Annotated in this window: 62 protein-coding genes, 1 rRNA gene and 1 other annotated feature; all 63 genes read right to left on the reverse strand. The window is 45.2% G+C overall.

Features of this window, described 5'->3' with window-relative positions:
* The coding region (locus BP97_RS0127485) for a DNA-directed RNA polymerase subunit alpha (protein WP_028551992.1) at positions 1-787 on the reverse strand (787 nt) is incomplete at its 3' end.
* Between the two features lie 125 nt (positions 788-912).
* Positions 913-1308: a 30S ribosomal protein S11 gene (rpsK, locus tag BP97_RS0127490; protein WP_013921137.1), complete on the reverse strand. Its 396-nt coding sequence runs from the start codon at positions 1306-1308 to the stop codon at positions 913-915.
* A gap of 20 nt (positions 1309-1328) precedes the next feature.
* Entirely contained in the window at positions 1329-1697 is a 369-nt protein-coding gene (rpsM, locus tag BP97_RS0127495; RefSeq protein ID WP_028551993.1) for a 30S ribosomal protein S13, read from the reverse strand.
* Positions 1698-1713: 16 nt separating this feature from the next.
* Complete coding sequence (rpmJ, locus tag BP97_RS0127500; protein WP_003333770.1) at positions 1714-1827, reverse strand: 50S ribosomal protein L36; 114 nt, start codon at positions 1825-1827, stop codon at positions 1714-1716.
* 95 nt (positions 1828-1922) lie between these two features.
* On the reverse strand, positions 1923-2141 hold the full coding sequence (gene infA, locus BP97_RS0127505; RefSeq protein WP_009676800.1) for a translation initiation factor IF-1: 219 nt from the start codon (positions 2139-2141) through the stop codon (positions 1923-1925).
* A gap of 2 nt (positions 2142-2143) precedes the next feature.
* The gene (locus BP97_RS0127510; RefSeq protein WP_028551994.1) at positions 2144-2452 is read right to left on the reverse strand and encodes a KOW domain-containing RNA-binding protein; all 309 of its coding nucleotides are present in this window, start codon (positions 2450-2452) and stop codon (positions 2144-2146) included.
* Positions 2453-2460: 8 nt separating this feature from the next.
* Positions 2461-3213 (reverse strand): type I methionyl aminopeptidase, encoded by a 753-nt coding sequence (gene map / locus BP97_RS0127515; RefSeq protein WP_028551995.1) that lies wholly within the window; start codon positions 3211-3213, stop codon positions 2461-2463.
* Positions 3210-3863, reverse strand: coding sequence for an adenylate kinase (locus tag BP97_RS0127520; RefSeq protein WP_028551996.1), 654 nt, complete (start codon positions 3861-3863; stop codon positions 3210-3212). Before BP97_RS0127520 ends, map begins: the two co-directional genes overlap by 4 nt.
* 84 nt (positions 3864-3947) lie before the next feature.
* Positions 3948-5249, reverse strand: a complete 1302-nt coding sequence (gene secY, locus BP97_RS0127525) for a preprotein translocase subunit SecY (RefSeq protein WP_028551997.1) — start codon at positions 5247-5249, stop codon at positions 3948-3950.
* A complete protein-coding gene (gene rplO / locus BP97_RS0127530; RefSeq protein ID WP_028551998.1) occupies positions 5249-5689 on the reverse strand; it encodes a 50S ribosomal protein L15 in 441 nt (146 codons plus the stop codon). The genes secY and rplO overlap by 1 nt, the downstream gene beginning before the upstream one ends.
* Before the next feature lie 37 nt (positions 5690-5726).
* Positions 5727-5915 carry a 50S ribosomal protein L30 gene (rpmD, locus tag BP97_RS0127535; protein ID WP_028551999.1) on the reverse strand — a complete coding sequence of 63 codons (189 nt, stop codon included), beginning with the start codon at positions 5913-5915 and terminating at the stop codon, positions 5727-5729.
* An 11-nt stretch (positions 5916-5926) separates the two neighbouring features.
* Positions 5927-6424 (reverse strand): 30S ribosomal protein S5, encoded by a 498-nt coding sequence (gene rpsE, locus BP97_RS0127540; RefSeq protein WP_028552000.1) that lies wholly within the window; start codon positions 6422-6424, stop codon positions 5927-5929.
* A gap of 29 nt (positions 6425-6453) precedes the next feature.
* A complete protein-coding gene (gene rplR / locus BP97_RS0127545) occupies positions 6454-6822 on the reverse strand; it encodes a 50S ribosomal protein L18 (RefSeq protein WP_028552001.1) in 369 nt (122 codons plus the stop codon).
* Between the two features lie 51 nt (positions 6823-6873).
* Positions 6874-7416, reverse strand: coding sequence for a 50S ribosomal protein L6 (rplF, locus tag BP97_RS0127550; protein ID WP_028552002.1), 543 nt, complete (start codon positions 7414-7416; stop codon positions 6874-6876).
* A 31-nt stretch (positions 7417-7447) separates the two neighbouring features.
* Complete coding sequence (gene rpsH / locus BP97_RS0127555) at positions 7448-7846, reverse strand: 30S ribosomal protein S8 (protein WP_028552003.1); 399 nt, start codon at positions 7844-7846, stop codon at positions 7448-7450.
* 32 nt (positions 7847-7878) lie between these two features.
* Positions 7879-8064: a type Z 30S ribosomal protein S14 gene (locus BP97_RS0127560; protein ID WP_026326663.1), complete on the reverse strand. Its 186-nt coding sequence runs from the start codon at positions 8062-8064 to the stop codon at positions 7879-7881.
* 28 nt (positions 8065-8092) lie between these two features.
* Positions 8093-8635, reverse strand: coding sequence for a 50S ribosomal protein L5 (rplE, locus tag BP97_RS0127565; protein ID WP_028552004.1), 543 nt, complete (start codon positions 8633-8635; stop codon positions 8093-8095).
* Between the two features lie 32 nt (positions 8636-8667).
* Positions 8668-9021 carry a 50S ribosomal protein L24 gene (gene rplX / locus BP97_RS0127570; protein WP_081824385.1) on the reverse strand — a complete coding sequence of 118 codons (354 nt, stop codon included), beginning with the start codon at positions 9019-9021 and terminating at the stop codon, positions 8668-8670.
* Positions 9022-9140: 119 nt separating this feature from the next.
* Positions 9141-9509 (reverse strand): 50S ribosomal protein L14, encoded by a 369-nt coding sequence (rplN, locus tag BP97_RS0127575; RefSeq protein ID WP_028552006.1) that lies wholly within the window; start codon positions 9507-9509, stop codon positions 9141-9143.
* Between the two features lie 41 nt (positions 9510-9550).
* Positions 9551-9814, reverse strand: a complete 264-nt coding sequence (rpsQ, locus tag BP97_RS0127580) for a 30S ribosomal protein S17 (protein ID WP_028552007.1) — start codon at positions 9812-9814, stop codon at positions 9551-9553.
* 24 nt (positions 9815-9838) lie between these two features.
* Positions 9839-10039, reverse strand: coding sequence for a 50S ribosomal protein L29 (gene rpmC, locus BP97_RS0127585; RefSeq protein ID WP_028552008.1), 201 nt, complete (start codon positions 10037-10039; stop codon positions 9839-9841).
* Positions 10029-10463: a 50S ribosomal protein L16 gene (gene rplP, locus BP97_RS0127590; RefSeq protein ID WP_028552009.1), complete on the reverse strand. Its 435-nt coding sequence runs from the start codon at positions 10461-10463 to the stop codon at positions 10029-10031. The genes rpmC and rplP overlap by 11 nt, the downstream gene beginning before the upstream one ends.
* A 2-nt stretch (positions 10464-10465) precedes the next feature.
* A complete protein-coding gene (gene rpsC, locus BP97_RS0127595; protein ID WP_028552010.1) occupies positions 10466-11131 on the reverse strand; it encodes a 30S ribosomal protein S3 in 666 nt (221 codons plus the stop codon).
* A 13-nt stretch (positions 11132-11144) separates the two neighbouring features.
* A complete protein-coding gene (gene rplV, locus BP97_RS0127600) occupies positions 11145-11480 on the reverse strand; it encodes a 50S ribosomal protein L22 (protein WP_051621010.1) in 336 nt (111 codons plus the stop codon).
* 46 nt (positions 11481-11526) lie between these two features.
* Positions 11527-11805 (reverse strand): 30S ribosomal protein S19, encoded by a 279-nt coding sequence (gene rpsS, locus BP97_RS0127605; RefSeq protein WP_028552012.1) that lies wholly within the window; start codon positions 11803-11805, stop codon positions 11527-11529.
* A 39-nt stretch (positions 11806-11844) separates the two neighbouring features.
* On the reverse strand, positions 11845-12675 hold the full coding sequence (gene rplB, locus BP97_RS0127610) for a 50S ribosomal protein L2 (RefSeq protein WP_028552013.1): 831 nt from the start codon (positions 12673-12675) through the stop codon (positions 11845-11847).
* Between the two features lie 31 nt (positions 12676-12706).
* The gene (rplW, locus tag BP97_RS0127615) at positions 12707-12997 is read right to left on the reverse strand and encodes a 50S ribosomal protein L23 (protein ID WP_028552014.1); all 291 of its coding nucleotides are present in this window, start codon (positions 12995-12997) and stop codon (positions 12707-12709) included.
* Positions 12997-13620, reverse strand: a complete 624-nt coding sequence (rplD, locus tag BP97_RS0127620) for a 50S ribosomal protein L4 (protein ID WP_028552015.1) — start codon at positions 13618-13620, stop codon at positions 12997-12999. The genes rplW and rplD overlap by 1 nt, the downstream gene beginning before the upstream one ends.
* 25 nt (positions 13621-13645) lie before the next feature.
* On the reverse strand, positions 13646-14263 hold the full coding sequence (rplC, locus tag BP97_RS0127625) for a 50S ribosomal protein L3 (RefSeq protein WP_028552016.1): 618 nt from the start codon (positions 14261-14263) through the stop codon (positions 13646-13648).
* Positions 14264-14314: 51 nt separating this feature from the next.
* The gene (gene rpsJ, locus BP97_RS0127630; protein WP_006212922.1) at positions 14315-14623 is read right to left on the reverse strand and encodes a 30S ribosomal protein S10; all 309 of its coding nucleotides are present in this window, start codon (positions 14621-14623) and stop codon (positions 14315-14317) included.
* A 244-nt stretch (positions 14624-14867) separates the two neighbouring features.
* On the reverse strand, positions 14868-16058 hold the full coding sequence (gene tuf / locus BP97_RS0127635) for an elongation factor Tu (RefSeq protein ID WP_028552017.1): 1191 nt from the start codon (positions 16056-16058) through the stop codon (positions 14868-14870).
* 33 nt (positions 16059-16091) lie between these two features.
* Positions 16092-18167, reverse strand: coding sequence for an elongation factor G (gene fusA / locus BP97_RS0127640; RefSeq protein WP_028552018.1), 2076 nt, complete (start codon positions 18165-18167; stop codon positions 16092-16094).
* 35 nt (positions 18168-18202) lie between these two features.
* Positions 18203-18673: a 30S ribosomal protein S7 gene (gene rpsG / locus BP97_RS0127645; RefSeq protein ID WP_028552019.1), complete on the reverse strand. Its 471-nt coding sequence runs from the start codon at positions 18671-18673 to the stop codon at positions 18203-18205.
* Between the two features lie 45 nt (positions 18674-18718).
* Positions 18719-19138 carry a 30S ribosomal protein S12 gene (rpsL, locus tag BP97_RS0127650; protein WP_028552020.1) on the reverse strand — a complete coding sequence of 140 codons (420 nt, stop codon included), beginning with the start codon at positions 19136-19138 and terminating at the stop codon, positions 18719-18721.
* A gap of 125 nt (positions 19139-19263) precedes the next feature.
* Positions 19264-19515, reverse strand: a complete 252-nt coding sequence (locus BP97_RS0127655) for a ribosomal L7Ae/L30e/S12e/Gadd45 family protein (RefSeq protein WP_028552021.1) — start codon at positions 19513-19515, stop codon at positions 19264-19266.
* Between the two features lie 192 nt (positions 19516-19707).
* Entirely contained in the window at positions 19708-23331 is a 3624-nt protein-coding gene (gene rpoC / locus BP97_RS0127665; protein ID WP_028552022.1) for a DNA-directed RNA polymerase subunit beta', read from the reverse strand.
* 103 nt (positions 23332-23434) lie between these two features.
* Positions 23435-26971: a DNA-directed RNA polymerase subunit beta gene (gene rpoB / locus BP97_RS0127670; RefSeq protein ID WP_028552023.1), complete on the reverse strand. Its 3537-nt coding sequence runs from the start codon at positions 26969-26971 to the stop codon at positions 23435-23437.
* Between the two features lie 328 nt (positions 26972-27299).
* Positions 27300-27896, reverse strand: coding sequence for a class I SAM-dependent methyltransferase (locus BP97_RS0127675; RefSeq protein WP_028552024.1), 597 nt, complete (start codon positions 27894-27896; stop codon positions 27300-27302).
* Positions 27897-28012: 116 nt separating this feature from the next.
* Positions 28013-28378, reverse strand: a complete 366-nt coding sequence (gene rplL, locus BP97_RS0127680) for a 50S ribosomal protein L7/L12 (RefSeq protein WP_028552025.1) — start codon at positions 28376-28378, stop codon at positions 28013-28015.
* Positions 28379-28433: 55 nt separating this feature from the next.
* On the reverse strand, positions 28434-28943 hold the full coding sequence (gene rplJ, locus BP97_RS0127685; RefSeq protein ID WP_028552026.1) for a 50S ribosomal protein L10: 510 nt from the start codon (positions 28941-28943) through the stop codon (positions 28434-28436).
* Positions 28944-29108: 165 nt separating this feature from the next.
* Positions 29109-29265 (reverse strand) — a sequence feature (ribosomal protein L10 leader region).
* Between the two features lie 54 nt (positions 29266-29319).
* Entirely contained in the window at positions 29320-30012 is a 693-nt protein-coding gene (rplA, locus tag BP97_RS0127690; protein ID WP_028552027.1) for a 50S ribosomal protein L1, read from the reverse strand.
* A gap of 159 nt (positions 30013-30171) precedes the next feature.
* Positions 30172-30597, reverse strand: a complete 426-nt coding sequence (gene rplK / locus BP97_RS0127695) for a 50S ribosomal protein L11 (RefSeq protein ID WP_028552028.1) — start codon at positions 30595-30597, stop codon at positions 30172-30174.
* A 43-nt stretch (positions 30598-30640) separates the two neighbouring features.
* Entirely contained in the window at positions 30641-31174 is a 534-nt protein-coding gene (gene nusG / locus BP97_RS0127700; protein ID WP_028552029.1) for a transcription termination/antitermination protein NusG, read from the reverse strand.
* A 15-nt stretch (positions 31175-31189) separates the two neighbouring features.
* Complete coding sequence (gene secE / locus BP97_RS0127705) at positions 31190-31414, reverse strand: preprotein translocase subunit SecE (protein WP_028552030.1); 225 nt, start codon at positions 31412-31414, stop codon at positions 31190-31192.
* 18 nt (positions 31415-31432) lie between these two features.
* Positions 31433-31582: a 50S ribosomal protein L33 gene (gene rpmG, locus BP97_RS0127710; protein WP_028552031.1), complete on the reverse strand. Its 150-nt coding sequence runs from the start codon at positions 31580-31582 to the stop codon at positions 31433-31435.
* A 276-nt stretch (positions 31583-31858) separates the two neighbouring features.
* On the reverse strand, positions 31859-32503 hold the full coding sequence (gene sigH / locus BP97_RS0127715) for an RNA polymerase sporulation sigma factor SigH (RefSeq protein WP_028552032.1): 645 nt from the start codon (positions 32501-32503) through the stop codon (positions 31859-31861).
* Between the two features lie 127 nt (positions 32504-32630).
* Positions 32631-33146 (reverse strand): NYN domain-containing protein, encoded by a 516-nt coding sequence (locus BP97_RS0127720; RefSeq protein ID WP_028552033.1) that lies wholly within the window; start codon positions 33144-33146, stop codon positions 32631-32633.
* Between the two features lie 13 nt (positions 33147-33159).
* Complete coding sequence (gene rlmB, locus BP97_RS0127725; RefSeq protein WP_028552034.1) at positions 33160-33900, reverse strand: 23S rRNA (guanosine(2251)-2'-O)-methyltransferase RlmB; 741 nt, start codon at positions 33898-33900, stop codon at positions 33160-33162.
* Between the two features lie 37 nt (positions 33901-33937).
* A complete protein-coding gene (locus BP97_RS0127730; protein WP_036746642.1) occupies positions 33938-34378 on the reverse strand; it encodes a Mini-ribonuclease 3 in 441 nt (146 codons plus the stop codon).
* Positions 34375-35772, reverse strand: a complete 1398-nt coding sequence (cysS, locus tag BP97_RS0127735; protein ID WP_028552036.1) for a cysteine--tRNA ligase — start codon at positions 35770-35772, stop codon at positions 34375-34377. Before cysS ends, BP97_RS0127730 begins: the two co-directional genes overlap by 4 nt.
* Positions 35753-36424, reverse strand: coding sequence for a serine O-acetyltransferase (gene cysE, locus BP97_RS0127740; RefSeq protein WP_028552037.1), 672 nt, complete (start codon positions 36422-36424; stop codon positions 35753-35755). The genes cysS and cysE overlap by 20 nt, the downstream gene beginning before the upstream one ends.
* A 379-nt stretch (positions 36425-36803) precedes the next feature.
* Positions 36804-38261, reverse strand: a complete 1458-nt coding sequence (gene gltX / locus BP97_RS0127745; protein ID WP_028552038.1) for a glutamate--tRNA ligase — start codon at positions 38259-38261, stop codon at positions 36804-36806.
* A gap of 51 nt (positions 38262-38312) precedes the next feature.
* Positions 38313-38798 carry a 2-C-methyl-D-erythritol 2,4-cyclodiphosphate synthase gene (gene ispF, locus BP97_RS0127750; RefSeq protein WP_028552039.1) on the reverse strand — a complete coding sequence of 162 codons (486 nt, stop codon included), beginning with the start codon at positions 38796-38798 and terminating at the stop codon, positions 38313-38315.
* The gene (ispD, locus tag BP97_RS0127755) at positions 38795-39499 is read right to left on the reverse strand and encodes a 2-C-methyl-D-erythritol 4-phosphate cytidylyltransferase (RefSeq protein WP_028552040.1); all 705 of its coding nucleotides are present in this window, start codon (positions 39497-39499) and stop codon (positions 38795-38797) included. Before ispD ends, ispF begins: the two co-directional genes overlap by 4 nt.
* Before the next feature lie 53 nt (positions 39500-39552).
* Entirely contained in the window at positions 39553-40650 is a 1098-nt protein-coding gene (locus tag BP97_RS0127760) for a PIN/TRAM domain-containing protein (protein WP_028552041.1), read from the reverse strand.
* A gap of 148 nt (positions 40651-40798) precedes the next feature.
* Complete coding sequence (gene pssA / locus BP97_RS0127765) at positions 40799-41533, reverse strand: CDP-diacylglycerol--serine O-phosphatidyltransferase (protein ID WP_028552042.1); 735 nt, start codon at positions 41531-41533, stop codon at positions 40799-40801.
* A 74-nt stretch (positions 41534-41607) separates the two neighbouring features.
* A complete protein-coding gene (gene disA, locus BP97_RS0127770; RefSeq protein WP_028552043.1) occupies positions 41608-42687 on the reverse strand; it encodes a DNA integrity scanning diadenylate cyclase DisA in 1080 nt (359 codons plus the stop codon).
* 139 nt (positions 42688-42826) lie between these two features.
* Complete coding sequence (gene radA, locus BP97_RS0127775; RefSeq protein WP_028552044.1) at positions 42827-44194, reverse strand: DNA repair protein RadA; 1368 nt, start codon at positions 44192-44194, stop codon at positions 42827-42829.
* A 153-nt stretch (positions 44195-44347) separates the two neighbouring features.
* On the reverse strand, positions 44348-46789 hold the full coding sequence (gene clpC, locus BP97_RS0127780; protein WP_028552045.1) for an ATP-dependent protease ATP-binding subunit ClpC: 2442 nt from the start codon (positions 46787-46789) through the stop codon (positions 44348-44350).
* A gap of 56 nt (positions 46790-46845) precedes the next feature.
* Positions 46846-47877 carry a protein-arginine kinase McsB gene (locus BP97_RS0127785; RefSeq protein WP_051621011.1) on the reverse strand — a complete coding sequence of 344 codons (1032 nt, stop codon included), beginning with the start codon at positions 47875-47877 and terminating at the stop codon, positions 46846-46848.
* 70 nt (positions 47878-47947) lie between these two features.
* Positions 47948-48466, reverse strand: coding sequence for a protein-arginine kinase activator protein McsA (locus BP97_RS0127790; protein ID WP_028552047.1), 519 nt, complete (start codon positions 48464-48466; stop codon positions 47948-47950).
* Between the two features lie 12 nt (positions 48467-48478).
* Complete coding sequence (locus BP97_RS0127795; RefSeq protein ID WP_028552048.1) at positions 48479-48940, reverse strand: CtsR family transcriptional regulator; 462 nt, start codon at positions 48938-48940, stop codon at positions 48479-48481.
* A gap of 222 nt (positions 48941-49162) precedes the next feature.
* Positions 49163-49279 (reverse strand): 5S ribosomal RNA (gene rrf / locus BP97_RS0127800).
* Between the last annotated feature and the right edge of the window lie 15 nt (positions 49280-49294).

The following is a 49294-nucleotide window of genomic DNA, read 5'->3' on the forward strand; positions in this document are numbered from 1 at the left end:
AAGAACGAACAGAAAGATCGAGTTCTTCGATCGTCATCTCTAATACTTTCTCTTTCTTATCCTCTTCTTTTTCCACCATAATCTCGGCATCTTTAGCTTCGTCAGTCAAACCGACAAACAACATAAGATGCTCAGTCAAGATTTTAGCGCCCAAGCTTACGGCCTCTTCAGGTCGAATACTTCCATCGGTCCAGACTTCGAGGGTTAGTTTATCATAGTTGGTAACTTGGCCGACGCGAGTGTTCTCTACGCTGTAATTCACGCGGGTAATTGGAGTATAGATCGAGTCAATCGGAATAACACCGATCGGTTGATCTTCCTTCTTGTTCTTATCCGCTTGAACATATCCGCGTCCCCGATTAGCATGAATTCGCATATGAAGACGTGCATCGGAGGAGAGCGTAGCAATATGCAAATCCGGATTAAGGATTTCCACATCGCTATCACCACGAATATCGCCGGCTACAACAGGTCCTTCACCTTCAGCGTCAATTTCCAACACTTTCTCTTCGTCGGAATGAATCTTTAACGATAGCCCTTTAAGGTTAAGGATAATCTCCGTAACATCTTCCATGACGCCAGGTACAGTAGAGAACTCATGCAGAACCCCGTCGATTTGGACAGAAGTAACTGCTGCCCCCGGTAACGAGGACAACAAAATTCTGCGAAGCGAGTTCCCTAAAGTTGTTCCATATCCTCTTTCAAGAGGCTCTACAACAAACTTACCGTAAGTGCCATCCTCACTCAATGATACGGTTTCTATTTTCGGCTTTTCGATTTCGATCATTTATAACCCTCCTTCAAAACGTCGTTTCCCTCTGGATAACTTAAGACGCATAGAACGTGCAGTATTCCTATCCAAACAGTATTCACACTTATTGGATATTTATACCACTCTTTCGCAATCCTGAATTAGACACGACGACGTTTTGGAGGACGGCAACCGTTATGTGGAATTGGAGTCACGTCTTTAATCAGGTTAACTTCCAAACCTGCAGCTTGCAGCGAACGAATCGCAGCTTCACGACCAGCGCCAGGACCTTTAACCATAACTTCAACGGCTTTCATGCCATGCTCCATTGCTGCTTTAGCGGCAGACTCAGCGGCCATTTGTGCAGCAAACGGTGTGCTTTTACGGGAGCCTTTAAAGCCCAAGTTACCAGCACTCGCCCAAGAAATTGCATTACCGTGCGGGTCGGTAATTGTGACAATCGTATTGTTAAACGTAGAGCGGATATGTGCCACTCCAGAGTCGATATTTTTCCGATCACGACGTTTTGTACGAACAACTTTTTTCGGTTTAGCCATTTAATTGTTAACCTCCTTTACTATTTCTTCTTGTTAGCTACAGTACGACGAGGACCTTTACGCGTACGAGCGTTAGTTTTAGTACGTTGACCACGAACAGGTAAGCCGCGACGGTGACGAACACCACGGTAGCAACCAATTTCGATCAAACGTTTGATGTTTAGGGCGATTTCACGACGAAGGTCGCCTTCCACTTTAACCGTTTTGTCAATTGCTTCACGAAGTTTGCTTACTTCGTCTTCAGTCAGATCACGAACACGAGTCGAAGCATCAACACCAGTAGTGGACAGGATCTTCTCGGAAGTTGTTCTGCCAATACCGAAAATGTATGTCAAAGCAATAACGACGCGTTTGTCACGCGGCAAGTCTACACCAGCAATACGTGCCATTTATAGGAGCACCTCCTTATCCTTGTTTTTGTTTATGCTTAGGGTTTTCGCAAATAACCATTACGTTACCTTTGCGGCGAATAACTTTGCATTTTTCGCAAATCGGTTTGACCGATGGTCTTACCTTCATTTTTATTACCTCCTAAGAGCTTACCTCAGCAAGCTAACTTCGTAAGAGTTACTAAGCTTGTGTTGTCAAGCGGACTTCGTAAAACAAAATCGTATCTATTTAAAACGATAGGTTATACGGCCTCTGGTCAAATCATAAGGGGAAAGTTCCACAGTCACTTTGTCACCAGGCAAGATCCGGATAAAGTGCATTCTGATCTTTCCGGATACATGAGCAAGTATCTTATGACCATTCTCAAGTTCCACCTTAAACATTGCATTCGGAAGAGGTTCAATCACTGTACCTTCAACTTCAATTACATCTTCTTTGGCCACAGTCATTCTCCTTTCTCTTGTGCTTCTGATTTCATTGGATCCACGTACTTCTTCAGTGCGAAACGTAATTTACCGTTAGTCACACGACCGCTTTCCTTTAAGCTATCCACTACTTCGCTGCTGATCGTTTGCAATAACTCGAGATGAATCAAGTTTTTCTTTTTAGGCTGGTCGAACTTCCGCTTGTCGCCGTCGGCAATCCATACGAATCGTTGGTCTTCGACGCTGATTATAACGGCGTACTTCCCGGAGTCCTTACCTCGAACGATCCTAACTAGTTGCCCGAGCTGTGGAATGTTTACCGAATCCACTCTATCACCTACGTCCGAGATTTCGTGAGTATTTCATACCCATCCGGGGTAATAGCAATGGTATGCTCGAAATGCGCGCACAGTGTGCCATCCACTGTAACGACTGTCCAATTATCTTGAAGGGTTTTGACGTATCGCTCCCCAACATTGACCATAGGCTCAATCGCTAATACCATACCTGGCTTCAATCGAGGTCCTCGATCAGGTAAGCCGTAATTCGGAATTTGAGGTTCTTCATGAAGCTCTGTACCTACACCATGTCCTACATACTCTCGAACAATTGAAAAACCTTCATCCTCGACGCATTTTTGAATCGCGTGAGAGATAGTGTACAATCGCGCATCCGGTTTGGCTTCCGCAAGACCGGCGTATAGAGATCTCTCGGTTACTTCCAATAACTTCTTGGCCGTATCTGAAATATTCCCTACTCCATATGTCCAAGCGGAGTCACCATGATATCCCTTGTAGTTTGCACCGATATCGATACTGATGATGTCGCCATCTTTAAGCTTACGCCCACTGGGTATACCGTGTACCAATTCATCATTGACTGAAGCACAGATGCTGCCAGAAAAACCGTTATAGCCTTTAAAAGATGGGGTCGCGCCCTGACTGCGAATATATTCTTCTGCGATTTGATCCAGCTCTTTAGTTGTAATATCGGGCTGAATGGCTTTTTGCAACAAGATGTGCGTATCGGCCACAATGCGACCTGCTTCTCTCATTAGTTCCAATTCAGCTGCAGACTTACAAATGATCATTCCGCTTGCCCTCGCAATAATGAAATGATTTGTGTAGTAACCGCACTTATTTCTTGTTCGCCGTTAACCTCACGCAAGTTTCCTTTGTTACGGTAGTACGACAATAGAGGTGCTGTTTTGCTCGTGTATTCATCAAGACGAGTGCCTACTTTTTCTTCAGTATCGTCTGATCTTTGATACAATTCGCCTGAACATTTATCACACACATTTTCACGTGCAGGAGGGTTAAACAAGATATGATACGTAGCTCCACATGCCTTACAGATTCTTCGTCCAGTCAATCGAGCCAAAAGCAGACTGCGGTCTACCTTTAAGTTGATAACGTGGTCTATGCTTCTGCCCAAAGATACCATGATGTCATCCAATGCTTCTGCTTGAGAAATGGTTCTTGGAAAACCATCCAGCAAGAAGCCTTTGTTGCAATCCGGCTGCTGCAGACGTTCCTTTACGATACCAATAGTGATCTCGTCTGGAACAAGCAATCCTTGGTCCACATATTTTTTTGCTTCCAAACCAAGCTCTGTCTCCTGTTTCATTGCTAAACGGAAAGCATCACCGGTTGAAATATGCGGGATTTGAAACTCATTGACGATTCCTTCCGCCTGTGTACCTTTTCCTGCACCAGGAGGTCCCATAAAAATCACGTTCATAATGATTTCCTCCCCATCGCATCAAATGATGCTAACAGCACAATAGGTGCCGATAGCTAATAAATAACTACCAGAACCTATTTGCTATTTATTAATGAAGCCTTTGTAATGACGCTTGATCAACTGAGTCTCGATTTGCTTCATCGTTTCCAAACCAACACCGATAACAATCAGCAAAGAAGTACCGCCAATTCTTACCGAGTTTGGTAAGCCGGCCACACTTCCAAGAAGCATAGGCAGGATGGAAACCGCGGATAAGAACAAAGCACCGGACAGGGTAATGCGTGTCATTACTCTAGTCAAGTAAGCGGAAGTTGTTTTCCCTGGACGAATCCCTGGGATATAACCACCGTTTTTCTTCATTTGATCCGCCATTTGCTCAGGGTTAATCTGAACAAACGTATAGAAGAATGTAAACCCAATGATAAGCAGCACATACAAAACCATCCCTAATGGATGTGTATAGTTCAAGTTCGTAATAATCCAGTCCGCTACCGGATTACCTCTCCAGAAGCTCGCGAGCGTCGGAGGGAATACAAGTAACGAAAGTGCAAAGATTACCGGAATTACGCCTGCTGCATTAACCTTTAAAGGGATATGTGTCGATTGTCCACCATACATTTTACGGCCAACAACACGTTTTGCATACTGAACCGGGATTTTACGTACACCTTGTTGAATAAAGATAACACCGGCAATCAGCGCGATGACAACGATAACCATGATGATCATCTTAATGATGTTCAAAAATAGTGCGTCACCAGCTTCTGCAAATTGAGTTTTGACGATTTGCGAGATTCCTGTAGGAATCGCAGCAACAATCCCCGCAAAGATGATCATGGAAATACCATTTCCAATTCCATTTTCAGTGATTTGTTCCCCTAACCACATCAGAAATGCAGTTCCCGCAGTAAGAACAATCGCAATTAAAGCATATGTTGCAAAGTTAGGATTCACAACAAGCCCAGCGTAGATTCGGTTAAATCCGATCGCCAAACCAAACGCCTGAACTATCCCTAAAACGATTGTACCATAACGGGTAAATTGCGCTAACTTCCGTCTGCCTACTTCCCCTTCTTTAGCCCACTGAGCAAACCTTGGTATGACATCCATCGATAACAGCTGAACTATGATCGAGGATGTGATATAAGGCATAATTCCCATCGCAAAGATAGAGAATTGAAACAGTGCGCCGCCGGAAAAGGTATTCAGCAAGCCAAATACATCACTGGAATTGGCCTGATCTTGAAGCTTCAAAATATCTGTGTTGATGTTAGGTACCGGGATGAAAGCACCAATTCTGTAGACGATCAGCACCAATAAGGTGAAAATGATTCTTTTTCTTAGATCGTCTACTTTAAAAATATTGGATATGGTACGAAACATTAAATCACCTCGGTTTTACCGCCGGCAGCCTGAATTTTCTCTACCGCAGATTGAGAGAACTTATTCGCTTTTACATTCAGCTGTACTGTGATTTCGCCGTCACCCAAGATTTTAATGCCGTCTCTAGCATTTTTAACAACGCCAGATTCAAGCAAGAACTCAGGAGTAATTTCTGTACCAGCAGCGAACTTGTTAAGCTCAGTCAGATTCACGATCGCGAATTCCTTACGGAATTGGTTAGTGAACCCACGCTTAGGCAAGCGACGATATAGAGGATTTTGTCCTCCTTCAAAACCTGGACGAACGCCTCCGCCGGAACGAGAGTTTTGCCCTTTATGTCCGCGAGTAGCTGTTTTTCCCATTCCACTTCCGATACCGCGGCCTACGCGTTTACGTGCTTTGCGGGATCCTTCAGCAGAACTAAGTTCATGCAACTTCATCGTTTGCACCTCCTCTAATGCTTTTTGTTAATCGGATTTATGCTTCGATTTCTTTAACTTCGATCAAGTGGCTCACTTGATTGACCATGCCGCGAATAGCAGCATTATCTTGTTGTGTAACCGTTTGGTGCAGTTTGCGAAGTCCAAGAGTAGCGACTGTACGACGCTGTACTTCTGGACGACCAATCAGACTGCGCTTGAGGGTAATTTGTAATTGCTTAGCCATGGTTATCCCTCCTAACCTAACAGTTCTTCAACAGTTTTGCCACGCAGTTTTGCAACTTCTTCAGCACGCTTCAGACGCTGCAAACCTTCCAATGTAGCATTAACCATGTTGATGGAGTTAGAAGAACCTAGGGATTTTGTCAGAATGTCGCCTACACCAGCAAGCTCCAAAACCGCACGAACAGGACCACCGGCAATAACTCCAGTACCTTTGGATGCAGGTTTCAACAATACGCTACCTGCTCCGAATTTACCGATTACCAAGTGAGGAATCGTTGTGCCAACGATAGGTACATGAATCAGGTTTTTCTTGGCATCTTCAATACCTTTGCGGATCGCATCAGGTACTTCACCAGCTTTACCGATTCCTGCGCCTACCCAGCCTTTACCGTCGCCTACAACGACAAGTGCGCTGAAGCTGAAACGACGTCCGCCTTTTACTACTTTAGCTACGCGATTAATGTTAACAACTTTTTCAGTTAACTCTAAAGTATTGGGATCAATACGCAAGTGACTTTACCTCCTTGTTAATGTTTTGATTAGAATTCCAGGCCTGCTTCACGAGCTGCGTCAGCCAAAGCTTGCACACGTCCGTGATACAGATATCCTCCGCGGTCAAATACAACTTGTTGTACGCCGTTCTTTTTAGCACGCTCAGCAATTAATGCTCCGACCTTGCGAGCTGCTTCTACATTACCGCCGTTACCGATGCTTTCTTTCAACTCTTTATCTTGAGTCGAAGCTGCAGCAATCGTTACACCTTTCACATCGTCGATCAGTTGAGCGTACATGTGTTTGGAAGAGCGGAAAATGTTCAAGCGTGGACGTTCAGTAGTACCTTCGATTTTCTTACGAACACGAAGGTGTCTTTTCAAACGAGCTTTATTTTTATCGCCTTTTGTAATCATTTGAGGTTCACTCCTTTCGACTTGAATGAGAGATTACCGCATTACGCGATTTTATTTTTTCTTACCTGCTTTACCTTCTTTACGAAGAATACGTTCGCCTTCGTATTTGATACCTTTACCTTTATACGGCTCAGGTTCGCGTACGGAACGTACTTTTGCAGCTGTTGCGCCTACTAACTCTTTATCGATACCTTTAACGATAATCTTAGTGTTAGAAGGAACTTCGAATTCGATGCCGTTCTCAGGCTCGATTTCTACTGGATGGGAGTAACCTACGTTCAAAACCAGCTTGTTACCAGTTTTGTTAGCACGGTAACCAACACCAACCAAATCAAGGGATTTCGCAAATCCTTCCGTTACGCCATTAACCATGTTGGCAACAACACTTCTAGTCGTACCGTGCAGGGAGCGATGTAATTTATTATCAGAAGGACGCTCTACAGAAATTTCGTTTTCTGTAACAACTACCTTCATATCTCTGTGTAATTCACGGGACAATGTTCCTTTAGGACCTTTAACCGTAATTAAAGTGTTGTCCAAAGTTACATTAACTCCGCCTGGAATTGTAATTGGTTTGCGACCAATACGGGACATGGTTTGCACCTCCGTTCATTTAAATTCTGTATTACCACACGTAGCAGATTACTTCTCCGCCTGCTTTGGACTGACGAGCTTCCTTATCGGTCATAACACCTTTGGAAGTGGAAATAATCGCAATTCCCAAACCGCCAAGTACACGAGGAACCTCTTGGCTTTGAGTGTAAACACGCAAGCCCGGTTTGCTGATTCTTTTCAGACCGGAGATAACACGTTCGTTGTTAGGGCCGTATTTCAAGAAAAGACGGATAATCCCTTGCTTGTTATCCTCGATATATTCAGCGTCACGGATAAAGCCTTCCTTTTTGAGGATCTCAGCGATTTCTCTCTTGATCTTCGAAGCCGGAATTTCAACCGTCTCATGACGCACTACGTTTGCATTACGAATGCGAGTAAGCATATCTGCAATTGGATCTGACATCACCATATTTGTGAACCTCCTTCCCGAAACTAGGGTAATTACCAGCTTGCTTTTTTAACGCCAGGGATCTGGCCTTTGTATGCTAATTCACGGAAACAAATTCTGCAAATTTTGAATTTCCGTAGAACGGAATGCGGACGACCACAGCGTTCGCAGCGTGTATACGCCTGCACCTTGAATTTAGGAGGGCGCTGCTGCTTCACTTTCATCGAAGTTTTTGCCACTTACTTTTACACCTCCGCTTTTTACCGTTTATTTAATAAACGGCATTCCTAATTGGGTTAATAATTCACGGGATTCTTCGTCGGTTTTAGCTGTCGTTACGATAACGATATCCATACCGCGAACTTTATCCACTTTATCGTACTCGATTTCAGGGAAAATCAGTTGCTCTTTAAGACCAAGAGTGTAGTTACCGCGTCCGTCGAATGCTTTGTTGGAAACACCACGGAAGTCACGTACCCGAGGAAGTGCCACGTTGAACAATTTGTCCAAGAAGTGGTACATACGCTCGCCGCGCAATGTAACTTTAACACCGATTGGCATATTTTCACGCAATTTGAAACCTGCGATCGATTTTTTAGCCTTCGTTACTACTGGTTTTTGACCAGCGATCAGTTGAAGGTCTTGAACTGCAACATCAAGCACTTTGGAATTGGAAACAGCCTCACCAACACCCATGTTGATAACGACTTTCTCAATTTTAGGCACTTGCATAACAGTGGAATAGCTGAACTTTTGCATCAACGAAGGAGTAACTTCGTTCAGAAAACGATCTTTTAATCTTGCTGCCATGTTTCATGTACCTCCTTTCCTAACTTATACGATTAATCGATGACTTCACCGGATTTTTTTGCTACACGCACTTTTTTACCGTTGTCCAATACTTTGTAACCTACACGAGTAGGTTGGCCGCTCTTTGGATCAACCAGCATCACGTTAGATACGTGAATCGGCGCTTCTTGCGAAATGATACCGCCTTGAGGATTCGCTTGGGATGGTTTAGCGTGCTTTTTAATCATGTTCACACCTTCAACCAACACACGGTTCTCTCGAGGATATGCTGCGATTACACGACCTTTTTTGCCTTTGTCTTTACCTGTAATCACGAACACACTGTCATCTTTTTTCACGTGCAATTTATTGTTGTGAGACTCTAATTTCTTACCTTTGTTTGGCATCGAATTTCCACCTCCTAAGAGTTTTCGGTAGAAAACTCACATCGTAAGCATTTGCTTAGCGTACGGAGTACGCTAACTTCGTAAGAGCTTAATGCGTTCGGAGAACGCAGCTTCATTAATTAGATAACTTCTGGAGCAAGAGAAACAATTTTCATGAAATCTCTGTCACGAAGTTCACGAGCAACTGGTCCAAAGATACGAGTTCCACGAGGACTCTTGTCATCTTTTACGATTACAGCTGCATTTTCGTCAAAGCTGATATAAGAACCGTCTTTACGACGAGCGCCGCTTTTCGTACGAACGATAACTGCTTTAACAACATCACCTTTTTTGACAACGCCACCTGGTGTTGCTTCTTTCACGGAGCAGATGATCAAATCACCGATATGACCAACGCGACGACCAGTACCACCCAAAACACGGATACACATAAGCTGTTTCGCACCAGAGTTGTCAGCTACTTTTAAACGAGATAGAGGTTGAATCATTGTCTAAACCCTCCTTCCGGAATTGATGCACATTGTTTATCTTAAACGATTACCGCTTTTTCAACGACTTCGATCAGTCTCCAACGTTTGTCTTTGGAGATCGGACGAGTTTCCATAACTTTTACAACGTCACCGATTTGAGCTTCGTTGTTCTCGTCATGAGCTTTGAATTTCTTTGTATATTTAATTCTCTTGTGGTAAAGGTCGTGTTTTTTGTAAGTCTCAACTGCAACAACAATGGTTTTATCCATTTTGTTACTTACGACTTTACCTACCTGAGTTTTACGTTCGTTACGTTCACTCATTGGGAGATCCTCCTCTCTCATTCATTAACTAATGATACCCAGTTCTCTTTCACGCAAAACAGTCTTTGCACGAGCAATCTCTTTGCGGACTTCTCGAATCTGAACTGGGTTCTCCAGTTGACCGGTAGCCAGTTGAAAACGGAGGTTAAAGAGTTGTTCCTTAAATCCGGCAACCTTTTGTTCAATCTCAGCAGTGGTTAAGTTGCGAAATTCACTAGCTTTCATTTGCTTCACCACCTACATCTTCTCTTTTAACAAACTTCGTTTTGATCGGCAGCTTGTGAGAAGCAAGACGCATTGCTTCGCGAGCAATCTCTTCACTTACGCCGGCAAGTTCGAACATGATTTTACCTGGCTTAACAACAGCAACCCATTTTTCCACGTTACCTTTACCGCTACCCATCCGGACCTCAAGAGGTTTTTGAGTAATTGGTTTCGCAGGGAAAATTTTAATCCAAACTTTACCACCACGTTTGATATAACGAGTCATTGCAATACGGGCAGCTTCGATTTGACGGTTAGTTACCCAAGCTGGTTCCATTGCTTGCAAACCATATTCTCCGAAATGCACTTCCGTACCGCCTTTAGCACGACCGCGCATGTTACCACGATGTTCTTTACGGTGTTTTACACGTTTAGGAACTAACATGATTAGTTGCCTCCTTCCGTTACAGCCTTTTTCTTAGCCGTTGGAAGAACTTCGCCACGATAGATCCATACTTTTACACCGATACGACCATAAGTGGTGTGAGCTTCTGCTGTACCATAGTCGATATCCGCACGCAATGTATGAAGAGGAACTGTACCCTCGCTGTATCCTTCCGTTCTGGCGATTTCCGCTCCACCCAAACGACCGCTTACTGATGTTTTGATCCCTTTTGCTCCGGCTCTCATCGATCTTTGGATCGCTTGTTTCATAGCACGACGGAACGAAACACGACGCTCCAATTGTTGAGCAATGCTTTCTGCAACCAAGATTGCATCCAGCTCAGGGTTTTTAATTTCAGAGATATTGATGTGGATTTTTTTACCGTTAGACAGCTTGGAGATGTAGTTACGAATAACTTCAACTTCAGAGCCACCTTTACCGATAACCATACCAGGCTTAGCCGTATGAATTGTAACATTTACACGGTTAGCAGCACGTTCAATATCAATATGGGAAACAGCCGAATCTTTCAGCTTTTCTTTCAAGTACTCGCGGATTTTCACGTCCTCAAGCAACAGATCGCCGAAATCTTTACCAGCGTACCACTTGGATTCCCAATCGCGGATAATACCAATTCTAAGTCCTACCGGGTTTACTTTCTGACCCACACGTTATCCCTCCTTATTTTTCAGATACCACTACAGTAATGTGGCTGGTACGTTTATTGATACGGCTCGCACGTCCCATAGCGCGAGGACGGAATCTTTTCATTGTTGGACCTTGGTTAACAAACGTTTGGGAAATAACCAGGTTGTTAGGGTCCATAGAGTAGTTATGCTCAGCATTCGCAATAGCGGAGTTCAATACTTTCTCCACAATCGGGGATGCTGCTTTCGGCGTATGACGCAGAATCGCAATCGCTTCTCCTACTTGCTTGCCGCGGATCAAGTCGATCACCAATTGCACCTTACGAGGAGCAATGCGAACGTATCTTGCAATAGATTTTGCTTGTTGCATGGAAGTACCTCCTCTCATTTACAGCTCATATTCCTAAACGCTCTAATTAGCGTTTGCTTGTTTTTTTGTCATCATCATGACCTTTGTAAGTACGAGTTGGAGCAAACTCACCTAGTTTGTGTCCAACCATATCTTCCGTTACATAAACCGGCACGTGCTTTCTGCCATCATAAACCGCAAAAGTGAAACCGATGAATTGCGGGAAAATGGTAGAACGGCGAGACCAAGTTTTGATTACTTGTTTCTTCGTAGTATCACCTTGCGCTTCGACTTTCTTCATTAGATAGTCATCCACGAAAGGCCCCTTTTTCAAACTGCGACCCATGTTTCGTTCCTCCCTTCATTAATCGTGACGAGAATTAAATTACTTCGTACGACGACGAACGATATATTTATCAGAAGCTTTGCCTTTTTTACGTGTTTTATAACCAAGAGTCGGTTTACCCCATGGAGACATCGGGGATTTACGTCCGATTGGAGCGCGGCCTTCACCACCACCGTGAGGGTGATCGTTAGGGTTCATTACTACCCCACGCACTTCAGGTCTTTGACCCAACCAGCGGGAACGTCCAGCTTTACCGATTTTCACCAATTCGTAGTCTTCATTACCTACGGAACCGATTGTAGCACGGCAAACTTTCAGTACTTTTCTTACTTCGCCGGAAGAAAGACGAATTGTAACGTATTGTTCTTCTTTACCGAGCAATTGAGCTTCAGTACCTGCAGCACGTACCAACTGTCCGCCTTTACCAGGTTTCAACTCAATGTTGTGGATAATCGTACCAACAGGAATATTTTCAAGTGGCAATGCATTACCGATTTTGATATCAGCTTCTGCGCCGGAGAAAATTTGGTCATCCACTTTCAAACCTTTAGGAGCGATGATGTAACGTTTCTCACCATCAGCATAGTGAATCAAAGCGATGTTAGCCGAACGGTTCGGGTCATACTCGATTGTAGCAACGCGTCCAGGTATTCCATCTTTGGTCCGTTTGAAATCGATAATCCGGTATTTACGTTTGTGTCCACCACCTTGGTGACGAACCGTAATTTTACCTTGATTGTTGCGACCCGCTTTTTTGCTAAGAGGAGCCAACAACGATTTCTCCGGTGTTGAAGTTGTGATTTCTTCGAATGTAGAAACCGACATAGCGCGACGAGCAGGCGATGTTGGTTTATATTTTTTGATTGGCACTAGGATTCCCTCCTTACTTTAAAAGAATAGATTACGCGTTCTCGAAGAATTCGAGTTCTTTGCTGTCTGCGCTCAAGGAAACAATCGCTTTTTTCCATTCGGATGTATATCCGGAATGACGACCGTAACGCTTAGGCTTAGCAGGCATTCTAAGTGTGTTAACATTAGTTACTTTCACTTTGAAAATAGACTCAATGGCCTGTTTAATTTCCGTCTTGTTCGCACGGAGTTCCACTTCGAAGACATATTTCTTCTCGGCCATCATATCACTCGTACGCTCAGTGATCACAGGGCGCTTAATAATGTCGCGAGGGTTCTTCATTACGCAAACACCTCCTCTACCTTCTGTACCGCATCCTTAGTAATGATCAGCTTGTCATAAACCATAACATCTAGCACGTTGATTCCTTCAGCCACCACAAACTTGATGCCTGGAATGTTACGCGCGGACAATGCTACATTTTCTTCGTAACCAGCTGTTACTACCAAAGCTTTACGGTCCACTTTCAAATTGCTAAGAATTGCTTGGAAATCTTTTGTCTTAGGTTGAGCCAATTGTAATTGATCCAACACAATGATTTCATTTCCGATTACCTTGGAAGATAATGCAGATTTGATCGCAAGACGACGTACTTTTTTAGGAAGCTTGTAAGAGTAGCTGCGTGGAGTCGGACCAAAAACGATACCGCCACCTTTCCATTGAGGAGCGCGAATACTACCTTGACGTGCACGGCCTGTACCTTTTTGTTTCCAAGGTTTACGACCACCGCCGCGTACTTCAGAACGACCTTTTACTTTATGTGTACCAAGACGAAGGGAAGCACGTTGCATCAGAACTGCTTCATTCAATACGTGAGCATGCGGCTCGATACCGAATACGGAATCCGACAACTCAACTTCTCCCACTTGGGAACCACTAACGTTGTATAATGCTACTTTTGGCATCTGTAATCCTCCTTTCCTGCTTTACTTATTTCTTAACTGTAGATTTCACGCTAACGTAGCTGTTCTTAGGACCTGGAATGGAGCCTTTAACCAAGATTACGTTACGATCAGTGTCTACTTTGATAACTTCAAGGTTTTGCAGTGTTACTGTTTCGCTACCCATGTGTCCTGGTAATTTTTTGCCTTTAGGAACGCGGTTAGCTTGGATCGAACCCATGGAACCTGGACCGCGGTGATAACGGGAACCGTGAGCCATCGGACCTGTGTGTTGATTATGTCTTTTGATAACACCTTGGAACCCTTTACCTTTGGAAGTACCTGTTACGTCAACGAATTCACCAGCAGCGAACAAGTCAGCTTTAATTTCTTGGCCAACTTCATATTCAGACATGCCGCGAATTTCTTTTACGTAGCGCTTAGGTGTTGCGCCTGCTTTTTTAGCATGACCCAACTCAGGTTTAATTGCATTTTTTTCTTTCTTATCATCAAAGCCGATTTGGATCGCTTCGTAACCGTCATTTTCTGCATCCTTCTTCTGAAGAACAGTACAAGGACCTGCTTGAATTACAGTTACCGGAATAACCAAACCTTCTGGAGTAAACACTTGAGTCATTCCAAGTTTTTTCCCTAAGATACCTTTCATCGTTGACACCTCTTTTCCTTATATACGTTCATTTATTTATTCACATGTGAATTACAATTTAATTTCGATGTCCACACCGGACGGCAGATCCAAACGCATCAATGCATCTACTGTTTGCGGCGTTGGGTTAACAATATCGATCAAGCGCTTGTGTGTGCGCATTTCGAATTGTTCGCGAGAGTCTTTGTATTTATGAACCGCACGAAGAATCGTGATGATTTGTTTCTCCGTAGGCAGCGGAATCGGACCTGATACGCCTGCACCAGAACGTTTCGCAGTTTCAACAATTTTCTCAGCGGATTGATCCAGAACTCTGTGATCATAAGCCTTCAAACGAATACGAATTTTTTGCTTTGCCATAGTATTCCCTCCTTCTATCGCCCAATTTAGTATCGGACATACTCAGTGAAAATCTCCTGACGCCGCCCCTATGGCAAAGGGGCCGGGTGTGTCAGCAACCTCTCACGTCATCGCAACGTCACAGACCAACGCTCACTATTATATAAAATCCAGAAAGAAAATGCAAGCTTATCTTTATGCTTTTGCCTAAAAAAATAAATCCCCTCATCTATTAGAAGATGAAGGGATTCTTTTATGTCAAAAATTACTTGCTGATAGTAGCAACCGCGCCCGCACCAACAGTACGTCCGCCTTCACGAATCGCGAAGCGAGTACCTTCTTCGATAGCGATTGGAGCGATCAATTCAACCGTTACAGTAATGTTATCACCAGGCATAACCATTTCAGTACCTTCTGGAAGGTTGATGATACCAGTTACGTCAGTTGTACGGAAGTAGAACTGTGGACGGTAGCCAGTGAAGAAGGGCTTGTGACGGCCACCCTCTTCTTTAGTCAAAACGTAGATCTGAGCAGAGAAGTTAGTGTGAGGCTTAACGGAACCCGATTTAGCCAAAACTTGTCCACGCTCGATATCTTTACGATCAACACCACGAAGCAATGCGCCGATGTTGTCGCCCGCTTGAGCGGAATCCAACAATTTACGGAACATCTCAACGCCTGTTACTACGCATTTACGAGTTTCTTCAGCCAAACCAACGATTTCAACCTCGTCTTGTACTTTAACAGTACCACGCTCTACACGACCGGTAGCAACTGTACCACGACCAGTGATGGAGAATACGTCCTCGACAGGCATCAAGAAAGGCTTGTCAGTATCGCGCTCAGGAGTAGGGATGTAAGTATCGATGTGTTCGAACAACTCAACGATTTTGTCAGCCCATGCTCCATCTGGGTTTTGAAGAGCTTCACGAGCAGCGCCACGAACGATTGGAGTATCGTCGCCTGGGAACTCGTATTCGTTCAGAAGGTCGCGAACTTCCATTTCAACCAACTCAAGAAGTTCTTCGTCTTCTACCATGTCGCATTTGTTCAAGAATACAACGATGTAAGGAACGCCTACTTGGCGGGACAACAGGATGTGCTCACGAGTTTGCGGCATAGGGCCGTCAGCTGCGGATACAACCAGGATTGCTCCGTCCATTTGTGCAGCACCAGTGATCATGTTTTTAACATAGTCAGCATGGCCTGGGCAGTCTACGTGTGCGTAGTGACGGTTAGGAGTTTCATACTCAACGTGTGCAGTGGAGATAGTGATACCGCGCTCACGCTCTTCTGGAGCTTTGTCGATTTGGTCAAATGCTACAGCAGCACCACCGTATCTTTTGGACAATACAGTTGTGATAGCAGCTGTCAAAGTTGTTTTACCGTGGTCAACGTGACCGATGGTACCGATGTTAACATGGGGTTTATTACGTTCAAATTTCGCTTTTGCCATGGTTAGATTGCCTCCTTAAATAGACATTTATTATTAGGCGCCTTTGTTCTTTGCAACGATTTCTTCTGCAATGGACTTAGGCACTTCTTCATAGTGGGAAATTTCCATAGAGTATACACCGCGACCTTGTGTTCTGGAACGCAAAGTAGTGGAGTAACCAAACATTTCAGAAAGAGGTACCTTCGCACGAATGATTTGAGCACCGTGACGAGTGTCCATACCTTCAATACGTCCACGGCGGGAGTTCAGGTCACCCATAACATCGCCCATGTACTCTTCAGGTACAGTAACTTCTACTTTCATGATTGGCTCAAGCAATGCAGGACGGCATTTTTCAGCTGCTGCTTTCAAAGCCATGGAACCGGCAATTTTAAACGCCATCTCACTGGAGTCAACATCATGGTAAGAACCGTCAACGACAGTTGCTTTAATGTCAACAAGAGGGAAACCAGCGTATACGCCGTTCTTCATGGATTCTTCAATACCAGCTTGAATCGGAGCAACATATTCTCTAGGAATAGATCCACCCACGATTTTGCTTTCAAATACGAAACCGCTACCTGCTTCAAGAGGTTCGAACTCAACCCAACAATGTCCGTATTGACCACGGCCACCGGATTGGCGAACGAATTTACCTTCAACTTTAGCCGCTTGACGGAATGTTTCACGGTAAGCAACCTGTGGTTTACCCACATTGGTTTCTACCTTGAACTCACGAAGCATACGGTCAACTAAGATCTCCAGGTGAAGCTCACCCATACCGGCAATAATCGTTTGGCCTGTTTCTTCGTCCGTGTGAGCACGGAAAGTTGGATCCTCTTCAGACAGTTTTTGCAATGCGATACCCATTTTATCTTGGTCAGCCTTGGTTTTAGGCTCAACAGCAAGTTGGATAACCGGTTCAGGGAAGTTCATGGACTCCAAGATTACCGGATTTTTCTCATCACAAAGTGTGTCACCGGTTGTCGTATCCTTCAAGCCTACAGCTGCCGCGATATCACCGGAGTAAACTTCGCTGATTTCTTGACGGCTATTAGCATGCATTTGCAGGATACGGCCGATTCTTTCACGTTTGCCTTTAGTGGAGTTGATTACGTAAGATCCGGAGCTCAACACACCAGAATATACGCGGAAGAACGTCAATTTACCTACGAACGGATCCGTCATGATCTTGAACGCAAGAGCAGCGAACGGTTGATCGTCAGCAGATTTACGAGTTACTTCCGTACCATCTTCCAATGTTCCTTTAATGTCAGGAACATCGATCGGAGCTGGCAGGTAATCTACAACAGCATCGATCATCAAAGGAACGCCTTTGTTACGGTAAGAAGAACCACAAACAACAGGGAAGATTTTTACTTGGCAAGTACCAATGCGAAGAGCTCTTTTGATCTCTTCCACAGTCAGTTCTTCACCCTCGAGGTATTTCATTGTAAGCTCTTCATCAAGCTCAGCAACTTTTTCAACGAGGTCAAGACGAAGCTCTTCCACTTTTGCTTTGTACTCTTCAGGAATTTCAACTTGGTCTACTTCTTTACCCATGTCATCTTTAAAGATGAAGGCAACTTGCTCGATCAAGTCGATAATACCAATGAAATCACTTTCAGCACCGATAGGCAGTTGAATAGGAACCGCATTTGCGCCTAGTCTTTCACGCATTTGCTGAATTACACCCAAGAAGTCTGCACCGATGATGTCCATTTTATTAACATATCCAATACGAGGAACTCCGTAACGGTCAGCTTGTCTCCAAACTGTCTCGGATTGAGGCTCAACGCCTTCCTTCGCACTAAATACACCAACTGCTCCATCCAACACGCGCAGGGAACGTTCAACTTCAACGGTGAAGTCAACGTGTCCCGGGGTATCGATAATATTGATGCGGTGACCTTTCCAAGCTGCAGTCGTAGCGGCAGACGTAATTGTAATACCGCGCTCTTGCTCTTGTTCCATCCAGTCCATCGTTGCAGCACCTTCGTGCACTTCACCGATTTTATGAGTACGGCCTGTGTAGAACAAGATACGCTCAGTTGTAGTCGTTTTACCCGCATCAATATGCGCCATAATCCCGATATTACGCGTATCTTTTAAGGAGAACTCTCTAGCCATTAGGTTGTCTCCTTCCTATTATCAGGAATTTAATTTTACCAACGATAGTGTGCGAACGCTTTGTTGGCTTCAGCCATTTTGTGCGTATCTTCACGTTTCTTAACGGAAGCACCTGTGTTGTTGCTGGCATCAATAATTTCTTGAGCCAATCTTTCTTCCATTGTTTTCTCACCACGGAGGCGAGAGTAGTTTACTAACCAACGAAGTCCCAAAGTCGTACGACGATCTGGTCTTACTTCGATAGGTACTTGATAGTTAGCACCACCAACACGACGAGCTTTAACTTCAAGAACAGGCATGATGTTTTTGATGGCTGCTTCAAACACTTCCATCGGCTCTTTACCTGTACGTTCTTGAATCATGTTAAAGGCATTATAAAGGATTGTCTGAGCGACACCTCTTTTGCCATCAAGCATAATGCGGTTGATCAAACGAGTAACCAGCTTGCTATTATAAATAGGATCTGGCAATACGTCTCTGCGAGTAACTGGACCTTTACGAGGCATAGTTATCCCCCTTTCTCAAAAAGTTCATTCTAATTTGGTAATGCATTACTTTTTCACTTTCGGACGTTTTGTACCGTATTTGGAACGAGCCTGTTTACGGTTGTTTACGCCGGATGTATCCAAAGCGCCGCGAACGATATGGTAACGTACCCCTGGAAGGTCTTTTACCCGTCCACCACGAATCAATACAACGCTGTGCTCTTGCAAGTTGTGTCCGATACCCGGAATATAGGCAGTAACCTCTACACGGTTAGTCAAACGCACACGAGCATATTTACGAAGAGCGGAGTTCGGTTTCTTCGGTGTCATTGTACCTACACGAGTACATACACCACGCTTTTGAGGAGCGCTCAGGTCTGTTGCTTCTCTTTTCAGAGCGTTAAAACCTTTTTGAAGAGCCGGGGACTTGGATTTGTCCACTTTTGCTTGACGTCCTTTACGAACGAGCTGATTAATTGTTGGCATGTCGCCACCTCCTTCCAAAATTGTTGTTCTTAAGTTAAGCCCACAGATCCAGGCGAATCGTAAATGAACAAAGGAAAAGTTTTTGCCATCATCACATCGCTGTTCTTCAGACAAAAACATCAGTTTCATTCATTCACTACAGCTGCCATTGCAGCTCCAACTTCAATACCACACGCCTTACCTAACAACTTCATGGAATCAACGTATGTTACTTTAACCCCCATTTTCTTACAGAGGTTAACCATTTTTATCGTTATTCGCGGATCTGCATCTTCGGCAACAAAGACTTCAGTGGCTTTACCTAGCTCCACCATTCTTGTTGCTTGTTTTGTGCCTATGCTTATGTTCGTTGCCTGTTTCACTTTTTCATAAGACATGAAACCATCCTCCAAAGTACAGGAGACTATTGATAAAATGGCACACTTCGATATATTAGCATCCCAAGAACATCGTGTCAAGAAAATTGCTTGTCTTCACGAAAAGAAAATAATTCACATTTCTTTCATGAAGACAAGCATGCTTAAGCTTTTCTAATTCAAACATGATGTGTCTAACTGGGCTTCTAAATACTATTCGACCGTTACAGTTTCCATCTCTACAGACAGGTCCTCATCGGTTTCCACTTCATTCGGGTTCGTTATGCGGATATTACGATATCTTGGCATACCCGTACCTGCAGGAATGAGCTTACCGATGATAACATTCTCCTTCAATCCGAGCAACTGATCGACTTTACCTTTAATTGCAGCGTCAGTCAATACGCGTGTCGTCTCTTGGAAGGATGCTGCAGACAGGAACGAATCCGTTTCAAGGGATGCTTTAGTAATACCCAACAGCACCGGTCTAGCAACGGCTGGTTCTAAGTCCGCAAATAGAGCAACTTTGTTAGCTTCCTCATATTCATGGATGTCAACAAACGAGCCTGGCAGCAATGTTGTATCTCCAGCATCAACGATACGTATTTTACGAAGCATTTGGCGTACCATAACTTCAATATGCTTATCGTTGATCTCAACGCCCTGGTTACGGTAAACGCGTTGAACCTCTTGAAGAATGTAGTTCTGAACGCCACGGATACCTTTAATACGCAGCATCTCTTTAGGGTCAATGGAACCTTCCGTTAACTCGTCACCGGCTTCAACATGTTGGTTAACCGATACACGAATACGGGAACCGTAAGGAACTGCATACGTTTTGGACTCAGCTTCACCAAGCACTTCGATCTCACGACGGTCTTTAGCTTCACGGATATCCTTGACGGTACCGTCAATTTCAGTAATGATTGCTTGACCTTTCGGATTTCTAGCCTCAAACAACTCTTGGATACGCGGCAAACCTTGCGTGATATCATCCCCTGCAACGCCCCCTGTATGGAACGTACGCATGGTCAACTGAGTTCCCGGCTCACCGATGGATTGTGCCGCGATAATACCGACAGCTTCCCCGATCTCAACGTGTTGGCCTGTTGCCAGGTTACGACCGTAGCATTTTTTGCAGACGCCATGTCTGGAGCGGCAGCTAAGAACGGAACGAATTTGAAGTTTTTCGATACCAGCATCAATGATCTTGTCAGCGATATTCGCTTCGATCAATTCATTGCGGCCGACAATCGTTTCACCGGTTTGCGGATCACGAATAGTTTCAAAGGCATAGCGGCCTTCGATACGATCGTATAGATCCTCGATGACTTCTTTACCATCTTGAATTCGGCTAACCATAAAGCCCTTATCCGTACCACAATCCTCATCACGAACAATCACGTCTTGCGCTACGTCAACGAGACGACGAGTCAAGTAACCGGAGTCCGCTGTACGAAGAGCCGTATCGGCCAAACCTTTACGAGCACCGTGAGTGGAAATAAAGTACTCCAAGACGGTTAGTCCTTCACGGAAATTCGATTTAATAGGTAATTCATAGATACGACCTGTCGGAGTCGCCATCAAACCACGCATACCGCCAAGCTGTGTAATCTGTGATTTATTACCCCGTGCCTTGGATTCCACCATCATATTGATGGAATTGTATTTATCTAAGGATTTCATCAATATTTCTGTGATTTCATCCTTCGTTTTACTCCAGATAGCAATAACGCGGTCATAACGCTCATCGTCTGTGATTAGACCACGACGGTATTGATTCGTTACTACATTAACCTTATCTTCCGATTCTCTTAGAAGGGCATCCTTCTCAGGCGGAACCGTAACATCGGATACGGCAATCGTAATACCCGCTTTTGTCGAGTAAGTGAAGCCAAGCTCCTTGATGCGGTCCAAGATCACAGACGTCAGAGTCGTATGATATTTACGGAAGCATTCGGCAATGATAGAGCCTAAATATTCTTTACCTACCGCTTTACATTCAGGCAAATCTTCCATGATTTTACGAATGTTAGCGCCTTTGTCAAACACGAAATATTGATCCGAAGCACCATTCAGCAAGTTCGCTTTTGTCGGTTCATTGATGAATGGAAAATCTGCTGGATAAATTTCGTTAAAGATGACTTTACCGATCGTTGTAATCAGCATGGCTTCTTGCTGTTGCGGCGTAAAGCTCGTTTTGTTGAGTACTTTCGCCGGGATCGCAATACGGGCATGCAGTGCAGCAGCTCCACGTTGATACAAGGAAACCGCTTCGTGTACAGAACGAACGATAGTCAAAGCACCTTTGGCAAACTTATTATCCGTAGTCAGATAGAAGCTGCCCAAGACCATATCCTGTGAAGGCGTAACAACCGGTTTACCGTCTTTCGGGTTCAAGATGTTACCCGATGCAAGCATCAACACGCGTGCTTCGGCTTGCGCCTCGGAGGACAACGGTACGTGAACGGCCATTTGGTCACCGTCAAAGTCTGCATTATACGCCGTACATACGAGCGGATGCAGCTTAATAGCGCGACCTTCAACCAAGATCGGTTCAAATGCTTGAATACCTAATCTATGCAGCGTAGGTGCACGGTTCAATAGAACCGGATGCTCCTTAATCACTTCTTCAAGTACATCCCACACTTCAGGGCTTACACGCTCAACTTTACGTTTAGCGCTCTTAATATTGTGGGCCAGACCTTTATTTACCAGTTCTTTCATCACGAAAGGCTTAAACAACTCCAAAGCCATTTCCTTAGGAAGACCACATTGGTACATTTTCAAGCTTGGTCCTACAACGATAACCGAACGACCGGAATAGTCAACCCGCTTACCGAGCAAGTTTTGACGGAAACGTCCTTGTTTACCTTTGAGCATATGGCTCAACGATTTCAATGGACGGTTACCAGGACCGGTTACAGGACGGCCGCGGCGACCGTTATCGATCAATGCATCGACGGCCTCTTGCAGCATGCGCTTCTCGTTTTGTACGATTATGTCCGGTGCACCGAGATCCAACAAACGTTTCAGTCGGTTGTTACGGTTAATAACACGGCGGTACAAATCGTTCAAGTCAGAAGTAGCAAAACGTCCTCCATCCAATTGAACCATCGGACGAAGCTCCGGCGGAATCACTGGAAGTACATCCAGCACCATCCATTCCGGCATATTTTTCGAGTTGCGGAATGCTTCCATTACTTCAAGACGTTTAATGGCGCGATTACGACGCTGTCCTTGTGCGGTCTTGAGCTCTTCTTTCAGCGTTTCCACTTCTTTGTCGATATCAATGTCTTGAAGCAGTTTTTTAACCGCTTCTGCACCCATACCTGCTTGGAACGCATAACCGTATTTTTCACGGTAGCTGCGGTATTCCTTCTCGGACAGCAGCTGCTTTTTCTCAAGCGGTGTATCTCCTGGATCGGTTACTACATAGGATGCAAAATAGATAATCTCTTCCAAAGAGCGTGGAGACATATCCAGGGCCAAGCCCATGCGGCTCGGAATCCCTTTGAAATACCAGATATGGGATACCGGCGCCGCGAGCTCAATGTGACCCATGCGTTCACGACGGACTTTTTGACGAGTGACTTCTACACCGCAGCGATCACAAACGACGCCTTTATAGCGAACACGTTTGTATTTACCGCAATGACATTCCCAGTCCTTCGTAGGTCCAAATATTTTTTCACAGAACAAACCTTCTTTTTCAGGTTTCAACGTTCTGTAGTTGATCGTTTCCGGCTTTTTAACTTCCCCGCGGGACCACGAACGGATCTTTTCAGGAGAGGCCAAGCCAATTTTCATGAATTCGAAGTTGTTAACGTCCATCAAGGAGCAACCCTCCTTAAAGTTTTGTGGAACAAAACTGCATTGTAAGCATAAGCCTCTATAAGGCTATATGATCAGCTAACCTAACGGTCTCACGAACATTGCGTTATTCTACACCTAACTCCGCGCCTTCGAGATTAAGGTTCAGCTTATCGCTAGTAACCTCATCCTCGTCGTCCATTTCCTTCATTTCGATTTCTTGCTCGTCTCCAGACAGGATTTTAACGTCCATACCTAAGCTCTGAAGCTCTTTGATCAATACTTTAAAGGATTCCGGAACACCAGGCTCAGGAACGTTTTCACCTTTAACAATCGATTCATAAGTTTTGACACGACCGACAACGTCATCGGATTTCACGGTCAAAATTTCTTGCAATGTATAAGCGGCACCGTAAGCTTCCAGCGCCCAAACCTCCATCTCCCCGAAACGCTGTCCACCAAACTGAGCTTTACCACCCAGAGGCTGCTGCGTAACAAGTGAGTAAGGACCTGTAGAACGGGCGTGAATTTTATCATCAACCATGTGTGCCAGTTTAATCATGTACATGATCCCAACTGTAACTTCACGTTCGAACTCTTCACCCGTACGACCATCGTACAGTTTGGTTTTACCACTGCGATTCATTCCTGCTTCTTCCATCGTATCAAATACGTCATACTCACGCGCGCCATCAAATACCGGTGTCGCAGTATGAATACCAAGGAAGTTGGCAGCCATACCCAAGTGAACTTCAAACGCTTGACCGATGTTCATACGAGAAGGAACACCGAGTGGATTCAGAACGACCTGTACAGGAGTTCCGTCCGGCATGAACGGCATGTCCTCTTCAGGCAGAATGCGCGCGATAACCCCTTTGTTACCGTGACGTCCGGCCATTTTATCGCCTTCGGAGATTTTCCGTTTTTGTGCGATATAGACGCGAACCAGTTGATTTACACCAGGAGGCAGCTCATCGCCGTTCTCACGGGTAAATACTTTTACGTCAACTACGATACCATCAGTACCATGTGGTACACGTAGGGACGTATCACGAACTTCCCGAGCCTTTTCACCGAAGATAGCGTGCAGCAAACGTTCTTCCGCAGTTAATTCCGTAACCCCTTTAGGTGTTACTTTACCAACGAGGATATCACCTGCTCCGATTTCGGCTCCGACACGAATGATGCCTCGCTCGTCCAGATTCTTCAGCGCATCCTCACCAACGTTTGGAATATCGCGTGTGATTTCTTCTGGTCCAAGCTTCGTATCTCTCGCTTCAGATTCATATTCTTCAATATGAATGGATGTATAAACATCCTCTTTAACTAGCTTTTGGCTTAGCAAAATAGCATCCTCGTAGTTGTAGCCTTCCCAAGTCATAAACGCTACGACCACGTTGCGGCCAAGTGCCAATTCACCCATTTCAGTGGACGGTCCGTCAGCCAGAATATCTCCAACGCGTACCTTCTCGCCTTTATGGCAAATTGGACGTTGGTTGATACATGTACCTTGGTTAGAGCGCATAAACTTATGCAGCTTATGCTTGATCAGATCGCCGTTAACAAGCTTGCCGTCTACCATTGCTTGACGACGAACCCAAATCTCGTTAGCAGATACGCGTTCTACCACTCCATCTACTTTAGAAACAATACATACCCCAGAATCTTTCGCTGCTTTATGCTCCATCCCTGTACCTACTAGAGGCGCCTTAGGAATCAACAACGGCACGGCTTGACGCTGCATGTTCGAACCCATGAGGGCACGGTTGGAGTCGTCATTTTCCAAGAACGGAATAAGCGCCGTAGCAACAGATACTACTTGTTTCGGTGAAACGTCCATATAGTCAACGCGTGCTTTAGGCAGCGTCAAAATATCATCTTTGTAACGAACGATTACGGAATCATTCGCAAAAAGCCCTTCTTCCGTAAGCTCTGCATTCGCTTGAGCAACAACGTAGTTATCTTCCTCGTCCGCTGTCAAATAAGCGATTTGCTCGGTTACGACTCCTGTTTTCGGATCTACCCAACGGTATGGCGCTTCAATAAAGCCATACTCGTTAATTCTAGCGAAAGTAGACAAGGAGTTGATCAAACCAATGTTCGGACCCTCTGGAGTCTCGATAGGACACATACGACCATAGTGAGAGTGATGGACGTCACGGACTTCAAAGCCTGCGCGCTCTCTCGTCAAACCACCAGGACCCAGTGCGGACAAACGACGTTTATGCGTCAGTTCAGCCAATGGATTTGTTTGGTCCATAAATTGCGACAATTGCGAGCTACCGAAAAACTCTTTAATCGAAGCAATAACAGGTCTAATATTGATCAGAGCCTGCGGTGTGATCACGTTCGCATCCTGAATGGACATCCGCTCGCGAACAACGCGTTCCATACGGGACAAACCGATACGGAACTGGTTCTGAAGCAGCTCACCCACAGAGCGCAAACGTCTATTGCCCAGATGGTCGATATCGTCGGTGCTGCCAATACCATGCAATAGATTGATAAAGTAGTTAATGGATGAAATGATGTCTGCAGGCGTGATGTTCTTAACCGACTTATCGATCTTGCCATTAGCAATAACTTTAACGACCTTACCGTCTTCGATAGGCGAGTATACATTGATGCATTGGAATGGAATGCGTTCCATCTCTGTAACACCATTAACTGCTGTATACTCATTAAAGCCTACGTTGTCCTCCAAATGAGGAAGAACTTCATCAAGCAGACGACGATCTAGCAACTGGCCTGCTTCAGCAATGATCTCTCCTGTTTCCGGATCAACCAAAGTTTCAGCCAACCTTTGATTAAACAGCCTGTTCTTGATGTGCAGCTTTTTGTTGATTTTGTAGCGACCCACGTTAGCCAAATCATAACGCTTCGGATCGAAGAAACGAGCTACCAGCAAGCTTCTCGCATTATCCAGCGTAGGCGGCTCGCCTGGACGCAGACGTTCATAGATTTCAATTAACGCTTTATCGGTAGAGTCGGTGTTATCCTTGTCTAACGTGTTACGAATATACTCATCGTCACCGAGCAGGTCCAAGATTTCCGCGTCTGTGCCAAAGCCCAAAGCTCTCAGCAGGACAGTAACCGGAATCTTCCTAGTACGGTCAATGCGAACATAAATGATATCCTTAGCATCCGTCTCTAACTCCAGCCATGCGCCGCGGTTAGGAATAACGGTAGCCGTATATGTTTTCTTGCCGTTTTTGTCCACTTTCGTGCTAAAATAGACGCTAGGAGAACGAACCAGCTGACTGACGATAACCCGTTCGGCACCATTGATAATAAAAGTCCCTGTCTCCGTCATCAAAGGGAAATCTCCCATAAATACTTCCTGCTCTTTGACTTCACCAGTTTCCTTATTGATCAAGCGCACTTTCACACGAAGCGGAGCTGCGTAAGTAACGTCGCGTTCTTTGGACTCATCCACTGAATATTTAGGTTCACCTAAGCTATAATCAATGAACTCCAATACCAAATTCCCCGTAAAGTCCTGAATCGGGGAAATATCCTGAAACATTTCACGCAATCCTTCTTCCAAAAACCACTCATATGATTTTTGTTGGATTTCAATTAAGTTCGGAACCTCCAGAACTTCATGAATCCGAGCGTATGACCTGCGTTTGCGTCGACCTAATTGAACAAGATGACCCGCCAACTTTGATTCACCCCTCATGTCTACTCAATAGAACAAAATAAAAGCCTCTCCTGAAGCCTTCTCGAGTAAATACTGTTGAAGTGATACTTCTTTTGGAAGCTTCTAAATGCATCAACTTTCTTGTTACCATAATTTTCTCCATACCTTGTAGGTTTTACCTAAAATTTAAACATTATACGTATAAAGCTTAAACTTTATTCACCCAGGTACGAAAAAAATGTCTTGACATTTTAGCATACTAAAGACATATAACCCAATCTTAATGCTGACATTTTATAATAATACCACATACAAAATGTCAAGTCAACATAATTGTAATCTACTCCACTTATTTCACAGCTTTAATAATTCGATAGCCTTTATCCTTGTCGACTTCTATTACTTTCGAGAATAAACTCTCTAGTTTAGCAAAAGCCGAAGGCGCGCCTTGTTTTTTCTGAATCACGATCCATAGAGCACCATTAGGTTTCAGAACTTCATAGGCTTGTTCAAAAATATGATGTACCGTCTCTTTGCCGGCACGAATCGGAGGATTGGTCAGGACAACATCGAACTTGCGATCAAGCACTTCAGCCAGCTTATCGCTCTGCATAATTTCCACGTTGGAAATATGGTTCCGCTGTGCGTTGGAACGAGCTAGCTCTACTGCTCTTTCATTAATATCTACAAGAGTTACCTTACCCTGAGGCACACATAGCGCGGCAGCAAGCCCGATAGGTCCATAACCACAGCCTACGTCAAGCACCTGAGCATCTTCAGGCAGCTGCATTGCAGCGATCAACACCTTAGACCCATAATCGACCCCCTTCTTGGAAAAGACTCCGGCATCGGTAACAAAGGTAAATTTACGGCCTCGCAGCGTTTCTTCAACTGTATGTACGTCATGTGCCGCAGTCGGTTTTTGCGAATAGTAATGCTCGCTTATTTCCCTCACCTCCTAAGGTTTTCTTAGAAGAAAACCCGCATTATAAGCATAGGCCTTAGAAGAAAAAAGAAGACCCCCTGAAGTAATAAGCTCCAAGGGGTCTCTGGAAAAAGAAACTATTTTACTTCTACAGCTGCGCCAGCTTCTTCAAGTTTAGCTTTGATAGCTTCAGCGTCTTCTTTGCCCACTTTTTCTTTGATTGGTTTAGGTGCGCCGTCAACCAAATCTTTAGCTTCTTTCAAGCCAAGACCAGTGATTTCACGAACAACTTTGATAACGTTGATTTTGGAAGCACCAGCGTTATTCAAGATAACGTCGAATTCTGTTTGCTCAGCAACTTCAGCTGCGCCGCCGCCGCCAGCTACAACAGCTACAGGAGCTGCAGCAGTTACGCCGAATTCTTCTTCGATTGCTTTAACAAGATCGTTCAATTCCAAAACTGTCATGCCTTTGATGGCTTCCAAGATTTGCTCTTTACTCATGGTATATATACCTCCAGTTAATTTTTGGTTTTTTGGGGTTCAACTACAAAGCTTATTAAGCTTCTTGTGCGCTGCCGTCTTTTTCTGCCACAGCCTTAACCGCAAGGGCGAAGTTGCGAACAGGAGCTTGGAGCACGCTGAGCAACATGGACAGCAAACCTTCTCTGGAAGGAAGCTCGGCCAGTGCTTTGATTTGATCAAAATCAACTACTTTACCTTCTACTACACCTGCTTTAACGCTAAGATGCTCGTTTTTCTTTGCGAAAGCCGTCAAGATTTTCGCTGGAGCTACGACATCATCTTTACTGAAAGCGATGGCAGTTGGACCTGTCAAATACTCATCCAATGCGCTCAATTCAGCATCCGCTGTAGCACGTCTAGCCAAAGTGTTTTTCAATACTTGGAACTCAATGCCTGCTTCACGCAGTTGTTTACGAAGCTCAGTTACTTGAGCCACGTTCAATCCACGGTAGTCAGCAACGATAGTGCAAGAGCTTTCTTTCAGCTTGCCTGCTACTTCTGCAACTTGCTGAGATTTTTGCTCAAGAATTTTCGCGTTTGCCATTTTTGCACCTCCTAAAAGTTTTCGTGAGAAAACGGTCTCCGTAATCATAAAGTAAGTTTTCATAAAGAAAACGGACTCGTCAGTTACCGTATTAACTTATCTCGTAAACATTCCGTTAGTGTCCCGTTCAATACGTTCTATCGGTCATGTCTGCGAAGGCCTCCGCAATAAAACAAAAATGCCTTCGCAGACACTGCGAAGGCATGATGATTCACGTTATCTTTGTTCTGAAGCAAAGAAACCCGATTCTATATCATAACACCTCGGCAGGAAATTAAGCTGAATCAGCACCTGCTGTCTACGGTAAGTCATATTCAATTATCAACTTAGATAGGTTAGCATGGTCGACTTAAAAAGTCAACTACCAAGCTTATCCTTATCTAAAGGTTTGTACGTTTACACGCGCGCTAGGTCCCATAGTCGAGGAAACAGCGATGTTTTTCAGGTATACACCTTTAGCAGCCGCAGGCTTCGCTCTGTTCAAAGCGTCGATCAATGCGCGGAAGTTGTCAGCCAGCTTCTCAGCATCAAAGGATACTTTACCGATAGGAGCATGGATTTGACCAGCTTTATCCAAGCGGTATTCGATTTTACCAGCCTTGATCTCCTGAACTGCTTTAGTTACGTCAAACGTAACCGTACCAGCTTTAGGGTTAGGCATCAAACCTTTACCACCCAAGATACGTCCCAGCTTACCCACTTCACTCATCATATCAGGGGTAGCTACGCACACATCAAAGTCGAACCAACCTTGTTGGATCTTGTTAATCATGTCTTGATCGCCAACGAAGTCAGCGCCAGCAGCTTCTGCTTCTTTTGCTTTTTCGCCTTTTGCAAATACAAGAACACGTTTAGTTTTACCAGTACCGTGTGGCAATACAACTACGCCACGAACAGCTTGGTCTTGTTTACGCGGGTCTACACCCAAACGAACTGCTACTTCAACGGTTTCGTCAAACTTAGCAGGCGCCGCTTTTTTCACAAGCTCGATAGCTTCCAACGGTTCGTAAACCGCTTCAGCATCTACAAGCTTAGCAGCTTCCAAATACTTTTTACCGTGTTTAGGCACTTTGTTTGTCCTCCTCTGTGGTATTAGCGGAATATCCTCCCACTGATAGTGCAATCGTTACATGATAAAAAATCATGTCGATTGTCACTGATAGTGCAACCGCTACATCACGTAAGCAATGTCGGTTGTCACTCGATATGCATCCTGTTACAACAGGAATTAGTCTTCGATTACAACACCCATACTGCGAGCAGTACCTTCGATCATACGCATTGCAGCTTCAACGGAAGCAGCGTTAAGATCGGGCATTTTTTGTTCAGCGATTTCACGGACAGTTGCACGTTTAACAGTAGCAACTTTCTTTTTGTTAGGTTCGCCGGATCCTTTTTCGATTTTTGCAGCAACACGGAGCAATACAGCAGCCGGTGGAGTTTTGCAAATAAACGTAAAGGAACGGTCCTCGAATACTGTGATTTCAACAGGAATAATCAAACCTGCTTGGTCCGCAGTACGAGCGTTAAACTCTTTACAAAAAGCCATGATGTTAACACCTGCTTGACCCAGAGCCGGACCAATTGGAGGAGCCGGATTCGCTTTACCAGCAGGAACTTGAAGTTTAACAATCTTGATAACCTTTTTTGCCATTGTGTGACACCCCCTTGCACGTAGTGTGGCGGCCCAACACGATCTAGAGCTTTTCTACTTGGTGGTAATCGAGCTCCAGAGGCGTTTCCCGCCCGAACATGTTTACATGTACCTTAAGCTTGGCTTTGTCGATAAGAATTTCTTCTACAGATCCGACAAAGTTTGCGAATGGTCCCACTTTTACACGTACGGTTTCTTTCAGATCGAAGTCAATCTTCGGTTTCGGTTCATCAATGCCCATATGCTTGAGAATAGCATCCACTTCCTCAGGAAGCAGCGCCGTTGGCTTCGAACCGGATCCTGTCGAACCGACAAAACCCGTTACACCCGGTGTATTGCGCACAACATACCAAGAGTCATCGGTTTGGATCATTTCGACCAAAACGTAACCCGGATACACTTTACGCATAACCGTTTTCTTCTTGCCGTCTTTATTCACAAGCTCTTCTTCCATCGGAACCAGAACACGAAAGATTTTATCCTTCATATCCATCGATTCAACGCGTTTCTCCAAGTTTGCCTTGACCTTATTTTCATACCCAGAATAGGTATGTACGACGTACCATCTTTTTTCCATTTCCATATTAGCCACCTATGCTCCCGTTTTATTAAAAACAAGACGAAGCAGCTCAGAAATGCCTAAATCAAGCACGTAGAAGTAAATGGTTGCAAAGACAACTGTAAACAGAACGACAAGCGTGTAGCTGGTCAATTCCTTACGACTTGGCCACTTCACCTTTTTCAATTCGGACCAGCTGTCCGCAAAAAAAGAAAACGTGTTGCCGAATCCTTGCTTCATTCTAGCCAAAAAGGACACAACTACACCTCCAAGAAACTACCTAGTTTCGCGATGAGCGGTATGTTCATTGCAAAACTTGCAAAACTTCTTCAACTCCATGCGGTCTGGATTGTTGCGCTTATTTTTATTGGACGTATAGTTTCTTTGCTTGCAGTTCGTGCACGCTAACGTGATTATAACCCGCATGATGTACACCTCCTACGGACCAGCCTCAAATTTTTAAACCTTAAAGGTTCAGCAAAAAAACGCCTTACAGTTTTAAGGCTACCTATGTACTTTAGCACAGCCCCATTTAGGTGTCAAGGGAAACCTATTACTACCATTACCGCTCATCCGCCTTCGCCTATAAGTAATAGTATGGACGAAACTGAGCCTCCGTAAACCTGTAAGAAACGACTGCCCGCTTAATTCCAAATAGACAAAAAAAATAAAGCACCCTCTTCTAACATCAGGGTGCCTTTCCTATGCGTCTCTAACTTCCAAATATCGTTCCAGCTTTCGCTTAACGCGCTGCAAAGCGTTATCAATCGACTTCACATGACGATCCAAATCTACCGCTATTTCCTGATAGGAACGGCCGTCTAAATAAAGCATTAACACTCTTCGTTCCAAATCGCTTAGAATCTCTCCCATTTTGTCTTCCAACCCGCTGAATTCTTCTTGATTGATGATCAGCTCTTCCGGATCCGTCACACGGGTACCGCAGATGACATCAAGCAAGGTGCGATCAGAGTCTTCATCATAAATGGGCTTGTCCAACGAAACGTAAGAATTAAGAGGAATGTGCTTTTGGCGGGTAGCGGTTTTAATGGCTGTTATGATCTGACGAGTGATACATAGCTCTGCAAAAGCCTTAAAGGAGGCAAGCTTATCTCCACGAAAGTCCCGGATCGATTTATATAAACCTATCATACCTTCTTGTACGATATCTTCCCTGTCTGCGCCTATCAAAAAATAAGAGCGCGCTTTGGCTCGAACGAAGTTCTTGTACTTGTTAATCAAGTACTCCAATGCGTCGCTGTCTCCGTCGCGGACCGCATCGACAATGTCTTCATCTGCCTTGAGGTCATATTCGTACATTCTCAGTTCTTTGAGGTCGACACTCACGGACAATCCCTCCGGCCTGGCAAGACTACGATTCCTTAATACCCTTGAAAGATAGGATAAGTATACATTATGTAATCTAATATCGTCAACCAAATTCCATTTGTTCAAAGCCCGGAATGGCCGAATATTACTGGCCTCTCCGCCACTTTTCGAACAAGTCCTTCATGTCGCCCTTCAAATTGCTGTCAAATGTATTCCTTTTCCCTGTAGGCTCATCCTGTATTTTGTGCTCAATATCCCGCTTCGACTGCCGTATCTTTATCAGAAGCTCACCAGCCGGCACACGAAATGCCCCTTTACCAAAAATAACGTGCTGCTCTGTCATATCCGAGGTAGCTACATAAATTTGCTTGCGCCGACCGATGTTCTCTGTAACAAGCCGCTCGATGAGCTCATCCGCCGTCTCTTTTTCCTTCGTGTAAAAAATACGAAGCTTACTCTGAACGTACTTACCTCCGAGGCCAGGTACGTAATAGGCATCAAACACTAGCAGCACTTTGGTCCCAGAAAATGACTGATATTCTGCCAACTGTTCAATTAATCGATCGCGCGCTTCTTCCAGGCTGATATCCTTTAGCTTTTGCAGTTCCGGCCAAGCACCGATAATGTTATATCCGTCTACTATGAGGATTTCCTGGATCATGAACTCAATCCGTCTATTTCGCGGTCAAACGTTGGCGTACAACCTCATACATGAAGACAGACGCCGCCACCGACGCATTCAACGAATTGATGTGCCCGAACATCGGAAGCTTCAGCAGGAAATCGCATTTTTCTTTGATCAGTCTGCCCATACCTTTATTTTCATTACCAATGACCAGAGCCAAAGGCATATTCAAATTGGTCTTGTACAGCGGCTGCTGCGCGGCAACGTCGGTGCCGGCAACCCATATGCCCCGCTCCTTCAACTGCTCAATCGTCTGAGCTAAATTCGTCACCCTGGCTACCCTTACGTACTCGACTGCACCTGCTGAGGTTTTGGATACTGTAGCGGTCAAGCCAACCGATCTGCGCTTCGGTATGATCACACCGTGCACCCCCGTACAATCTGCAGTACGAAGAATCGAGCCTAAGTTATGAGGATCTTCAATTTCATCCAAAATGAGGATAAAAGGTTCCTCATTCCGGCTTTGTGCAAGTGCCAATATGTCTTCTACTTCTACGTAATCATAAGCTGCAACCTGGGCAACGACACCCTGATGCTGTACATCTTCTACCATTTGATCCAGCTTGCGTTTATCTGCAGTCTGAACAATAACCCCATTCTGCTTCGCTTCGGCAATAATGGGCTGCGTCAGCTGTTTTTGCGCATTTTCGGCAATCCATATTTTATTAATGGTTCTTCCCGAACGAAGTGCCTCAAGCACGGAATGCTTGCCAGCGATAAATTCCTCCATAAGTTGTCTCTCCTTCTTAAGGCGATTTGCTCTTTCTCTACTGCACTTTCTCCTCATCCCGTTCCAAGGACAGCATGAGCAAATACTGAAGTCTTTCCAGTCGTTTCATGTAATACAAATATCCGATCAAGCATTCGAATGCCGTACTGTGGCGGTACTCCAAAATGTCTGCATTTTTAGCGGATGTTCCCGATTTGGCATTGCGCCCTCGCTTCACAATATCCGTCTCTTCCTCCGTAAGCAAAGGCAGCCATACCTGCAAGGCTTTGGCCTGCGCTTTCGCCGATACATATTGAGTAGAAAGCTTATGCAAATGGTTCGGACGGTGATTCGCTTTAGAAATCACATACTGCCGCACGAATACCTCATAGATCGCATCGCCGATATAAGCAAGCACGATGGGATTTAATTGCTGCGGGTCTTTGGCCGGCGGGAAGCAGAACAGATCGGAATCGATGGTGAAGGGATCCTTCATCATTTACGCCGCCAACGGATACCCTGCGCCGTATCCTCAAGTACAATGCCGCGCTCTGTAAGCAAATCCCGAATCTCATCCGCGCGCGCCCAGTTTTTGGATTTCCGAGCCTCAGTACGCTCCACGATCAGCTGTTCTATCTCATCATCCAACAGCTCTTCTTCCGCTTTGGATAGTATACCCAGGATACTATCCATCTTTTCAAAATGCTCTAGCAGCAGATTTAGCGACCCGCTCGTAACATTCTCCTGCTGAACATAAGGATTAGCGACGTTAACAAGCTCGAACACGGACGTTATCGCATCCGGTGTATTAAAGTCATCGTTCATCTTAGCTTCAAATTGATTCAAGATATCCGCTGCAGAAGATACTACAGCTTCAGCTGCCGGGCCTTCCGGAGCACTGGCAAGACGATGCTTAATGTTTGCAATGCAGTTCTCGATACGCATCAGACCGTTTTTGGCCTGCTCGATTGTTTCATCGCTGAAATTAAGTGGATTGCGATAATGCGCAGACAACATGAAATATCGAATAACCTGCGGGCTGATCGTCTTCAGAAGCTGATTGACGTTCACTCCGTTGCCGAGCGATTTGGACATTTTTTCATTATTAATGTTAATGTAGCCATTATGCATCCAATAATTGGCCATTGCATGACCGGTAAAGCATTCGGATTGGGCAATCTCGCACTCATGATGCGGGAATTGTAGATCCTGGCCCCCGCCGTGAATATCAATGGTGTGACCCAAATATTTGTTAACCATAGCAGAGCATTCAATATGCCAGCCCGGTCTACCATCCCCCCAAGGACTTGACCAGGAAATTTCCCCAGGCTTCGCCGCTTTCCACAACACGAAATCTTGAGGGTTCTCTTTACGATCGTCAACCTCTACACGAATACCGAACTGCAGTTCCTCCAGGTTTTGATGGGATAGCTTGCCATATTCCGTGAATTTGGTTGTCCGGAAATAGACGTCGCCGCCGTTTTCATAAGCGTAGCCTTTTGCAGCCAAACTTTCGATAAAGGTAATAATCTCGTCAATATTCTCGGTCACACGAGGATTCAAGGTCGCCTTACGGACACCCAGACCTTCCGTATCCTCATAAAATTTCTGGATGAACATATCTGCCACTTCAGGGACCGTCAGTTCCATTTGAGCGGCTTTTTTGATCAGCTTATCATCCACATCAGTAAAATTCACGATATAGGTGACATCGTAGCCAATGAACTCAAGATATCGTCTAACCACATCGAAGAATATGACCGGACGGGCATTGCCGATATGAATGTAGTCGTATACCGTCGGACCACAAACATACATTTTCACTTTTCCCGGCTCCAGCGTCTGGAACGCTTCCTTCGCACGGGTAAGCGTATTATAAATTTTTAGCGCCATGATTTTGAACGCCTCCATTCTGAGTCTGTAATTCCCTGACTTGCTGTTTTAGATCATCTAATTGGTCTTGCATTTGCCTGAACATATCAATAACAGGGTCCGGGAGATTATTATGGTCGAGTCGTCCAACCCGCACACCATCCCGCTTCACAATCCTACCCGGGTTACCTACGACGGTACAATTCGGAGGAACCTCCCGTAATACAACGGCATTGGAGCCTACATTGGAATTATCTCCAACGGTGAAAGAACCAAGTACCTTGGCACCTGATCCGATGACGACATTGTTGCCGATCGTTGGGTGTCGTTTCCCTTTTTCCTTTCCTGTTCCTCCAAGAGTGACGCCTTGATACAGAACCACATCATCGCCGATTTCGCAGGTCTCCCCAATAATGACACCCATTCCATGATCTATGAAAAACCGGCGTCCGATAACAGCTCCCGGATGAATCTCAATTCCCGTCATAAAGCGACTGAACTGGGAAATGACTCTTGCCGTCGTGAACCATTTTCTTTTGTAAAAAAAATGAGCCACGCGGTGCGCCCAAAGGGCATGCAGACCGGAATAAGTAAAAGCTACTTCAAACCAGCTGCGGGCAGCAGGGTCGTTCTCAAAAATCGTTTCGATATCTTCTTTCATCGACTTGAACATGATGACTCACCTTCTCCTCATCAAGCTAGCTGCAAGTACCTTATAAAAACGGTATTAAAAAACGCCCCTACAGCCATTTACGGCTGCAGAGGCGTGAAAAAGTGCGCGGTTCCACTCTGCTTCGGACCCATTTCTCGTCCATCTTGGAGTTCGTAACGTGAACATGACGGCATGACTACCCATACTTCCCAGAGAGGAAGAAGCTCGTCAATGCGGCTCCCAGGTGCATTTCTGATCAACGGGAATGGACAACTTCCAGCACAAGCATCGCATACGCATCAGCCCGGTCGCCCTCTCTGTAAATCCCTGCTTAATCTTACTCTCCTGTTCAACGCCTCGTTTTATCAATGTTATTTAGTATAACGAAAAATCGTAAGGTTTACAATAACTTCTTCAGGCGACTAACCACCTTATCTTTTCCAAGCAAATACAAGGACATATTCAAATCAGGTCCATGCACTTGTCCTGTTAGAGCAACACGAATCGTCATGAACAATTGTTTGCCTTTGTAGCCCGTCTCTTTTTGCACGGCTTTAAGCAGTGCAGGGATGTTCTCCACAGCGAACGACTCCGCCTGCTCTACTTGCTGCAGGAAGCTTCCCAACACAGTAGGTACGTATTCCTCTGCGAGGACAGCCTTCGCCTCTTCGTCTTCAACCGATACATCCTCTTGGAAAAAGAGATCCGAAAGTGCGACAATCTCTGCTGCATACTGCATTCTGTCTTGGTTAAGCCCAATAAGACGGCTTACCCACTCTTGCTGCTCAGCCGTAAGCTCCTGAGGAACACGGCCTGCCTTTTGCAAGTGCGGGAGCGCCAGCTCCACTACACGGGATGGCTCTGCTTTTTTCAAGTATTGATTGTTCATCCAGTTCAGCTTATCCATATCAAAGACAGCCGGGCTCTTGGAGAGTCGCTCCAAATCGAACTGAGCGATCAGCTCCTCCTTGGTGAAGATCTCCTCTTCACCCTTAGGTGACCAACCGAGCAGTGTAATAAAGTTCAATACCGCTTCCGGCAGGTAGCCAAGCTCTTTATATTGCTCGATGAATTGAATGATGGACTCATCGCGTTTGCTCATTTTTTTACGGTCCTGATTCAAAATAAGCGCCAAATGGGCAAAATCAGGAACAGGGAGTCCCAGAGCCTCATACATCATAATTTGTCTCGGTGTATTAGACAGATGTTCCTCACCGCGAATAACCAGGGTGATGTTCATCAAGTGGTCGTCCAAAATAACCGCAAAATTATAGGTCGGAATACCGTCCGGACGCACAATGATAAAATCACCGATACCGTTCGACTCGAATTCGACGTGATCGCGGATAAGATCTTCAAAGGCAATGACCTTATCTTCCGGCACACGGAAGCGGATCGAGGGCTTGCGGCCTTCCGCTTTGAACTGTTCAACCTGCTCCGGTGTCAAATGACGGCATTTGCCGGAATAGCGCGGCATTTCGCCCTTCGCTTCCTGCTCAGCCCGCTCCTGCTCGAGATCAGCTTCCGAACAGTAGCAGTGATACGCATGCCCACTTTGCAGCATTTGTTCTACATACGGACGATACAAATCCAAACGCTCTGTTTGACGGTAAGGACCATGAGGTCCGCCCACATCAACACTCTCGTCCCAATCGAGTCCAAGCCATTTCAATCCGTTCAGTTGGCTGTCGATACCGGACTCCATATGACGGGTTTGATCCGTATCCTCGAATCGAATAATGAACTGTCCGTTTTGCTTACGGGCGATCAAATAGTTAAATAAAGCCGTACGAGCTCCACCGATATGAAGATGGCCTGTTGGGCTTGGTGCGTATCTTACACGAAATTGATCTGACATTACTGCTGCTCCTCTCCTATCTGCAAAAACCGATAACCAAATATGTAGTAGTTATGATAGCACACCTTGAATCAAACAAACAACCGATTGGGCAGCGATTCCTTCGCCCCGTCCGGTAAAACCTAACTGCTCCGTCGTTGTCGCTTTTACGTTCACTTGAGAAGGATCCGCTTCCAGCGCTTCTGCGATTCTTTGTACCATTGCAGGGATGTATGGAGCCATCTTCGGCTTCTGAGCAATGATCGTCGAATCGATATTGCCGAGCTTATATCCCGCTTCTTTCGCAAGCTTCCACACATCAAGCAGCAGCTGGTAGCTGTCTGCATCTTTGTATTCCGCGGCTGTATCAGGAAAATGCTTGCCGATATCGCCTTGTCCAAGTGCTCCGAGAATGGCATCGCTAATCGCATGCAGCAGCACATCTGCGTCGGAATGCCCGAGCAGCCCTTTTTCATAAGGGATGTCTACACCACCGATAATGCATTTACGCCCTTCCACTAATTGATGCACGTCAAATCCTTGTCCAACACGAATCATGATTTGTTCTCTCCCCTGACATTTTGTATTATCCACGTCGCCCATGGTAAATCTTCGGGTGTTGTTATTTTAATATTATAATAATCCGCTTCCACAACTTGAACCGATGTGCCGATCCTCTCCACCAGCATGGCATCATCCGTCCCTACAAACTGATCCTTGTCCGCCTGCTCATAGGCCCGCAGCAACAATGAAAAACGAAAAGCTTGTGGGGTCTGAATCGCCCACAAGCTGCGCCGGTCCGGGGTGGATTGGATCGTTCCCGCCGGGTCGACAACTTTTATTGTATCTTTAACAGGGACTGCCAACACGGCTGCATCGGTCTCCATCGCTTTATGCCAGCACGCCATAATGTGCTCTTCTGCAGCAAAGGGACGTACACCATCGTGGACCATGACCCATTCCACGCTGCCTTCTAGCGCCTGCAGTCCTCGATATACCGAATCCTGCCGCTCTTTGCCGCCGACTATTAGATGACGTACCTTCGTAAGACCGTACTGCTCCACGTAACCGCTGCAGCGTTCCACGTCATTAGCCCCAGTGACCAACACGATCGTATCGACCTGGGCTATTCGTTGAAACAAAGCCAATGTATGTACAAGAATCGGTTTACCGTCCAACTCCAGATACTGCTTGCTTTCCTCGGTCCGCATACGCGAGCCTTTGCCTGCGGCTACGATTACTACCCCTAGCTGATTCATCGCCTTCACCTACTACTTTTGCTTTACGACGCACTCCCCCTATCATATACGTTTTAGAGTGCTTTTTCCAATAGTTTCGGTTTAGCAAAAATCATTCTTCCCGCAGAGGTCTGCAATACGCTCGTTACAAGCACATCTAGAGTCGTTCCGATAAAATCACGGCCACCCTCTACCACTATCATCGTTCCGTCATCCAAGTAAGCGACTCCTTGCCCATGCTCCTTACCGTCTTTAATGACCTGAACTAAAATTTCCTCGCCTGGCAGTACGACGGGCTTAACCGCGTTGGCCAAGTCATTGATGTTCAGAACGGAAACTCCTTGCAATTCGCATACTTTATTCAAATTAAAATCATTTGTAATCACTTTGCCCTGAAGCACTTTCGCGAGCTTGACGAGCTTGCTGTCCACCTCGGATATTTCTTCAAAATCGCCTTCGTAGATCAATACTCTGACTTCAAGCTCTTTTTGAATTTTATTCAAAATATCAAGCCCGCGGCGCCCTCTGTTTCTTTTAAGCAGATCTGAGGAATCGGCAATATGTTGAAGCTCTTCTAGCACGAATTCAGGAATGACTAGTGTCCCTTCAATAAATCCTGTTTTGCAAATATCGGCAATACGTCCGTCAATAATGACGCTTGTATCCAAGATTTTGTGCTCCTCGAAACCCTTGCCTTCTCCTGATCCGTTACGATCTTTGCCTGAGCGACTTTTAGAAAGCAGCACAATAAGCTCTTCTCTCTTCGCGAAGCCCAACCGAAATCCTACGAAACCGAACATCATCGTAAAAATCACTTGAAGCAGCGGCGAGAACAATCCTGCCTGCTCGAACGGGGTTAATAGCATAGTAGCCATCAGAAGTCCCATGACCATACCTATCGTTCCTGCGATGAGATCCGTAATGGGCATAGCCGTCACTTTTTCCTCGCTAAGCTGCACCACAAGTAGGATATAATTGACCGCCCAAGAACTAACCAAGTAAAAAAGCAGGACTCCAGCAAACATCATCCAATAAGCCTCGCCGTTCACTTGCTCCAATCCGAACACCTTTTCTATGATTTTAAAAAATGGTTGTCCGACGGTATCACTCCATTCATACCCTAACACGCCCCCGATAACTGCAAATAAACATTGGAACCATCTTTTCATCATAGAATCACCTCCAAACTTTTTATTAAAAAATGCCTCGTTACAATTATGAACCAAAAGTTTCCTGCCTAATCGTTCCAGCTCAAGAAAAAATAAAAAAAGCACTTACTTTCCCGTTAAGGAAAATAAATGCTTTTCATTTCCGCTTTTCTTACAAAGATCTAGTTTCAGAGTTAGCCTCATCCACGGATTTGTTTTTTCTTCTCCGTTTCGGAAAGAGCCGTTCAACGTTTTTTTTTAAGCCGTACAGCGCGTAAAGAAGCAACGGTACAAAGATCATTTTGGATAATGTGCCTGGGAATTTGTAAGCTACAAATACAGCAATAGCAACGACAATTGGAGTAATCCAGATTGCTTTTTTAGGAATTCCGACTTTTTTGAAGTTAGGATATTTCACCGTACTAACCATTAAGTACGATAACAACAGCGTGCTCAATACTAGAATAATGGTGTTTAACTCGGTATGGAACAATGCCAGTGTACAAAGCACACCACCAGCAGCAGGGATCGGAAGTCCGATGAAGTACCCTGGAACGCCTGCAACCACATTAAAACGAGCCAAACGAAGCGCACCGCAAATTGGGAATATTGCTGTTACAATCCAAGCCGCCGCAGCTGGCATGTCTTGAAAAGCAACAACGTACATAATAAAAGCCGGAGCAACACCAAACGAAATGACATCGGATAAGGAGTCCAACTCTTTACCGAATTCGCTTTGAGCATTCAGCGCTCTTGCTACGCGTCCGTCCAAGCCGTCACACAGCATCGCTACAATGACCATTATGGCTGCCCATTCCGCTTCTCTGTTAAAGGCAAGAATGATCGATATAAATCCTAAAAACAAGTTCCCTAATGTGAAAAGATTGGGAATAGATTTAGTTAGCATTATTTGTCCACCTCTGGTTTTACTGTACCCTAATATATCTCATTATATTAGGCTACCTTCTGATTGTATGCAAGTTAAATATGTCTGTCAATGAGTACTTGATCTTGAATTCGTTTTAAGCCCTCTTTAATCGCGCGTGCCCTGACTTCCCCGATACCGTCTACTTCATCCAATTCGTCGATTGTTGCCATCATCAAATGCGGAAGCTGTCCGAACTTCTCCACTAAATTGTGTATAATGACGGATGGAAGTCTCGGAATTTTGTTCAGTACGCGATAACCTCTCGGTGATACCGTATCCTCGGCACTGACACTTGCATGCGGGTATCCCAAAATGCGTGCGATATGAGGGTGATCCAGCATTTCATCCGTTGCGACACGTCTTAGACTATGATTAACATCCTTAATTTTATCTTCATTCAGTTCTCTCACATAATCCTTAACTAAAAGCAGAGCCTCATGCTCCGTCGCACCGACAAGCTCTTCCAACTGCATACTAATAAGACGACCTTCGGTTCCAAGTTCATTAATGTAACGTTTAATTTCGGCCTTGATGCGGAGCACCATCTCGATACGCTGTACCACATTAGTTACGTCATGGAGGGTAACCAGTTCCTCAAACTCGGAGGCACCCAGATTGGTCAGAGCTTGATCCAGAACCGACTTATACTTTTCCAAAGTCTGAATCGCCTGGTTCGCCTTGGTAAGGATAACTCCCATATCTTTCAGAGAGTATCGCAAATTTCCTTGATATAACGTAATGACGTTTCTTCTTTGGGAGATGGACACCACGAGCTTGGAGGTTTGTTTGGCCACCCTCTCAGCGGTTCGGTGCCTGATTCCCGTTTCAGAAGATGTAATGGATGAATTCGGTATGAGCTGTGTATTGGCGTACAATATCCGTTTCAAGTCTTCACTCAGGATGATTGCACCGTCCATTTTCGCCAGCTCGTACAAATAGTTCGGTGAGAAGTCGCAGTTAATGGAAAAGCCTCCGTCCACAATTTCCATCACTTCCGGACTATAACCCACGACGATCAGTGCGCCCGTCTTTGCCCGCAGCACGTTCTCGAGTCCATCCCGAAAAGCGGTCCCTGGCGCAACCATCTGCAGAAGCTGGCTCATGACATCTCTTTTGGTTTCTTCCTTGCTCATGTTGTCCCTCCTAAGGGTTTTCCGTAGGAAAACCTACTTCGTAAGCCTGAACTTTGGACTTTCCGTAGAAAAGTCTGCCTTCGTAAGGCATTACGAGTTCTATTGTTGATATTATTAACTGTATTAAAAAATTTTCCTTTTATCCTAAGGCAACCTTTAACGCCTCGGCTACTGTATTCACTCCTATTACTTCTATACCGGAAGGAGGCGTCCAGCCCTTCAAGCTCTTTTCCGGCACGATAACTCGGCGAAATCCAAGCTTCTCTGCTTCCTTGACTCGTTGATCTACCCTCGATACGCCTCTCACCTCACCGGTTAAGCCAACTTCGCCAAACACGACATCAAACGGCTGTGTAGGCTGCTCCCTTAAGCTTGAGGCAATACTTACCGCAATGGCAAGGTCAACCGCCGGTTCATCGAGCTTCACCCCACCAGCAACATTGACATAAGCATCCTGGTTTTGCAAAAACATTCCCATCCGCTTTTCAAGCACGGCTATAATTAGCGCAAGGCGATTGTGATCAATCCCTGTAGCCATTCTGCGCGGAGAAGGAAAGTTCGTCGATGAGACCAATGCCTGCAGCTCAACCAGGACAGGCCGCGTCCCTTCCATACTCGCTACCACCGTAGAACCGGACACCCCTAAAGGCCTCTCCGACAAGAACAGCTCTGAAGGATTATTAACCTCAACCAAGCCGCTTTCCTGCATTTCAAAAATTCCGATTTCATTCGTGGAACCAAAGCGGTTTTTCACAGCTCTCAGCAGCCGATAAGAGTGGTGGCGCTCCCCTTCAAAATAAAGCACGCAATCGACCATATGCTCAAGCATCCTTGGGCCCGCAATAGCGCCTTCTTTAGTTACATGACCGACCAGAACCGTTGCGATGCCTTTAATTTTAGCAATGCGCATAAAATGTCCAGTACATTCTCTAACTTGAGAAACACTGCCCGGAGCCGAACCGATAGCCGGATGATATACCGTCTGTATGGAATCAATGACGACAAAATCAGGCTGTACTTCTTCGATAGCCGCCTCTATTAATTCGAGGTTCGTTTCACACAATACGAACAATTGTTCGGATGTAGCATTCAGCCGATCCGCCCGCAGCTTTGTCTGTCTAACCGATTCTTCTCCGGATACATACAGTACTTTTTGATTGCTGAGGGTCAAATCATGCGAGGTCTGCAGCAGCAGCGTCGATTTACCTATGCCGGGATCTCCACCAACAAGCAGCAGTGATCCTGGCACCACTCCGCCGCCGAGAACTCGATTTAATTCTTTATTTCGTGTAACGATGCGCTGCTCTTCACTGCTTTTAATATTTATGATCGAAACAGGCTTTTCTTTCGACTTTAGTATAGAAGAGTTCATTCCTTGAGTCTTTGTGACGGTTTCCACTTCTTCTACAAATGTATTCCATGCCTGGCACCCGGGACATTTCCCCATCCACTTCGGCGATTCATAGCCGCACTCTTGGCAGCAGAACTTCGTTTTTTGCTTTGCCATTTATTATTCTCCCTGCTGTTATTCCATCCGTTGCCTACCGCATCTTATCAAAGTTTACCATTTTGTGGGGGTAAAGAAAACCCTTATAGCCCACAAAACGCAAAAACATCCCGTACCCTTATAAGGATACAGGATGTATAACGCATTTGCTTATTAAGATGTTGCAACGCCTTGATTGCGTTCCACCGTCAACTCTCCATCTTGCTCATCGATAGTCAATGTATCGCCCTTGGAGATATGTCCGCGGAGCAATTCTTCAGACAACCGGTCTTCGATATGCTTCTGAATCGCTCTACGAAGCGGTCTTGCTCCATAGGTAGGATCAAAGCCTTCTTTAGCCAGGAACGCTTTAGCTTTATCGGTTAAGATAAAGTCCACTTCCTGCTCTTTCAGACGTTTGCGAAGATCCTCGGCCATCAAGGTCACAATTTCCGCAATGTGTCTTTCGTCCAGAGAATGGAACACGATGATTTCATCAATCCGGTTCAGGAACTCCGGACGGAAGCTCTTTTTAAGCTCACCCATCACTTTGTCTTTCATATTGTTATAATCCTTGCCGGCATCATTCATTGCTGTGAAGCCAAGCGAAGAGTTTTTCTTGATTGTGTCCGCACCTACGTTAGAGGTCATGATGATCAGCGTATTGCGGAAGTCTACTGTACGTCCCTTAGAATCGGTCAAGCGACCATCTTCCAGTACTTGCAGCAGGATGTTGAATACTTCCGGATGCGCTTTTTCAATTTCGTCCAGCAGGACTACAGAATATGGTTTGCGGCGAACTTTTTCCGTTAATTGTCCGCCCTCTTCGTAACCTACATATCCTGGAGGCGCTCCTACGAGACGGGAAGTCGAATGCTTCTCCATGTACTCGGACATATCAATTCGAATGACAGCATTCTCGTCACCGAACATAGATTCTGCCAAGGCACGTGCCAGCTCCGTTTTACCTACGCCTGTTGGTCCTAAGAAAATGAAGGAACCCATAGGGCGTTTCGGATCTTTCAAGCCAGCTCTAGCGCGGCGAATAGCTCGGCTTACCGCTTTCACGGCTTCTTCTTGCCCAATAACACGATCATGCAAAATGGACTCCATTTTCAGCAGACGCTCAGTCTCTTCTTCCGCGAGCTTAACAACCGGAATGCCGGTCCAGCTTGCAACTACCTGTGCAATATCCTCCGGAGTGACTTCGGAATCCGTACGGCCTTGTTTTTCTTTCCATTCATTCTTAGTCGAATCCAGTTCTTCACGCAGCTTTTGCTCCGTGTCTCGCAGGGCAGCTGCTTTTTCGAACTCCTGGCTTTGAACCGCCGCGTCCTTTTCCTTACGGATATCTTCCAGCTTGCTTTCCAGTTTTTTCAGATCCGGCGGTACCGTATAGGAGCGAAGCCTTACTTTGGAGCTCGCCTCGTCGATCAAATCGATCGCCTTATCTGGCAGGAAACGATCTGTAATGTAACGATCGGACAATTTTACAGCTTGCTCAATCGCTTCATCCGTTATTTTCACACGGTGATGTGCTTCATAACGATCACGTAAACCATGTAGAATTTGAATTGCTTCTTCAGGAGACGGCTGATCCACCGTAATAGGTTGGAAGCGTCTTTCCAAAGCGGCATCTTTCTCGATATATTTGCGATATTCATCTAATGTCGTGGCACCGATACATTGCAGCTCACCCCTAGCCAATGCAGGCTTAAGAATGTTGGAAGCATCGATGGCGCCTTCAGCACCGCCTGCACCAATCAGCGTATGCAGCTCATCAATGAACAGGATGATGTTACCGGCTTGACGAATCTCATCCATAATCTTTTTCAAACGGTCCTCAAATTCGCCGCGGTACTTAGTACCCGCAACAACGGAACCCATATCTAACGTCATAACCCTTTTATCTCTTAACGTTTCAGGAATTTCATTATTAATAATTTTTTGTGCAAGTCCTTCGGCGATAGCTGTTTTACCTACCCCAGGCTCCCCGATAAGAACCGGATTGTTCTTGGTTCTCCGACTCAGCACTTGAATAACTCGTTCAATTTCTTTACTGCGCCCAATAACAGGGTCCAGATTGCCGTCTTTAGCATATGCCGTTAAATCTCTGGCCAATCCGTCCAACGTAGGCGTATTCGCATTAGCGGTGTTACCATGGTTCGTAGACACCACTTCACTGCTGCCTAACAGTTGAAGTACTTGTTGGCGAGCCTTATTCAGGCTGACTCCAAGATTGTTGAGCACACGGGCAGCGACGCCTTCACCTTCACGGATTAGTCCCAACAAAATATGTTCGGTACCCACATAGGTATGACCCAGCTTGCGGGCCTCATCCATTGATAGTTCAATCACTTTTTTCGCTCTTGGCGTATAAGCAATATTGGTAGGCTGTTCTTGCCCTCTACCGATTAATGCTTCAACTTCGTCTTGAATTTTCTCAAGCCCTAATCCCAAAGCAATTAGAGCCTTGGCTGCAATACCATCGCCTTCACGAATCAGCCCCAGCAAAATATGCTCGGTACCAATATTATTATGGCCTAAACGAACGGCCTCTTCTTGTGCCAAAGACAACACTTTCTGCGCACGTTCTGTAAATCTCCCAAACATCATGTGTAACACCTCCATAAAAGAATAAAATATCGAAAGCACGCTTCAAAGGGTGCGTTCTAGCATGTAGCACTTTCTTGCGAGAACTTCTCGCGAATGAGCTGCGCCCTTCTTATGTCTCTTTCTTCAGGCGTTAGCTTTTCTCCTGCATACTGCTGTAAAAAACCCGGCTGGGTCATAACCAGAAGCTCATTCATCACTTGAGTAGGGACGTTTTTGATAATCCCCAGATCGATACCCAAGCGGACGTCGGAGAGGCGCTGAGCGGCTTCTTTGGAGTCCATAATAGCAGCATAGGACATAATCCCGTAGGAGCGGCTAATTCGGTCCAACAGCTTCGCTTTGGTCTCATACTGTAGCTTTTCCCTTGCAGCCCGTTCGTGCTCTATAAGCTGCCTTACAACGCCGTACAGGTTGTCTATAATCTCCTGCTCGGACTGACCTAATGTAATTTGATTCGAAATTTGAAACAAATTGCCCAACGCCTCGCTGCCTTCCCCATACAATCCGCGAACGGCAAGCCCAACTTGAGTAATTGCCGATAAAATACGGTTAATTTGTTGGGTTAGCACCAAAGCAGGGAGGTGAATCATTACAGAAGCTCGAATACCTGTTCCCACATTAGTAGGGCAGCTCGTTAAAAAGCCTCTTTTTTCATCAAAAGCATAATCCAATTGAATTTCGAATAAATCATCAATCTGGTTCGCCATATCCCAAGCTTCTTTAATTTGAAAACCTGGGCACAAGCATTGTATTCGCAAATGGTCCTCTTCATTCACCATAATACTAATGGATTCATTGTCGCTTAGGATTACCGCGCCATTGCGCGACTCGTCAGCCAATGCCGGACTAATGAGATGCTTCTCCACCAGTACCCGTTTTTCCAGCTCATTCAAATCATCGAGTAGAACTAAAGAAAAATGACTGATCGTATGCAGCTCTTCATTGCTCAATACGTTCGATACTTGCTCCAGCACTTCTTTGGACTGCTGGTTTGTAGCAAGCATTGGAAAAGGATAAGACCGCAAATTCCTCGCAATACGGATTCTACTGCTAATGACGATATCCGAATCCGGCCCCTCACCCTTCATCCAATCGCTCAAAGCTTGCTCTGTAAAACGTTTTGTTGTCACAAGCACACCTCCCTACTCAAAAAGGAACTTAGCCTTCGGCTACCTTTTTTTCCAGATCACGTATGACGTCACGCAGATGAGCCGCATCTTCAAATTCTTCTTTCTCAATTTTCACAAGCAGCTCTTTCTTTAAGGTTTCGATTTCCCTCTTATGTTTTATTAACCCACCGGAACGTTTTGGAACCTTTCCTGTGTGTTGAATATTCCCGTGTACTCTTTTGAACAATGGATCCAACTTCTCACCGAAATGCTTATAGCATGAGCTGCATCCAAAACGACCCAGCTTGCTGAACTGCGTATAAGTCAGTCCGCAATGCTCACACCGGCTTGGTGGAGATTTTGGAGCCATTGGATTATGAGAGGACGGTTCAAAATCGAGCAATCCTGATAACAAATTATGAATCGAAAAGCCATTTGGAGTACCTGGAATCAGCTCCCCTTTTTCTCGAGCGCACGATTCACAAATATGGAACTCGGTCTTTTCGCCGTTCAGTATTTTGGTAAAATGTAATGTTGCCTGTTTTTTTCCACATTCCTGACAAAGCATACAAGTCCCTCCTTATTTACTCAACAAGGATATCAGCATAGCCTTCATGATTTTGGCCCTGATCTCGTCACGCAGCGGCAATTTCAAAACGAGCACTTCCCTCGCTATCGCAGCCCTCATGATCGCTGCTTCTCTTGGAGTAATATAACCGCTCTCCTCAAGTTGATACAGCAATCCTTCAGAAGCTGTTTGATCCATATGGGTGCTAATGGTCTTGAAAATATGATCGTGCACCGACCCATGAGCTTTAAGCTCAATCCTCTGAATGCGGATATAGCCGCCGCCACCGCGTTTACTCTCTACAATATATCCTTTTTCCAAAGTAAACCGTGTGCTGATAACGTAGTTGATTTGGGAAGGGACACATTCGAATTGATCCGCCAGCTCATTGCGCTGAATTTCCACTATTCCATCAGTACTTTGTTGTAAGATGTGCTTTAAATACTGTTCAATGACTTCGGAGACATTACGCATCAATTCATCCTCCTTCCCAGAAGTAAATTGACTTTGACTTTCTTTGACTTTAATATCATTATAGCAGTTTTCAGAAAATTTGCAACTATGGAACGACGCTCATTTTATTGTTGACTCTTCATTTTTTTTTATGCTTTTCAAATGGAGCCATTGTTTGCAACATAACTTTCTGAGAAATACAAAAAAGCCTTCCCGGAATATCCGGAAAGACTTTTTACTTTTGCTTGGCGACGTTCTACTCTCCCAGGACCCTGCGGTCCAAGTACCATCGACGCTGGAAGGCTTAACGTTCGTGTTCGGTATGGGTACGCGTGGTTCCCTTCCGCCATCATCACCAAACGGGATTTTTCGAAG

This window comes from Paenibacillus sp. UNC451MF, from assembly GCF_000686845.1.
Lineage (GTDB): Bacteria > Bacillota > Bacilli > Paenibacillales > NBRC-103111 > Paenibacillus_S.

Excerpts from the sequence above, each read along its gene's own strand:
- rpsK (WP_013921137.1), bottom strand. The coding sequence starts at position 1,308 with ATGGCTAAACCGAAAAAAGTTGTTCGTACAAAACGTCGTGATCGGAAA.
- rpsQ (WP_028552007.1), bottom strand. The coding sequence starts at position 9,814 with ATGAGTGAACGTAACGAACGTAAAACTCAGGTAGGTAAAGTCGTAAGT.
- rpmJ (WP_003333770.1), bottom strand. The coding sequence starts at position 1,827 with ATGAAGGTAAGACCATCGGTCAAACCGATTTGCGAAAAATGCAAAGTT.
- rplW (WP_028552014.1), bottom strand. The coding sequence starts at position 12,997 with ATGAAGAACCCTCGCGACATTATTAAGCGCCCTGTGATCACTGAGCGT.
- rplR (WP_028552001.1), bottom strand. The coding sequence starts at position 6,822 with ATGATTACAAAAGGCGATAAAAATAAAGCTCGTTTGAAAAGACACCTT.
- nusG (WP_028552029.1), bottom strand. The coding sequence starts at position 31,174 with ATGGAAAAAAGATGGTACGTCGTACATACCTATTCTGGGTATGAAAAT.
- rplX (WP_081824385.1), bottom strand. The coding sequence starts at position 9,021 with ATGCCAAACAAAGGTAAGAAATTAGAGTCTCACAACAATAAATTGCAC.
- tuf (WP_028552017.1), bottom strand. The coding sequence starts at position 16,058 with ATGGCAAAAGCGAAATTTGAACGTAATAAACCCCATGTTAACATCGGT.
- BP97_RS0127790 (WP_028552047.1), bottom strand. The coding sequence starts at position 48,466 with ATGCTTTGTCAGGAATGTGGAAAAAAACAGGCAACATTACATTTTACC.
- rpsJ (WP_006212922.1), bottom strand. The coding sequence starts at position 14,623 with ATGGCAAAGCAAAAAATTCGTATTCGTTTGAAGGCTTATGATCACAGA.
- map (WP_028551995.1), bottom strand. The coding sequence starts at position 3,213 with ATGATCATTTGTAAGTCTGCAGCTGAATTGGAACTAATGAGAGAAGCA.
- disA (WP_028552043.1), bottom strand. The coding sequence starts at position 42,687 with ATGAGCAAGGAAGAAACCAAAAGAGATGTCATGAGCCAGCTTCTGCAG.
- rpmC (WP_028552008.1), bottom strand. The coding sequence starts at position 10,039 with ATGAAAGCTAGTGAATTTCGCAACTTAACCACTGCTGAGATTGAACAA.
- fusA (WP_028552018.1), bottom strand. The coding sequence starts at position 18,167 with ATGGCTAGAGAGTTCTCCTTAAAAGATACGCGTAATATCGGGATTATG.
- rplD (WP_028552015.1), bottom strand. The coding sequence starts at position 13,620 with ATGCCAAAAGTAGCATTATACAACGTTAGTGGTTCCCAAGTGGGAGAA.
- BP97_RS0127795 (WP_028552048.1), bottom strand. The coding sequence starts at position 48,940 with ATGCGTAATGTCTCCGAAGTCATTGAACAGTATTTAAAGCACATCTTA.
- rpsG (WP_028552019.1), bottom strand. The coding sequence starts at position 18,673 with ATGCCTCGTAAAGGTCCAGTTACTCGCAGAGACGTATTGCCAGATCCT.
- rpsS (WP_028552012.1), bottom strand. The coding sequence starts at position 11,805 with ATGGGTCGCAGTTTGAAAAAGGGGCCTTTCGTGGATGACTATCTAATG.
- rplC (WP_028552016.1), bottom strand. The coding sequence starts at position 14,263 with ATGAAAGGTATCTTAGGGAAAAAACTTGGAATGACTCAAGTGTTTACT.
- gltX (WP_028552038.1), bottom strand. The coding sequence starts at position 38,261 with ATGTCAGATCAATTTCGTGTAAGATACGCACCAAGCCCAACAGGCCAT.
- BP97_RS0127655 (WP_028552021.1), bottom strand. The coding sequence starts at position 19,515 with ATGTCTTATGAAAAAGTGAAACAGGCAACGAACATAAGCATAGGCACA.
- BP97_RS0127720 (WP_028552033.1), bottom strand. The coding sequence starts at position 33,146 with ATGATCCAGGAAATCCTCATAGTAGACGGATATAACATTATCGGTGCT.
- rplL (WP_028552025.1), bottom strand. The coding sequence starts at position 28,378 with ATGAGTAAAGAGCAAATCTTGGAAGCCATCAAAGGCATGACAGTTTTG.
- ispF (WP_028552039.1), bottom strand. The coding sequence starts at position 38,798 with ATGATTCGTGTTGGACAAGGATTTGACGTGCATCAATTAGTGGAAGGG.
- rplJ (WP_028552026.1), bottom strand. The coding sequence starts at position 28,943 with ATGGCAAACGCGAAAATTCTTGAGCAAAAATCTCAGCAAGTTGCAGAA.
- pssA (WP_028552042.1), bottom strand. The coding sequence starts at position 41,533 with ATGCTAACTAAATCTATTCCCAATCTTTTCACATTAGGGAACTTGTTT.
- radA (WP_028552044.1), bottom strand. The coding sequence starts at position 44,194 with ATGGCAAAGCAAAAAACGAAGTTCTGCTGCCAAGAGTGCGGCTATGAA.
- rpmG (WP_028552031.1), bottom strand. The coding sequence starts at position 31,582 with ATGCGGGTTATAATCACGTTAGCGTGCACGAACTGCAAGCAAAGAAAC.
- rplF (WP_028552002.1), bottom strand. The coding sequence starts at position 7,416 with ATGTCCCGTATTGGTCGCAAACCAATTACAATTCCAGGCGGAGTTAAT.
- cysE (WP_028552037.1), bottom strand. The coding sequence starts at position 36,424 with ATGTTCAAGTCGATGAAAGAAGATATCGAAACGATTTTTGAGAACGAC.
- BP97_RS0127760 (WP_028552041.1), bottom strand. The coding sequence starts at position 40,650 with ATGATGAAAAGATGGTTCCAATGTTTATTTGCAGTTATCGGGGGCGTG.
- rplP (WP_028552009.1), bottom strand. The coding sequence starts at position 10,463 with ATGTTAGTTCCTAAACGTGTAAAACACCGTAAAGAACATCGTGGTAAC.
- ispD (WP_028552040.1), bottom strand. The coding sequence starts at position 39,499 with ATGAATCAGCTAGGGGTAGTAATCGTAGCCGCAGGCAAAGGCTCGCGT.
- BP97_RS0127520 (WP_028551996.1), bottom strand. The coding sequence starts at position 3,863 with ATGAACGTGATTTTTATGGGACCTCCTGGTGCAGGAAAAGGTACACAG.
- rplV (WP_051621010.1), bottom strand. The coding sequence starts at position 11,480 with ATGCAACAAGCAAAATCTATTGCAAGATACGTTCGCATTGCTCCTCGT.
- rpsL (WP_028552020.1), bottom strand. The coding sequence starts at position 19,138 with ATGCCAACAATTAATCAGCTCGTTCGTAAAGGACGTCAAGCAAAAGTG.
- rpsH (WP_028552003.1), bottom strand. The coding sequence starts at position 7,846 with ATGGTGATGTCAGATCCAATTGCAGATATGCTTACTCGCATTCGTAAT.
- rplE (WP_028552004.1), bottom strand. The coding sequence starts at position 8,635 with ATGGCAGCAAGATTAAAAGATCGTTTTCTGAACGAAGTTACTCCTTCG.
- rplK (WP_028552028.1), bottom strand. The coding sequence starts at position 30,597 with ATGGCAAAAAAGGTTATCAAGATTGTTAAACTTCAAGTTCCTGCTGGT.
- BP97_RS0127785 (WP_051621011.1), bottom strand. The coding sequence starts at position 47,877 with ATGAAGGGTGAGGGGCCGGATTCGGATATCGTCATTAGCAGTAGAATC.
- rplN (WP_028552006.1), bottom strand. The coding sequence starts at position 9,509 with ATGATTCAACCTCTATCTCGTTTAAAAGTAGCTGACAACTCTGGTGCG.
- BP97_RS0127730 (WP_036746642.1), bottom strand. The coding sequence starts at position 34,378 with ATGATGAAGGATCCCTTCACCATCGATTCCGATCTGTTCTGCTTCCCG.
- cysS (WP_028552036.1), bottom strand. The coding sequence starts at position 35,772 with ATGGCGCTAAAAATTTATAATACGCTTACCCGTGCGAAGGAAGCGTTC.
- rlmB (WP_028552034.1), bottom strand. The coding sequence starts at position 33,900 with ATGGAGGAATTTATCGCTGGCAAGCATTCCGTGCTTGAGGCACTTCGT.
- secY (WP_028551997.1), bottom strand. The coding sequence starts at position 5,249 with ATGTTTCGTACCATATCCAATATTTTTAAAGTAGACGATCTAAGAAAA.
- clpC (WP_028552045.1), bottom strand. The coding sequence starts at position 46,789 with ATGATGTTTGGGAGATTTACAGAACGTGCGCAGAAAGTGTTGTCTTTG.
- rpsM (WP_028551993.1), bottom strand. The coding sequence starts at position 1,697 with ATGGCACGTATTGCTGGTGTAGACTTGCCGCGTGACAAACGCGTCGTT.
- rpmD (WP_028551999.1), bottom strand. The coding sequence starts at position 5,915 with ATGGCTAAGCAATTACAAATTACCCTCAAGCGCAGTCTGATTGGTCGT.
- rplO (WP_028551998.1), bottom strand. The coding sequence starts at position 5,689 with ATGAAGTTGCATGAACTTAGTTCTGCTGAAGGATCCCGCAAAGCACGT.